This window comes from Agrobacterium sp. Azo12, assembly GCF_029193765.2.
In the GTDB taxonomy this organism is placed as follows: domain Bacteria; phylum Pseudomonadota; class Alphaproteobacteria; order Rhizobiales; family Rhizobiaceae; genus Agrobacterium.
Genome location: NZ_JARFYO020000002.1, coordinates 115343 through 173013 on the forward strand (window position 1 = coordinate 115343; position 57671 = coordinate 173013).

A 57671-nucleotide genomic window follows, 5' to 3' on the forward strand; every position below is an offset into this window, starting at 1 on the left:
CGTCCATTCCCTGACGCTTCAGCCCATAGGCCGCCTCAAGTCCCAGCAGACCTGCCCCGATGACAATTGCGCGGCCTCCTCGCTCTGCGATATCCAGCATCTTCGTAACATCATCAAGATCACGATAGGCCAGAACACCCGGTAACTGGTGCCCCGGAACAGGGATGATGAATGGCGAGGAGCCGGTGGCAATAACCAGCTTGTCGTAGGAAACTGTAATACCGTTTTCGCTGGTTACTGTCTTGCGATCACGATCAATTCCGGAGACCTTGGCTCCCTTGTGCAATGTCACATCATTTGCCGCATACCATCCATCCGAATGAATGATGATATCTTCATAATCCTTCTCGCCGGAAAGCACCGGTGACAGCATGATACGGTCGTAGTTAACTCTCGGCTCGGCATTAAAAATCGTAACATCATAAAGGCCTGGAGCCGTCTCAAACAGATTTTCGAGCATGCGGCCCGGAGCCATGCCGTTGCCGATAATGACAAGTTTTTGCGTCATGGTTTCACTCCGCGGCTTCAACAAAACGGTGACGTTCGTAAAGGAACTTCAAAACGGCTTCGCGGCATTTGAGGTAGGTTTTGTCGGCCGCAAGCTCGATGCGGTTGCGTGGTCGAGACAGCGGCACGTCAAGCACTTCACCGATATGGGCGGCTGGTCCGTTGGTCATCATGACAATGCGATCGGACAGCAGGACCGCTTCGTCGACATCATGGGTAATCATCACCATAGTGTTCCCGAGGCGGGCATGGATTTCCATCACCGCATCCTGGAGATGCGCACGCGTCAGCGCATCCAGCGCGCCAAACGGCTCATCCAGCAGCAGAATTTTTGGCTCCATAGAAAGTGCCCGGGCAATGCCGACACGCTGTTTCATGCCACCGGAAATTTCCGAGGGTTTCTTGTCCCGGGCGTGCCCCATCTGAACCAGATCAAGATTGCGCATGACCCAGTCATGCCTCTCGGATTTGCTCTTGGTGGAGCTGAATACTTTCTCGACAGCTAGATTGACGTTCTCGTAGACCGAAAGCCAGGGTAGCAGGCTGTGGTTCTGAAACACGACGGCACGTTCTGGCCCTGGTTCATTCACCTCACGGTTTTCAAGCAGAACAGCGCCGGAGGACACCTTCGTCAGGCCGGCAATCAGGTTCAGCATCGTTGATTTTCCGCATCCGGAATGGCCGATGACCGACACAAAGTCGCCTTTGTCGATGGTGAGATTGATACCTTTCAATACCTCGGCCCGAGAACCACCCTTGTCGAAATATTTGTCGATATGATCAAGCTTGAGATAAGCATTCATGATGGGCTCCTCAATTTGCCGCGGCGCCACGGGTGATGAATTTTCCAAGTGCGGCCACCAGCTTGTCGAGGACAAAGCCAACCACACCGATATATGCCAACGCGACGATGATGTCGGGCAGCCGGGATGAATTCCACGCATCCCAGATGAAGAAGCCAATACCGACACCACCCGTCAGCATCTCGGCTGCAACAATAGCCAGCCATGACAGGCCAACACCAATGCGAAGCCCGGTGAAAATGTAGGGCGCGGCGGACGGCAACATAATCTTGAAGAAGAATTCGAGTTGATTGAGCCGCAACACCTTGGCGACGTTGCGATAGTCCTGCGGAATGTTACGCACACCCACGGCCGTATTGATGATGACCGGCCAGATTGACGTGATGAAAATCACAAAAATTGCCGATGGATTACTGTCTTGAAACGCAGCAAGCGAAAGCGGAAGCCAAGCAAGCGGCGGTACTGTCCGCAGCACCTGAAAGATTGGATCGAGACCCCGCATGGCCCATATCGATTGTCCGATGACAGCACCGACCACGACGCCGGCAATCGCGGCAAGACCAAATCCGTAAGCGACACGCTCCAGCGACACCAGGACACGCCAGCCAAGACCGATATCCTGCGAGCCGTAATTGAAGAACGGATAGGCAATCAGGTCATAGCTTTCCTGAAAAACCTGGCTGGGAGGCGGCAAGGTCGCACCGGGGGCAGAACAGAGAAACTGCCAGATCCCCAGCATCATCACCAAGACCACCAGAGGAGGCAGTGTATTGCGTGCAGCAGCTACACCAATTTGGTCAAACCGAAAACGCGAAGCGGGCTTCGTCGTCAGTGTCACGACCGTCGCCTTGGAAATCTTCGGCTTTTCCGGTTGCGGTTGCAATTCACGGGCCAATGCAGACATGAATTATTCCTTTAAAATCAATTGTATGCCGTGGGGATATGCCCGCCGTTCTGACCGCACCCAAGAGGGGAACGAAAGGGTGCGACGCTCAGGCATGACATATCCCCGCTCTCCTCCTCAGGAGGCAACTTTGATGCTGAGACTTTCGAGATAGGATGATGGGTTTTCCGGATCGAAGACCTTGCCGTCGAAGAATGTTTCCTTGCCACGCGAAGGTGAGGCAGGAATATCGGCAGCAGCGACGCCAAGCGCTTGCGCTGCTTCCCGCCACAGGTCCTCGCGGTTGACCTGATCGACCAGCGCCTTGATATCAGTGTCTGGTGCAAACTTGCCCCAGCGGGCATTTTCAGCAATGAACCACGTGTCGTGGCTCTTGTATGGATAAGACGCACCGTCTTTCCAGAACTTCATATAGAGATCACTGCCGTGAACGATACGTTCATTGCCGTAGTTGATGTCGCCTTTTAGGCGGCCCAAAACATCTTTCGGGGGCACGTTAAACCATTGACGCTTGCCAAGGATCGTCGACATCTCATCCTTGTTGTCCATGCTGTCGCACCACTGCTGCGCCTCCATCACGGCCATGAGCAGGGCCTTTGCAGCATTTGGATTTTTCTCGACCCAATCGGCACGCATGCCGAGCGCCTTTTCAGGATGTCCTTTCCACAATTCACCGGTGGTACAGGCTGTGAAGCCGATACCCTGATTGACGAGCTGCTCATTCCACGGTTCGCCAACACAGAAAACATCCATGTTGCCAACCTTCATATTGGCGACCATCTGCGGAGGAGGAACGACAACGGTGGACACGTCCTTGTCGGGATCAATACCACCTGCAGCCAGCCAATAGCGGATCCACAGATCGTGTGTTCCACCAGGGAACGTCATGGCGGCCTTGATTTCCTTGCCTTCAGCTTTCTTTTTTTCGAACGCTGTCTTTAGTTTCGACGCATCCAGCTGGACACCGGTTTCGGCATATTCCTTGGCGACCGAAATGCCCTGACTATCAAGGTTGAGGCGAGCAAGAATTGCCATCGGCACCGGCACATTGTTTTGCGTTACCTTACCGGTATGCATGAGATAAGGCATGGGCGTCAGAATATGCGCGCCATCAATGCCGTTAGAGGCACCACCCAGCACCAGATTATCGCGGGTCGCACCCCAGGACGCCTGCTTGATAACCTCAACATCCGGCATGCCATGTTTGGCAAACAGACCTTTTTCCGCTGCCACCACCAAAGGAGCGGCATCCGTCAGGGCGATGTAACCAAGCTTTGCTCCCGTTACTTCCGGAGTGGCAGCGGCAGCAAAGGCTCCGGATGGAAATGCTGACCGGACCGCCGTAATCAGGGCAGCGGTTGCTGTGGTTTTCAAAAGGCCGCGGCGACTGACAGAACCCGTGAGTATATTTTTCATTCGCATGTTCCCCTTTTGGTGACCACCGGAACGGTGGTTTGTTTCTTGCGAAAAAAATCCGGAAATAAAAAAACGCCGCTCGGATATTGCGCCATCAGGATCCAATGTCCCGGGCAGCAAAACCTTGCGACGTCCGTGTCTTCTGTGGGTGCATATCCCGCACCCAGCTTGCCGCGATCTCCATTGACCGCTGCGCAAAATACAAAGCAATCAGCGTGCCAGTTCGAAAAACGGACAACAAAGCGCTGTATTCAAACGATTATTATGAATGAAAATTCAATCGCCTATTTTTTAGGCCGCACAAGAATAGGGCGTTATTTATGCAATTGCTGCAAAGTACGAAATCAGTTTTGGGCAGCGTTTGTGCAGCTGGCAGATTTTATTCGTGATCGCGACGTGCAAGTTCGCCGGTTTTCCGGCGCACCGCGAATGCCTCTACGTAGCTTTCAATGGACGCCGGATCGAATACATGTCCGTCCATGAAACGATCATCAGCATCAGCACCTTCAACGCGAATATCAGCATCAGACGGTACATTGCTGTCGCCGAGCGCGGCACGATAAATATCCGGGCGGTAGGCAGATGCACAGGCATCCGCACCTTGCGATGAAAACCTCGTCTGCCCCCAGCGGATCATCTGGCTATAAATCCACAGGGCCTGGCTCTGCCGGGGATAGTTGGCATGGTCACCATGGAAGGTGAAATAACGGCTGATGACCCGACGGTTGCCGCGATCATCAATGTTGAACTCACCCGCCAGTACATGCCGTAAAATCTCAGGCGAAGCGCCGATGTAGCGCGGGTCAGCCAGCGCCCTGCTGAGCGCATCATGGTTGTCAGGCACATCGCACCACCGCGCCGCCGCGTCCAGCGCAACGATCAACCGCGCCACACATTCCTGCTGTGTTTCTGCCCATTCAGGGCGCATGCCAACGACCTTTTCAGGTGCAGAAGGCCAGATGTCCTGCTTGGCGGCGACAATCTTGCCAACACCGCGCTCAGAGGCCACCATGTTCCATGGCGCTCCGACACAAAAACCATCAATAGCGCCCGCAGCCAACGCATCCGAGGTGAGAGGCGGAGGCACGACCACAAGTTTCACATCACGATCAGGATCAATGCCGCCGGCGGCCAGCCAATATCGGAACTCATAATTGTGCGATGAGAACGGATAGGTCACGCCGAAGGTAGGCTGTGGCTCACCCTGCTCACGCAGAGTTTCAAGCACCCGCTTCAGTGCGACAGCGTTTTCCAGAGCGGTTGCCGTTTCCGAAAGACCGGTCGCTTCGCGCATTTTGACAAAAAGCCGACTGGATAAAGTGATCGCATTGCCTCCACGACCCAGCGAAAACGGTGTGATGGTCGGCGACGGGTTGGAGCCAAGGCCAAGCATCGAGGCTACAGGCATGGGCGACAGCATGTGCGCTATATCGAACTGGCGAAATGCCAATCTGTCGCGCACATTCGCCCAGGAAACATCCTTAACCAGATCAAGGCTCAGGCCTTCATTGGCGGCAAATCCAAATTCCGCGGCAGCAATCAGCACAGACGCATCGACCAGGGGAATGAAGCCAGCGCGCAGTGTGCGCTGTCTGTCGTTACCGATCAATTCCGGCGCAGCATGAGATGCCGGGTTTTCACCCTGTCTGTTGGTTCCACTACCGTTTGCCGTCATGTCATTCACTCCACATCTACCGTCAGTGTGCGCGTGACGCCCGAGGTCAATTCTCCTGCGGGCGTTACATCAGCAAACCGGCAGCCGTCACCACGCTTTGCGCAATTTCAGACAGTTTTTTCTTTTCGTTCATGGCGGTCTGGCGCAGTAACGCAAAAGCTTCCTCTTCGGACAAACCACGCATTTTCATCAAGATGCCCTTGGCGCGCTCAACAATCTTGCGCTCTTCCAGCGCCGATCTCGCCTCCGCCAGTTCACGCTGCAGGCGGCTAAACGCATTAAAGCGACTAACCGCCATATCGAGGATCGGCTTGACCCGCTCCTTCTTCAATCCATCAACAATATAGGCGGAAACACCCGCTTCAACAGCCGCCTCAATCGAGGCTGTGTCAGAGCGGTCCACAAACATGGCAATTGGCCGGCCAACCGTCCGGGTTAACTGGAACAGATGCTCCATCATGTCGCGGTTCGGGTTTTCAATATCGATAACGATAACATCCGGACAGAGCGTCTCGATGGTACGCGCGACACCGTGAACCTCATGAATGACAGTGACACGGCTGTGCCCTGCCTCCCGCAAGCCTTCCTCGATAATGGAAGCACGGATAGCGTTTTCATCAATAACGAGGATTGTCAGGTCCGGGTGCGTCATGGCGCAATTCATGACGCAGCGCAGCACGTTGCGCAATCCCTCATCATGCGAGTTCAGGGGATTGATGAGAATGTTCAGCCGGCCCTGGGCATGCGGGGCGTGCTAGCAAGTAGTTTCTGGGTGTAGAGATGGGAAGGGTTGGCGAGGATATCACGTGTCGCGCCCTGCTCTACGATCTTGCCCTTTTCAAGCACGATCAACCTGTCGCAAAGCATGGAAACGAGTGCAATATCATGCGACACCACAACAAAAGTCATGCGTTTTGACAGGTCCCGCAATAACTCGATGATACGGGCGCGCGTGGAGAGATCGAGGGCACTGACGACCTCGTCGGCGATAATGAGATCGGGGTTTGAGACAATCGCACGGGCAATCGCAATACGTTGACGCTGACCACCGGAAAATTCATGAGGATAACGTCTGAGCGCATCCGCAGGCAGGTCAACCGCTGCCAGAGCCTGCGACACAGCCTGCATGATATCTGTTTCGATTTTGAGAGAACGCAGTGGTTCGGCAATAATATCGAACACACGCTGACGAGGATCAAGCGACGAATAGGGATCCTGAAACACGGCCTGCACGCTGCGACGAAAGCCACGCATGAAACCGCTATTTTTAATATCAAGCGCCTCTCCGCGGAAAGAAACCTGTCCAGCAGACGCTCGCTGAAGCCCAAGCAACAGCTTCAGCATGGTTGTCTTACCGGAACCGGATTCGCCAACAATTCCCAGATTGCTGCCAGCCTCCAGCGTCAGGTTGATATCATGCAACACCGGTTTTCCTGCGGTGTAGGAAAACGACACATTGGACAAATTCAGCAGGCTCATGACGCAATCTCCAACGCCTTGTCAAAGGCACGGGCCGCGGCAACCAACCCCTGCGTATAAGGATGCGCGGGTTGGGAAAACAGGGATCCTACTGGTCCTTGCTCAATCAACTCTCCTTGCCGCAAAACAAGTGCACGTTCGGTCACAGTCGCAACAACTGGCAAGTCGTGACTGATAAACAGCAGCCCCATGCCTTCATCCCGCACGAGCGCCTCAAGCAGTTTCAGAATTTCGGCCTGCGTTGTGACATCAAGTGCAGTTGTCGGTTCATCCGCAATCAGCAGCTTGGGGCGGCAGGCCAAGGCCATTGCGATCGCCGCACGCTGCCGTTGGCCACCGGAGATTTCATGCGGCCATGACGCGGCAATCCGCTCCGGATCCGGCAATGCAACGCGCTCCAGCAACGCCACAACCCGCTTGTGAATCTCGGCCTTCGAAGCTCTCTGCCCATCGCGTAAAGCACGGCGAGATACGACCTCTGCAACTTGGTTGCCAATTCGCATCAATGGATCAAGCGCTGTCATCGGCTCCTGAAATACAGCCGCCACGCTGTTGCCGCGCAACGGCACGAGATCACGGTCTTTCGCCCCGATCACCTGCTGTCCATCAAGGATGATGGAGCCGCTTGCTCGCATGGCGTCGGTCAGCAGGCCCATAGCAGCAAGCGCCGTCAATGATTTGCCCGAGCCGGACTCACCAATAAGTCCAACCCGTTCACCCTGTGAGATCGAGAAGGAGATGCCGGAAACCAGCTTGCGGCCTGCGGTTTCGATTTCAAGATTTTCAACCGACAGCAAAATGCTCATCTCTGTCTCCTGCGTGTTGGATCTGCCGCATCACGCAGGCCATCGGCAAACAAGTTCAACCCAATCACCAGAGACACCAGAGCAAGACCCGGAGCAATGGCACCAAAAGGTGCTGTATAAACGGAAGCCTGTGCTTCCTGCAGCAATCTGCCCCACGATGCATTGGGGGGTGGCGCGCCAAGTCCAAGATAGGAAAGCGACGCCTCCGCAATGACGGCCAAGCCGAATTGCAGGGCAAAATTGACGATCAATGTCGGCCAGATGTTGGGAAGGACGTGAATACGAACGATGCCCAGCCACGAGGTTCCAGATATTCTGGAGGCCGTTATGTAATCCATCGCCAAGACACGCTTTGCCAGAATGCGGGTCAGTCTGGCGACAATGGCAGAACCGGCAATACCGATGGCAAGGATTGCAGTCCAAAGGCTTGCTCCATCGCTTGAGGCGACAATCAGCATGGCCAGAAGCAGTGTCGGAAAGGCAATCAGAATATCAAGCGTCGCGGCCAGCACATCATCCAGTGTCTGCGTTGCAAATGCCGAGAGTATGCCAATCGTCACGCCGATCAATGCACTGATGGCAACCGCACCACAGCCGACAATCAGAGCGATCCGCGAGCCAATCATGATTTGTGTCATCAGGTCGCGGCCCAGCCTGTCGGTTCCCGCCCAATGAATGAGCGATGGACCTTCAAGCCTCCCACCGACCATGTCACTAACACCGTAAGGTGTCCAAAACAGTGACAGAAGCGCAATTGCCAGATGCAACCCGACAAACAGACCACCAATCAGCAGCGGCAATGGCAGTTTTGTCTTCCCTTCGTTTGTCTCTACAGAAAGGGTCATATGATGATCGCTCATGCGCCACCTCCTGCTACACGATTGCGCAATCGCGGGTCGATAATTCGTTGCGCCAGATCAGCCGCAAAACCGACAAGCAGCACCAGCAGTGTCGAGATAAAAAGCACGCCCTGAACATTCGGATAGTCGCGCTGTTCAATGCCCAAAAGCAGCATGGAGCCGAGGCCGGGAAGCGAAAACACCCGCTCAACCACCACAGCGCCAAGCAATGTGGACGCCAGTTCGATACCGATAATGGAAATGACCGGCACAGCGCCGTTTCGAATTCCGTGACGGATTAGCGCCTGCGAAAACGTCGCTCCGAGCGCACGTGCGGTGCGCAGATAATCACTGCCCAGCACATCCTGCGTCGCAGAACGAACATAGCGGATCAAAGAGGCTGACATGACGATGGCGATGGTCGCAACGGGCAGCACAAGGGATTGAAACGCGGCAGGCGCGGTTTGCCATCCACGAGACGGAAAGCCGCCCGATGGAAACAGCCGCAGGTTAACCGCAAAAATGCCGACCAGCAGAATGCCGATCCAGAAGACTGGAACCGCGATACCGAGCTGTGAAACGACGGATATCACCGTCCCATACCAGCGGTTCTGACGCACCACCGACAAAATCCCGAGCGGAACAGCGATCGCGATCGCAACAAAAAACGCCATCAACGTGAGCGGTACGGTCACAATCAACCGCTTGCCGATTTCAGACAGCACGGGCGCACCACTGACGAATGAGTTTCCAAGGTCAAAGCGTGCAAGACTGCTGATGAAGCGCAAAAACTGCTCGTAAAGTGGCAGATCGGAACCAACTTGCCGGCGTGCTGCCTCAATCTGCACGGCATCGGCACCGACAGAAACAAGCGCATTGGCAGGATCACCCGGCAGCAGCCGCAGCAAAAGAAACAGGACGAGAGAAGCGATAACAACCGACAGGACCAGAATGGCCGAGCGGCGAACAAGATAGGAAAATATGACGCTTACCTCTCAAGCATGAGCTGCCGACGTCCGGTCCGCTCATCGGCTGACATTTCACAGTTTGCTTCTGACCATTTCCTTATACAAGATCAACGGATTACAGCAAACGCAGCAACGCCGCCGGAAAATAATTCAGGCGGCGTTCTGTGTCGAGTATAGAGTTTCTCTGCTTATTCGGCTTTGGTGATGTCGTAAGCGAAGAACTGCGAGTTCAATCCGTTCAGCGAATAACCGCCGACCGACTTTTTCGAAACAACAATCTGCGGATAGAGATAGAACCAGTTGCTGGCTGCATCTTCAGCAATGATCTTGTTTGCTTCGGTCAGTTTTGCGGTCTGTTCATCGGTCGTTGCACTGGCTTCCGCCTGCTTGATCAGATCAACAACCTGAGGGTTGTTATAACCCCAGTAGAAGTCCGGGTTACCGTAGAACACGATATCACGGTGGTTCACGTGCTCCTGCAGGGTCGCCTGGAAATCATGCGCCTTGTAGATTTTTGTGTACCACTCATTGGCGGTAATGATGTTGATGTTGACCTTCACGCCCACCTTGGCCAGTTCGCTCTGGATAAACTGGGCAGCAATCGGATGCGGGTCGTAGTTCGGCGTGTCGATTGTGAAGGTGAAGCCATCGGGATAGCCGGCTTCCTTCAACAATTCCTTGGCGCTGTCAGGATTATAGGCATCAACTTTGGTCAGATCGACATACCATGGATCGGTTGGCGGTACGAAGGAACCGATCAGAGTACCATAATCACCCCAAACGGCCTTGAGCAGCTTTTCATCATCAATTGCGCGGGCGAGCGCCTTGCGAACCTTGACGTTGTCGAATGGTGCAACGCGGTCATTATAGGCAAGCAAAAGCTTGGTGGTGGACTTGCCTTCGCTGACGGTAAAGTCAGGATTATCCTTGAACTGCGCCAGAGAATCCGGGCTCTGTACCGATGTGATCACATCCACCGAACCGGTCAGCAAGGCATTGTTAAGAGCAGTCGCTTCCGTGAAATACTGAAAAACAACTTCGCCATTTTTCGGCTTTTCGCCCCAGTACTTGTCAAAGCGTTTGATGGCCAGCGATGAACCGCGACGCCAATCTTCGAGCGCATATGGACCGGTACCGTCTTCTTTCGCCTGCAGGTCCGTCGCGTCATCATTGACGATCCAGACATAGCTGAGATTATACGGCAGCGAGATCGAGCGCGACGACAGCTTGATGACAACCGTTTCATCGTCAGGGGTTTCGATACCGGCAATTGTCTTCAGGCTGTTCTTGCGCGAGCTTTTCGATTCCGGCGCAGCAACGCGTTCAATAGAGAACTTGACGTCCTTCGAGGTCAGCGGCGCACCCGAATGGAAGGTCACACCAGGCTGAAGTTTGAAGGTGTATGTCAGACCATCTTCGCTTGCAGTGAACTCTTTCGACAGGGCGGGCTGTACGGAGCCATCATCATCAAGGCGGAAAAGCGCTTCATAAACGTTGCCATTGAAGGCTTCGTTGATACCCTGACCGGCACCGGCGGTGTTATCAAGGTTTTGCGGCTCATAGAGCGAACCGATATTGATTGTGGCATCCGGATTGTTTTCAGCAGCAAACGCATGGGTGAACACGCCGGCTCCAAGCACGATCGCAAGTGCGGTCGCTACAGCCCGGTTGGTGTGTTTCATGGTGCCGTTGCGGGTTTTGAAACCGCTCATATCATTCTCCTGTTCGAAATTGCTGCCTGTTGTGGCTTGCCGTCGACAGAGATTATACAATCACGCCGATAGGATCGATATCTGGCTGAACACCTATTTATAATTGTTTCATAGAAATTTATCTCGATTAAAGATCATTACGCAGAGATTTTTTGCTAAATTGGCAGAAGCATGTTTTCGTCGGACAGGATAAACTTCACTCCATCAAATCTGGAATCGACGACAAGAGGACATTATGGCGGATATGGATCGCGAACGGGCGCAGCAACTGCTGGGCGCCTCGGGGCTGGACGGCATGGTTTTATTCCAGCCGGAAACCTTCCGTTATGCGACCGGCATAAGCGCGGGCGTTGCCACCATGTGGGGGCGTGCGGGCTCGGCTATCGCACTGGTCCCGGCCGACAGCACATCGAGGCTCGCCGCAGTCGTCAGCGACCATGTTTTTGCCGGTAAAGGCAATTTGCGCCAATCGATCGATCTGCGTTCACACCGCATCTGGATCGATGCCGTGTCACTTCATGAGACGACCTCGGTTTCAGACATCAATGCGGCCTATCGCAACAGCAATAATATTGGGCCGAGGCCTGAAACCTTTGACCAACAGGCATGTTTTCAGCTTCTGGCCGACATCATAAAGGAGCGTGGTCTCGATCATGCACGCCTCGGTGTCGATCTCGAGTTCATGCCCGCAGCCGATTTTGCGAAACTGAAAAAGACGATCCCGACAGTCAACTGGCAGGACGCGTCCGGCATCGTCAAACGGCTGCGGATGATCAAGAATCCCCCTGAAATCCAGCGTTTGCGCAATGCTGCATCCTATGCGGAAGCCGGGCTGCAACTGCTGGCAAAGTCAGCAAAATCTGGCTCCAGCCTCAAGGATTTGTCCACCGCATGGCTCACAGGTGCGACAGAAGCAGCGATCGCCAATGGTGAGGTTCTTTCAGGACACTGGGATTACATCTCCATCGGCGCAGATCTGCAGAACATGGCAGCAACCGTTAAAGACGGCGACCTGATAAAGGCCGATGTCGGTACGCTCGTCTGCGGATACTCATCCGATGGCGCGCGAACATTCGTCTTTGGTCAGCCCTCACCACTCGCCAGCGAAGTCTACAAGGCGTTGCTTGAAACGTTTCTTATCGGGGTGGACGCACTCAAACCCGGCAATACATTCGGTCAGGCCCACGCAGTCATGTTGGCAAACATGCGCAAGCTCGGCTTTGAAGAATATTATCGCGGCCATTTCGGCCACTCGGTTGGCGCCGCAGTTGGCATCGAAGAATGGCCATTTATTTCGCATGGCAATGACATCACCATAGAACCCAATATGGTGCTGGCATTGGAAGCGCCATTTTATGCCAACGGCCTGGGTGCGCTGATGATTGAGGAGCAATTCCTGATCACATCAACTGGCGCAGAAACCATGAACCGTCTTTCTCGCGAGCTCGTATCGATCGTTTGAAATTCAGGAATTGATGCGTCAGTCGGTCACTGGCGCATCACGCATCTGCGCATTATCCTCAAAGGCAAGCAACCAACGCCATTTGTGCGGAAATCACCAGCCACCATGAGCCAGCCTCCAACAGTATCACCTGACAAAAAAGCCCCTTCTGCAAAGCGCGATGAAGACGGAAACTTCATTCTCGATGCAGAATTCATTGCCAGCCGCTTCGGCCTGCAGGAAAATGCCGTGCGCGACTTGATGCGGCGCAACCTCGTTCACAGCCTGGTCGAGGAAGGTCGCGACACTGACGCCAACACCTGGCGGCTTACCTTGCGGTGTGGCAACCGGCAGTGGCGGGCCATACTGGGGATCGATGGCGAATTACATGACGAGACCATCCGTTTCGTGTCACCTCAGTCACGATAAGGCACTGATAAAACTTGTGAACATCGCCTTTTCCAAGTATTGACTGAATACCCTCTGGGTATGGAACCCATCGACGTGAAAACAAGCATTAGAACCATTGCCAAATTGGCGGGAACCTCCGTTACCTCAGTCTCGCGCGTGCTGAACAACAGCGGCTACACGTCCGCAGATGTGCGTGAAAAGGTCGAAGCGGCAATCAAGGAACTCAACTACACGCCGAGCAAGGGGGCGCGCATGTTGCGCGGCGAACCAAGCCGCATGATTGGTTTGCTGTTGCCATCAATCGATCTGCCGTTTTTTGGTATTCTTGCCCACAGCATCGAACAACAGCTTTTTGAACGGGGCTATCAGACGCTGATTTGCAGCACCGCTGAAAACCGTGAACATGAAGAACGCTACATTTCCATGCTGTTGTCGCAGCGTGTCGATGGCGTCATCGTTGCAAGCGCCTTTGGCGACCTGTCGCATTTCCGTTCTCTCGCCAGTACACAAATTCCAATCGTCGGAATTGACCGCGAAATGAGCGGCATTTCCAAAGATGCTGTTATGGCTGACCATATCGAGGGTGGACGCATGATGGCGAAACATCTTCTCGACCTTGGCCACCGCAAAATCGCCGTCATCGGCGCACCCGGTCACAGCCAGCCTATTCAACTGCGCCTTGAAGGTGTGCGCCAGGAACTTGCCGCTCACGGACTTGCGCCCGCCAAGGAAGCAATCGGCGAGGAACATCGCTTTGCGGAAATCCACGAAATGGCGCAACAGCTGTTGCGCGACTGCCCCGACGTAACGGGGCTGATTGGGACAACCGATATTGCCGCGATTGCCGCCATTCATGCCATTCATCATCAGGGGCACTCTGTGCCGCAGGATTACTCGGTAATCGGCTTTGATGATTTGCCGGAAGCGTCGCACATGTTGCCGCGCCTTACCACTATTGCACAGCCCATTCGTGAGGTTGGTCTGCAGGCTGTCGAGCGGCTGGAAAAATTGATTGATGCACACCGCAAGGAAAAGGACCTTCCAGCCATGGGAGTGCTGCGCTTGCCGGTTACTCTGGTTGAGCGTGAATCCACCGGGCCTGCAAGGCTTTAACCCGATGGCAATATTGCGGTCACGGCAGAACAGTAGCTGAAATCGCATAACGTGTCGTCAGGCTTTCACCGGCCGTAAAACGCCACGCTGTTGGCACACCTTGCTGATTGACCGGGTTTGAGGCCGCTGAAATGCCGACCCCCAGATCGAACGCCGCCCTCACCGGCTCTGCCCCGAGTGCCAGATGTCTGTTGAGCCACGGGCGCTGGCTGCGGCCGCGATTGGAAATCCACAACATCAGGCTCGGGAAGATTTCACGGTCCCATTCAAGAACGGTGCGATAATTCTGCTCGAGATTATCGAGGACCAGCCGTCCTTCAACGACCGTCACCAGAAGAAGATTTTCGGATTGCCCCGCAAATGGCAAAGCGGTGGCATCGACCTCATCGCCGTCGCGGCTCTTTAACACGGACAGATCTGCGAAACATTGATCCTCTGCAAAACGTGACAATGGCTGGCGTTCATCCAGAGGGTGTGTCCACACACCACTGTGCGGACCGGTGTGAAGCTTGATGGCACCAGGCGTTTCCGGCAAAACAAAACAGGGATGCAGGCCAATAGGTATCTCGCAATCGCGCCGCGCCGTGATCGTCAGCTCAAATTCCAACCCCGCATTGCCGGTCACAGCTACAATACGCCGTTGCAGGGATTTGATCACGCTTGCCTGCGGATATTCAATTTCAGCCAGAAGTTCTCCTTCGCCACCAGCCGAGATGGTCCAATGGTGGTTTGAACCAAAGCCATGTGGATCCTCGAATGCAGGATCAGAGATGACGGCGCGTCCTTGCGCCTCGCGCCAGCGTTCGGGAAGTGGTCGATCCGGAACCGCACCAAATGGCACGCAAGGCCATACACCGCGCAAACGCTGAAGGATGGCCGGTTGATCGGCCATATCCTCATTTGCCCAGGGAGCAACATGCAACGGCGACACTGACCGCCCATCCTCGAGGATAAAAGACACCGGTCCCAGCATGCCGCCCAGACTTTGCAGTGCTGCCTCACCCCGATCCCATAACATCGACAAATTTTGCATGTGCTTGTCTTCCTCAGCCATGGCCGGCATGTGGGCGATCGATGATCAGATTGATGAATACAGCGCCAAGGATCAGTGCGCCACGAACCACCTGCTGCGCGTAGGGGTTAAAGCCCCACAACGTCATAGCGTTCAAAAGCACACCTAAAAACAACACGCCAACAAAGGCTCCCCATATCGATCCTTTGCCCCCAAACAGGCTGACACCGCCGATGATGACAGCAGAGATGACCTCCAATTCCATGCCTTTAGCAATGGTCGGATTGCCGGAATTGAGAAGCGACGAATAAACGATGCCACCCGTGACAGCAAAAAGGCTGGTAATGATCATGCACAAGGTGCGGGTGCGGCTCACAGCAAGACCTGAAAGGCGCGCTGCCTCCGCATTACCACCGATGGCGTAGACCGAACGTCCAAAGCTGGTGTAATTGGCCAGAACGTAAGCGATAATAAAGGCAATCAACAGCAGATATACCGGTACCGGAACGTGGAATATGCGTCCGCTTCCGATGAAATAATACCATGACGGGAAGGACTCGATCGGTGTTCCGTCGGTGATCAGATTGGCCAAGCCGGCAAGCGTTGCCATCATCGCCAGCGAAGAAATAAAGGTCGGCACCATGAAGCGGTTTCTCAACCAGCCATTAAAGATGCCGATGCCGGCGCCGAAAGCGAATGTCAGTGCAAAGGCCGCAATAACGACCCATATGGCGGGCTCAAAGTCACCGCCTGATATCCATGACACCAGCCACGCGACAAGACATGACGAGGCCGCCACCATGGAGCCGACTGAAAGGTCGATTTCACCAACAATGATCAGCAGTGTCATGCCAAATGCGATCATGCCAGGCACGGCGATGGTGCGCAAAATATTGAGTTGGTTATCAAGCGACATGAACCCCCGTGCGGTGAACGCCACCAGCACGTAAAGGCCGATGAGGATGATCAGCATGGAGTTCCGCCGTGCGAAGGTTCCGATTTTTCCGCCGGAAAGCGTCATGGAAATCTCCTGAATTCAATGGGTTTGGTGCCGGACCATGCAGGCGGCATAGAGGGTTTTGGGATCAAGCTTCTCATTGACGAATTCGTCGGCGATAACGCCGTCGCGCAAGATGAGGATGCGGTCACAGCATTCGACCAGATCTTCCAGTTCGGTGGAGACCACAATACTGGCAAGGCCGCGGGTCGCCTGTTCCCAGATGATGTTGTAGATCTGCTGTTTGGCCAGCACGTCAACGCCGCGCCCCGGCTCGTCAAAGAGCAGTATGCGAGGATCGTCATTCAGCCAGTTGCCGACAACGATTTTCTGCTGGTTGCCGCCAGAAAGGCTCGACACGGGCAAGGATGGGTCGCCAACCTTGATCAGCAAATTGTCGATCTGCCGTTTGACATAAGGGTCTTCGCGACCGGTGGTTATGAAACCGAGTTTGCCAATGCGCTGCATGGCGGCAAGACACAGGTTTGCATGACTGGACAGAATTTGCGCCAGTCCTCCATGCTTGCGGTCTTCGGAGGTGTAGCCGATACCAAATGCTTTCATGACAGGGATGGAGACATTCGAAACGGTTTTGCCATCAACGACAATTTCACCCGCATCATGCGGTCCTGCGCCGTAGATCGCCCGCAAAAGCTCCGTTCTGCCCGAGCCGAGCATTCCCGCAATACCGACCACTTCACCGGGGTAAAGGTCGAAGGAAATGTCTTTTAGCAAAGGGGCAAGAGACAGCTTGCGGACCGAAAGAATGGGCTTGGTTCGTTCTTTGGGATGCAAAGGGCGGTGAACCGGTTGGATTTCTCCGAACATCATCTCAAGAATAACCGCAGGTGTCGCCTCCTCAATCGAGCAGGAGCCCGTGAAAACACCATCCCGCAGCGCTGTTACCGTGTCGGCAATCTCGGTCAGTTCTGCCAGTCTATGCGAGATATAGATGATCGTCACACCGCGATCCCGCAGACGCCGGACAAGCTCAAACAATTGTTTGACTTCAGCCTGTGCCAGCGCCGAGGTCGGTTCGTCCAATTGCAGCACAATCGGTTTGAACGACATCGCCTTGACGATTTCCACGACCTGCTGGCGTCCGACGGACAAGGAACCAGCGGGAATATCCGGATCAATGTCACCCGCCCCCATATCATTCAGCAGTTGGGCCGCACGCTTGCGCAAATCAGGCCAGTCAATAAACGGCGTGCCTTTGCGCTTGGGCAAACGTCCCATGAAGATGTTCTCGGCCACACTCAAATGTGGCACAAGGCTTAGCTCCTGATAAACCGTGACAATACCCGCTTCTAGCGCGTCGGATGGACGCGAAAAACGGCATACTTCACCATTCAGAAGGATCTCGCCCCTTGTCGGTTCGGTGGCACCAGACATCATCTTGATGAAGGTGCTTTTGCCTGAACCGTTTTTACCAAGCAGGGCGTGAACCTTCCCCCGTTCAAAGGAGTGGTTGAAGTCATCGAGCGCCGTCACCCGGCCATAATGTTTGGTGAGGCCACGCAATTCGAGGACGGAAGACATACGTTCTCCGTTATGTTGTCTGGAGGGTGGGAGAATACGCACGGCATAAATTGATTATGCCGTGCGCGTTTCCTTACTTCTTGAGGCTTTCGGCAAAGGCCTTCACGCCGTCAGGATCAGCGCGTGACAGCAGCAAAGCCGGAACGGTCGTCTGTTCAGCCACCTTGTCGCCCTTAAGAATGGAAAGAGCGGAATCGACACCCTGTGCGCCCATGTCGAATGGAGACTGCGCCGTTACGGCCTGCAAAACATTGTCATTGGCCATCAAGCCTTTGGCAAGCTGTTCGGAACCGTCGATACCGAAGACATAAACGGAACCAGCCTTTCCAGCATTGCGCACTGCCTGCATGGCACCAATCGTACCACCTTCATTGGCCGCGTAGACCACATTGACGTCAGGATTGGCGGTGAGAATGTCGGTGGCGACAGACACTGCCTTTTCCGGAAGCCATGCGTCCTGTTCGGTCACGACATCAACGGTATTGCCTTCAGCTGCAGCTTCCTTGAAGCCCCCTGTGCGCTCACCACTTTGTTCGGGCAACAGCGACTTGAAGCCCAAAATGGCAACCTTTGCCTTACCGCCCAGAGTTTCAGTGATGAACTTGCCTGCCGCCTTGCCGGTGGAAATGCCAAGATCCTTGTTTGAGGTCGAGAATGTTGCCTGTGCAATACCGGCATCGGTCAGGCCGCCATTTACGGCAACCACCACAATACCTGCATCACGGGCGCGCTTCAGAGCTGCGGCCGAGTTCTTGGCAGACACCGGGGCAATGACGATCGCATTCACCTTGCGGGCGATATAGGTATCGATCGCCTGCGTTTCCTTGGCCTGATCGCCATCGATATTGATTTCAAGAATTTCCGCACCGGCCTTTTCGGCCGCACTGCGCATGCCGGCCTGCAAGGATTTCATGAACTGGTCGCCCTGGAACACGATGCTTGCCACCACCGGTTTGTCGGCAGCCTGTGCCAGCATTGGCGCCATGCTGACAGATGTAATCAAACCCAATGCTGCGGCTTTAAGATATGCCTTCATGCTATTCTCCTCCCTTGTGTTGATGGTACCGGCCTTCGCATACTCCTTCTGCGAAAAACCGGGATTTAGCCGAATGCCGGTCTCGTCTCCTTTGTTTCCTCAACGAGAACGGACATATGCGGAATTCCATCGGTGGCGGTTGCACCACCGAGACAGTGGGCCGCCGCACGATGCGCGACAGCGGCAATTCTGGCAGAGGGCCAGCCCTCATGCAGGCCGTAAAGAACAGCGGCGCAGAAAGCATCTCCGGCACCGACCGGGCTAACGATATCTTCTACTGCGACCGGAAGCGAGTAGGTTGTGATCGCCTCACATCCACGCTCAAGCCATAAAGAAAGTTCTGGTGCATGGATGATTGCGCCACGCCGCACGCCACCTGCCAGCAAACTATTGCCTGCCTTGTGAACGGCATCAACGAGCAACTTGCCTTGACTGTCACGAACGGCAATTCCCGTTGCCCGCCCGGCTTCAATCTCGTTTATGATGACGTAATCGCAATAGGGCAAAGCGACGCCAACCTGACGCTGGAAGGCAGGGTCCTCGCTGGAAACGAAATCCACGCAGGTTAGCAATCCCGCTTTTTGCGCAGCTTCCAGCAGATGACTGGCACCGGAGCGGCCATGACCATCAAGCTTGTCCAACCCCGGCAGCAACATGAGATAGCCCAGATAAAAAAGGCGATACCCCTGTTGGGCATAGGATGCCATGTTGATCGACGCCTGCGTCATGTCATCATTGGCGCCGCCATGGTAGAAGAAGGTCCGGCTTTGCCCGGGAACCGTCATCACATGGGTATGGGCTGTGGCAGCTTCACCTGACGACACCATGCCGGAAACATCGATGCCGTGTTGCGCAAGACATTCGCGGACAAACAGGCCATCAGCATCATCGCCAAGGCAACCGGCTGCAGACAGCCTGCCTGGAAAACCGAGAGAAGCCAAGTCAGTGACAACATTGGCGGCTCCGCCACCAACGCCGATGTCCTGATGCAATATGTGCGTGAGATTACCCTGCTCCGGCCAATAGGACAGCGCATGGACGCGGTCCACGATGAAATTTCCGGCGCAGACGATACCTCCAGAATGTCCGCCTTTTGTCTCCTCCCCCAAAGACATCAGCCGCCCCCTTCGTTCCAGAGCGGCCGGAAGGGTGGCTCATCTTCCTCAATGTCCGCAAAGCGTCCAATCGGCTCAAGGAAGAAGTTATCGTTGCGGTCGTCATTGACCTGGCTGACCTCACCGACCAACACCGGTCCGTCGCCTGCCTTGCCGTAGAAGCGGTGGTAAAGGCCGGGGTGGATCGTCACACTCTGTCCGGGAGACAGCTCAAGCTCTTCCCACTGCGCCAACAGCTGTGGCAGGCCGTCAACAAGCACAACAACATCCTCACTGCTCGACGTACCATCTTCATTCGCAGCACAGAACTCGATCACCAGTGTACCGCCGCCGCGATTGATGATGTCTTCCATCTTGGCTTTGTGAAGATGGGCGGGCGTCATTTGCCCTTCGGCAACGAACAGCAGTTTTTCAGCGTAGGTGCGTTCATCTGCCTGCCCAACGATGCCGTTGCGAAGGCAAAAAAGCACAAGACCACACTCCGCAAACTTGCCGCTGCCAAAGTCTGTCACATCCCAGCCCAGTTGGTGAGCACGCAGATAAGCAGCATCTTCGGGTCGGGCTGCAAGTGTTTCACCGGTCCAGTCGCCCCACACGGGAAGCGACCATTTCCAGTTATCCAGCATCTCGACGGCAAATTTGAGGGCCGTATTGATTTCGGAGCGCTTCATCAGGACGCCCCCTCAGCATAATTGACGGAAACAACGCGATTTTCGCGGCCAGACTGCAAGGCCGCCGTCAACACGGCATGATGTGCAGCGGCTTCTTGCGGTGTCGCGCAATGGAAACCTCTCCCATTACCACCCGCCAATTCGTCAACGAATGCGGCCCACATTTGCTGGATGGCGTCGGCAAAACCAAACTCGAAAATCTTGCCTGTTATCGCAGGGAAAAGCGAACCATATCCGAGATCTTCGGTGCTCCAGGCCTGGCTGGCGCCATTATAGTCCATCCACTGCCACTGGCGTGGAGACTTGGTGCTGAAATAGGCGCTCTTTTTCATACCGAGAATGCGGATATACCAGGTGTTGGATTCACCGGGCGCAATACGCCAGGTTTTCAGCACCATGGGAAAGTCCTGATCCTGCGTCGTGACACGAGCGCTGATAGTCGCGTTGTCCCAAGTGGTGCAAGGTGCAATGCCACCCTTGCCGTCTGGGCGTTCCGTTACCTTCTTCACCAATTGTGCGTGAAGGGTGGAAGGGCGCCAGCCGAGACGCAGCGGCACATGCAGCACGTGCATGCCAAGATCACCCATGCAACCGTAGGCGCCGTTGATGTGTTCCATACGCTTCCAGTTGATCGGCTTTTGCCGATCAATGTCGGAAGAATGCAGGAAGCCGGCTTCGACTTCCAGAATCTCACCCATCTCGCCACCACGCGCCAGTTCAATGACTTTCTGCGCACCAGGAAAAAACGGCATTTCAGACGAGCAACGCACCACGAGCTCAGGTTTTTCACCCAAAACCTTCATGATCTCGCTGTTTTGTAACTGATCCATGCCAAATGGTTTTTCGCCGAGCAGATGTTTGCCTGCCCGCAGGATATCCGTGTAGAATTCCGCATGCAGGACATGCGGAACGGCGCAATAAATGGCATCCACATCGGGATTAGCCAGCAGTTCATTATAGTCCGTTGTGCGCTGTCGCACGGTTGGTACGTTGTCGCTGAACCAGTCCATCAAGGCGGTGTTCGTATCGCACACCGCAACAATTTCAGGTCGGGCTTGCGCATCCACCAAGTGCAGCCAACGCGCGGCCGCACTTGCAAATTCGCGACCCATCAGACCGCAGCCGATAACGCCGAAGCGGAAAATCTTCGTCATAACATTCCTCCCTTTGTTACCGCACGGTTAGCCGAGATGGCGTGCCGCTTCCTCTGCAGTTACACCGTCGTGAACGATAGCCATCAGCGCCTGTGTCATGCCCTTGGGATTGTTGTGCTGGATTACGTTACGACCATAGACAATGCCGCGAGCGCCCTGCTCCATCAGCACCTTGGTGCGTGACAGGATTTCCTGATCACTGACGCGGCCACCGCCACGCACCAGCACGGGAAGCCCCTGCGCAATCTCGATAACGCGGTGATATTCTTCAACGTTGTCGCATGGATCGGCCTTGATGATATCAGCGCCCAATTCAGCAGCCTGGCGTACCAATGGCAGGATTTTATCAATCGCGCCGTCAACCATATAAGCGCCCTTGGAATTGTCCTGCATGACCAGAGGCTCAACCATTAGCGGCATGCCGTAGATTTCGCATTCGCGCTTAAGAATGTTCACATTTCGCACGCAGGCCCGGTAAACCTCAGGCTGGTTCGGCAACATCAGCAGATTGACAACGACGCAGGCCGCATCCAGCACAACGCCCTGTTCGACAGCCCGGTCAATCACTTCTGAAAACAGAACGGATGGCAGCGGATTGCCATAGATATTGGCGATGTCAGTGCGCAGCACCAGAGCCGGACGATCCTTGCCTGGAATAGCCTGAAGAAGGGGTGCCGTGCCCGGCGGAAGCTGAATGGCATCCGGTTTTGCTTCAGCAATCACCTGAATGGCGGTTTTCATGTTTTCAATGCCCGCAAGGAATGTGCGCTCATTGAACATGCCGTGGTCAATTGCCACGTCAAAGCAGTTTCCGGACGTGCCGAAAAGACGATTGAGGCGTGCTGCTTTCATGGTGGTTCCTCCCAATATGGTAACGTTTCCATATTTTGCTATCGGGTTCAAGAGCGAGCGTCAACAAAATTGTGGTAACGTTTCCACATATTGTTTCAGATATTCGAGCATAAGCGATTTGAAGCCGTTGAAACTATTCAGACGGCATTGGTGAGTGTCCCACAGGAATTAAGGGTTTGCTTGCCATTTTGGCGTATCGTTCCAACGTACCAGCCCCGCCTTGCCGTCCTTGTTCGGCGCCCTTTCAGGACCAAAATCTTGCCACGCACAGCCATTTCACCGCAATCGACAGGTGTCGTTATCCTTGGCGGAGCGCACGGAGCCCTGGCATTGGCAAGAAGCCTCGGGCGCTCAGGCATAAAGGTTTATTATATCAGTAATGATTCCCCCCTCACCGGCTGGTCGCGCTTCGTGCAAAAGCAGATCAAATGGCCAGGCGCGGACCATGCGGACGCAACCGGCTTCCTTGTGGATTTTGCTCGTAAACACGCATTGCAAGGTAGTCTTTTGGTGCCGGCCGGCGACGCAGAGGTTTTACTGGTCTCGCAAGAGAAACAGATCCTGCAAGCGGAATACCGCATCATGTTGCCGCAATGGCAAGAGCTGCAATGGCTGTGCGACAAACCTCTTCTCTACAAGCGTGCAGGGGAACTGGGGCTGCAATATCCACGCACCTACGAACTGGCATCCAACGAAGAAGCGCACTTGCTGGCGCCCGCATTTCCAGTGATCTTGAAACCCAATATGGGCGGTGGAAACAGCCGCATCGTCAAGGCAAAAGTCATCAGGGCCGATGACAAGACGACATTTATTGACAGTTTCACCGATGCTGCCGGTGAAATTGGTGCGCACAATGTTGTTGTGCAGGAACTTATCCCTGGCGGTGGTGAAAGCCAGTTTTCCTATGTCGGCTTGTGGCATGATGGAAAAACGGTGGCTGAATTCACGGCGCGCCGCACCCGGCAATATCCCGTCGATTTCGGCTTTACCAGCACCTATGTCGAGGTGGTCAACGAACCTTCACTAATCGAAGCATCGCACAAGCTGCTCTCATCCCTGACATTTAGTGGTCTGGTCGAGATTGAATTCAAACGCCACGCTCTCAACGGCACCCTCAATATTCTCGACGTCAATCCAAGACCCTGGGCCTGGCTCGCACTTTCAGCCGCAGCCGGCGTCGATTTCGGCCCAATGATGTGGAACATCGCCCAAGGACATCAGACACCAGTATCCGCCACCGCAAAGCCCGGAACAGCATGGATTTACGCTGTTCGTGACCTTGCCGCGGCCATGACACTCATCAAACGCGGTAATCTGGATATCGAAACATTCATCCGCTCCTTCGCCAAAGTGCGCGCCGTGGCGGCGTTTGCCTGGAAAGATCCCCTGCCAGGCCTGCTTGACCTGCCGTTAACCGCATGGCGTGTATTGACACACAGAGTGCTCAACCTGTCAAAGAAGTAAAATCGCGAGACAACCGGACCGATCCCATGTTCTCTTTGAAATCCGCAAAGCGCATCCTGAAATATGAGATTATCAGGGCCGGTCTCGAAGTCTCTGCCATCCCCGGTATTCGGGCCTTGTTTCCCAAAGCCGGCGGGCGGGGCCTCATTTTCACCCTGCATCATGTTCGCCCGGATGCACCACCCGCCTTTGGCCCGAACGCTATTCTCTCGGTCACCCCGCAATTCCTGGAGGAGGCGATCAACGCCGCGCTGGAATTAAACCTCACGCCGGTACATTTGCATGATCTGCCAGCCCTGCTGAGCGACCCGACAGATGTCAGGTCATTTGTGGCATTCACGTTGGATGATGGCTATCGCAACAATGCGCAGTTTGCGGCGCCTATCTTCCGCAAATACAAAGTTCCCTACACGATATTCATATCCCCGGGCCTCACACAACGCACGCGTTCCATGTGGTGGGAAACCGCGGAGGCGCTGGTCCGCCAACAGGACAAATTTGACTTTGATTTTGGCCAAGGCACTGAAACCATAATAGCAGCAAGCCTAACGCAAAAATACGATGCGTTTGACCGTCTGGCCGCCTTCGTGCACTCAAATGATGAGGATGTCGCCGTTGCGCGCATTGACGCGGCAGCGCGTCAGTATGGCGTCGATCCGCTCAGCATTGTCGATAATCTCATCATGACAACGGATGAGTTGCGCCAACTGGTAAGCGACGATGCATTTGCGCATATGGGTGCGCATACCATGACACATGTTAATTTGAAACGTGTCGACCAAGCACGATTGGAAAGTGAAATCCGCCAGTCAATTTCGACATTGCACGGCTTTACAGGCGTCAAGCCGCGCTCGTTCTCCTATCCCTACGGCTACAAGTCGGCAACGGGAGAACGCGAAGCGGATGCCGTTCTAAGTGCTGGCATCCCGGTCGCCGTCACCACGCAACCGGGTGTTCTGTCGAACGCCAGTCTTGACACCATGGGACTTCTACCTCGCGTTTCCCTGAATGGGCTTTTCCAAAAAAAACGCTATGTGAAAACACTGGTGTCCGGCATCCCGTTCAAAATTGTAAAATAGACGGGCGACGAAGCGTCCTCATAGCCTGCGTCCATCAGCGCCAAAGATGTGTGTATTTGCAAGCTCAAACGCCAGCGGAATGGTTTCACCAATCCTGATGTGCTTTTGGCCGTCCAGCAGCACCGTCGCAGACTGGCCATCCACTGTATTTGTGTAGACAACGGTTGAACCACCCAAATGCTCGACAAGCTGAATAGCGCCCTGACCAAGGGTGGCGGACTGTGCCTGCGGTTCAACATGTTCGGGCCGCAAACCAAACGTCAGCGGCTCGCCGTCTTGCGCCGCCAATGGTTTTTCAAGCTGTATTTTCTGGCCTGCAACCTCCAAAGTTCGCTTTGAACCATCGTCGGCCGCCAGCTTCGCACTGAGAAAATTCATCTTGGGCGAGCCAATGAAGCCTGCAACGAACTGATTTGCTGGATGGTTATAGAGGTCGAGCGGCTTGCCGACCTGCATGATATGTCCGTCCCGAAGCACAACAATCTTGTCCGCCATGGTCATGGCTTCCACCTGGTCATGCGTCACATAAATCATCGTACTGCCAAGTGTCTGGTGCAGTTTGGCAATTTCAACGCGCATCTGCACGCGCAGTTCGGCATCAAGGTTGGACAGAGGTTCATCGAACAGAAATATCTTGGGTTCGCGCACAATTGCACGCCCAATCGCAACACGCTGACGCTGGCCACCGGAGAGTGCTTTTGGCTTGCGCTGCAACAGCGGACCAATCTGCAGAATATCAGCTGCCTTTTTGACGCGTGCTTCGATTTCCGGCTTCTTGTAACCGGCCGTTTCCAGACCAAAAGCCAGGTTCTTGTAAACACTCATATGCGGGTAGAGCGCATAGGACTGGAACACCATGGCTATGCCACGCTTGGACGCAGCCGTCTCATTCACCCGCTCACCATCAATGCGCAATTCGCCGCCGGAGATTTCTTCCAGCCCGGCAATCATGCGCAGCAGCGTTGACTTGCCACAGCCGGAAGGACCGACAAAAACCGTAAACTCACCCGGCTCAATTTGCAGGTCGATGCCGTGGATGACTGGCAGCGAACCATAACGTTTGACGATTTTTTCCAGTTTAATGCTGCTTGCCATATCGTTTCCTCCCGTCCGGCAGCCTAGATCCAGCCTGTTAAGGCCGCCAGCTCTTGTACTTCGGATGGGCCTGCGTAATCGGCAGGGCAACATCGCTGTTGGTATCGTTTGAATGATAAATCGCCGTCAAAAGCTCCAAGGAGCGGTGCGCGTCATCACTCGTCACCGGTGGGCGTTCTCCTTTTTCAAGCGTCTCATAAAAGGCTGCCATCTGGCCGTTGAACCGTCGACCGATCGGCGGCATTTCTTTGACAAGCTCAGCGATTTTCAAACCGATCTCTTCATTTGCAGGAATGATCTGCCAGGGCCCATCCCCGGGCGAATAGGCAGAATGCACACTTTCGAAGGTGACATTTTCAAATGCGAGCCGAAGACGGCTTATCTCTTCCTGAGACCCCAACGTGCAGGTGGCGGAAACAAGCGCACCATTTTGCATCAGAAGGCTGGCTGAAACACAATCCTCAACCTCAATGGCATTTACCCGCGTTGCCGTGCGCGCAAAAACTCGCTCAACCGGCCCCATGAGATATGTCAGCATGTCATGCAGATGGATTGCGTGGGTCATCAGCACGCCGCCAAGCTCGGTTGCCCAGCGTCCACGCCATGGATTGTCGTAATAATCGGCAGTACGCTTCCAGAAGGTTTCGGCGGTACCAGCATAAGGTTTACCTGCCAAACCGTTTTCAATGATGTGACGTGCCTGCGCGACACCTTCACCATATCGATACTGGAAAATCGGCATGAGAAGGCCTTTTGCGGTCTGTTCGGCACGCCTTACTTCATCCACTTCCGCCAATGATCCTGTCAAAGGCTTTTCGCAAACGACATGTTTTCCTGCGGCAAGCGCCTGCAGGATGAGCTTAGTATGCGTGGCGGGCGGCGTGCAGATATCGATGATGTCGATATCTGCCATAGCCATCACCTCATCCGACAGGCGTGTCCGCTTTTTGACACCGAACTCGTCAGCGACCGCATTCAGCCTGACCTCATCGAGATCACACAACACAGCAACCTCATATTTGTCGGCATGCGGAAAATATCCCTCTTCCATATGCGACTTGCCGATACCGCAGCCGATAATGCCGACCTTATAACGCTTAGCCATGGATTTTATCCTCCGCCAGCTTCTGGGCCTTCAGGGCAATTTCCATCGCCGCGTAACAACGGGCCTGCGGCATCGCTGTTTCTGTACGGTTGCGGATATCGGCAAGCAGTTGCGCTCCATAGGGAAGCTGCACATGGGAGCAATCGATGTATTGAACACCCTTTTTGTCGCTGAGGAACAGGTGATTGCCACCTTTACGACCAGCAACGTCAATATTTTTGCGCAGTTCGATTGCGCCTTCCGTTCCAGTGATAAACAGACGACCATCACCCCAGCTCGGCAACCCTTCGGGTGTGAACCAGTCTACTCGGATAAAGCCATCGGCATCAGCAGTCGAAAGATGGATGTCACCGCTATCCTGCAAGCCGGGAAACTGCGAATTGGCACGGTTTGAAACCGTTGCAGACAGGATGTCGGCCGCATCTGACCCGGTGAAAAACAGGAACTGTTCGCACTGGTGTGACGCTATATCAACCAGAATACCGCCATATCGCTCGCGTTTGAAAAACCACTCGGGTCGGGTCGGTGCGCGCAAACGATGTGGCCCAAAACCGGCCGTCGACACCACTTTGCCAATTGCACCGTCAGCAATCAATTCACCCGCTTTGACGGTCGCCCGATTTTCGAAATGCTCTGAGTAGAGAATAGAGAAAATACGGCCAGTTTCTTCCTGAACGCGTTTTACCTCGGCAAGTTGTTCAAGCGTGGTCATTCCAGGTTTATCAACCATCACATCCTTGCCCGCCTTCATGGCCTCGATGGCGATGCCGGCACGCTCATCGGGGATGGCAGCGCTGATAATCAGGTCGATGGTTTCGTCTTCAATAAGGCGGCGCTTTTCATCAAATCGCTGTGCGCCGGGGAATTTCGCGCTGTAGGCCTGGGACAAGTCGTCTTCCACTGCATGGAAACCGACAAACTCAGCGCCCGCATCCAGCAGGCAGCGGGTTTGCCCGGTAATGTGGTCGTGGTTGATGCCTATGGCTGCAAATCGAACAGGTTTCATGGGTATGCCTTGGCGTTTCAGCGTTTCATGCCGGTTGTTGCGATGCCTTCGATCAGAAGGCGCTGGAAAAACAGGAAGAAGAGGAAAACAGGTATCAGCGACAGGTTGGACATGGCGAACAAGGCTGTCCAGTCGGAGCTACCGGTGGAGTCGATGAAGGAGCGCAGACCAAGCTGCACCGTGTAGGTATTGATATCGTTCAGATAAATCAGCGGCCCGAAGAAATCGTCCCAGGTCCAGATGAAAGAAAAGATCGCGGCAGTGGCTAGGACCGGCAAAGACAAGGGCAGCATGATCTTCCAGTAGATACGGAAGGGGCTGCATCCATCCATCACCGCAGCCTCGTCCAATTCTCTTGGAATACCCCGGAAGAACTGCACCATTAGAAAGATGAAGAAGGCATCGGTCGCCAGATATTTTGGCACAATCAACGGCAGTGATGTATTGACCCAGCCAAGCTCCAAAAACATGATGTACTGCGGGATGAGCACCACGTGATAGGGTAGCATCAATGTGCCCAGCATCAAGGCAAACCAGAAATTGCGCCCACCAAACCGCAGTCTCGCAAAGGCGAAGGCCGCCAGCGAACATCCGACCACATTGCCTATGGTTGCCAGCACGGCGATGAAAAACGAGTTCCAGAAGAACTGGCCGAAACTGACCTGCAAACCTGTCCAGCCACGGATATAACCGCCGAGATCAAGTGCAGATGGAATAAGCGATGAGGAACCGAACAATTCCTCCTGCGGTCGGAACGAGCCGGAGATCATCCACAAGATGGGATAAAGCATGCCGATCGAACTGATGATCAGGGCCGCATGCAACAAGGTGGAGCGAAGCGGCGAACGTTGAACTTCGGTTCCCGGACGTGGAGCGGTAACAGCGTCAGTCATCGTAATGCACCCAGTAACGTGCGCTGAGGAAGGAGAAGGCTGTGAACAAAGAAATGATGACAACCAGGATCCATGCCAAAGCGGAGGCGTATCCCATACGGAAGAACCCAAAGGCTTCCTGATAGAGATACAATGTGTAGAACAATGTCGAATTGATCGGTCCGCCGGTACCCTCGGAGATGATGAAGGCTGGCGTAAATGCCTTGAAGGCGTCGATTGTCTGGATCACCGCATTGAAGAAAATCACTGGCGTCAGCAACGGCAACGTAATGCGGAAAAATTGACGTGTTTTGCTGGCACCGTCCATTTCGGCGGCTTCATACATATCCTGCGGGATCTGGCGAAGGCCGGCCAGGAAGATGATCATCGGCGAGCCGAACTGCCAAACAGACAGGATAACCAGCGTGTAGAGCGAATAATCCGGGTTGGAGACCCAGCTTGGTCCCTCGTAACCGAACAGTTGCCACAGAACCATGTTAACGAGACCGTCGGAGGCAAACAGCTGACGCCACAACACGGCTATTGCCACGCTGGAACCGAGAAGCGACGGCAGGTAGAAGATAGCACGATAGAGCGTCAGCCCCTTGATGCCGCGATTGAACGCCATCGCAACCAGCAGGGCGAAAGCCAGCTTCAGCGGCACTGACAGCAGAACATACGTAAAGGTCACCTTCATCGCTGCGGCAAATTTCGGATCGGCCGTTGCAATGCGCACATAGTTGGATGCCCCCACCCAGTCGGGCGATTGCAGCAAATCGTAATTGGTGAATGACAGGTAGAGCGAGGCCAATGCAGGGCCCAGCGTCAGGCCGAAAAAGCCGATCAGCCATGGCAGCAGAAACATATAGGCGTGGAAGTTGCGATCAAAAACACGACGCAAACCGCCCCGTTTTGGGAGAGCCGTTTCACGGCCCTCCCTCGCAAGAATGTCAGACTGCATGGTCATTTGCGATTACTTCCGCTTCAGAACAGCTTCAGCTTCTGTGACAAGGCGCTCACCGCCCTGCTCCGGTGTCATTTTCCCAAACGATACTTCCTGGCTGGTGCGGGTCAGTACGAACGCCAGTTCACCGGCGCCAGGTGGTGGTGCAGGCGGCAAGTCACCGACATCAGGGGTAATGTCGGCGATATATTTCACCATTGCCTGACTGACGTCGTTCAGCTTTGGACCCAACTGGCTACGCATGGCTTCCGATGCTGGCACGCCGCGTTCCACACCCAGGATATCAACGCCTTCCGGCTCCGATACGAGGAAGTTGATAAATTCAACCGCCGCCTCAGCACCCGCACTGCCATTGGCAACGCTCATCAGCATGGACGGCTTGAGATAGTGACCGGATGGCGAATCCTTGGAAACCTTTGGATAGGAGGTCAACGACAGCTTGGCCTTGTTGAGCGCCTGGTAACCGACAAACTGGTTGGAGTGGGCAAAAGCCGTCGCCGACTTGCCCGTGGTCAACGGGTTCGTTTCGATGTTCAGCTGATCAAGAGCCTGGATATCTGCGGGCACACAGGCGCCAGCTTCACGCATCTTGGCCCACATCGTAAACCACTTGGCAGCATCGCTGGCATCGTATCCCAGACCGCCTTCCGGCGTGAAGAGTGACTTGCCGTTCTGGCGCAGCCAGTTTTCATAACTGGGCTCAAGACCACTGGAGTCAGCCGTTGCAAAATAACCGGGCTTTGGTTTGTTCTTGCCGAAGATCGTCGCATTTTCTGCAAACTCTTCCCATGTCTGGCCAGCTGATGGTGGCGTTGCCTTGGCTTTCTCCCAGGCTGCGGCATCAAAGAACATAACGCTGGAATTCACACCGAGATTGACACCGTAAAGCTTGCCATCCACTCGGCCGGAATCGATGTTCATCTTGCCGAAATCATCAATTTTCAGCGCCTTGCCAATATAATCATCAAGTGGCGCCAGCGCGCCGCGGCGCGCATATTCAAAGATATAACGGTAATCCATCTGAATCAGGTCTGGAGCATTGCGCCCGGCAACCTGTGTCGCAAGGCGTGGCCAGTAATCACTCCAGCCTGCGAATTCTCCCGCAATCGCAAGGTCGGGCTTTACCGCCTTATAAGCCTCAATGGCCTTGTTGGTACGGTCAGCTCGCTCCTGCGAACCCCACCATAACATGCGAAGGCGCGCAGCCTGCGCATTGGCAGAACCACCGCCAAGAGTTGCGAGAGTTAAGGCCGCAAGGCCTCCCGAAAGCACAGTGCGCCTGTGAAGCGTCATGGACATTGGCAACTCCTCCCATATTGAATGCCAATTGATGATGCTCGAGAACAGCTATTGCTGTTTTATAACTAATTGGTTACATGGGAACACTGATCGAACGCATTGTCAAGCGGGTGTCGTGATGGATAAAACAAATACGAATAACAATATTGATCCGGACACAAACGAGAGCGTGAAGCCTGTTCGCAAACGCGCGTCTACGCAACAGCGCAATCCGGAACGGACACGTGCGGCCATTCTAGAGGCAGCCCGTCGCGAGGTCGCAGCGAAGGGGCTGGCCGGAGCACGGATTGATGTTGTGGCGCGCAGGGCCGGCACCAACAAACGCATGATTTATCACTATTTTGGTGACAAGGATGCGCTCTATCTTGCGGTCCTTGAAGACGCCTATCACCACATTCGCCACGCAGAACACAGACTGGACCTGACCCACAAGGCCCCGTCTGCAGGCTTAAAAGAACTCGCGCTTTTTACCTGGCATTACTTTCTGGATCACCCGGAATTTCTCAGCATTCTGGCAACTGAGAACCTCAATCAGGCCCGCTATCTCAGGCAATCCACAACAATTACCGAGATGCATTCCAACTTTATCTCGGAACTGGAAAACGTGCTGAAGCGCGGCGCTGAAAGCGGTGAATTCCGAGCAGGCCTTGATCCAGTCGACGTTTATCTGACCATCGCGTCACTCGGCTTTTTTTACCTGTCGAACCGCTACACGCTTTCCACAATTTTCCAGCGGGACCTTGCCGCACCGGCAGAACTCGATCGATGGGGACAGCATATTGTCGATACCGTGCTGGCCAGCATAAGACCCTGAAGCCACCATCTATGCAGATACATCTGATGCCTTGAAGGCGCGCGCGCCGCTGCGTACCCGTCTTTTCATGCATCACCCATGCCGCATCGCTGCACAGGAAAATGGCGCCTCCACATTTTGAAAAACATCTTGACAGAACAGGTCTTTCAAATTCACAAATAACCAAATGGTTACAAACGGCCATTGTCTTAGGAGACACCGCCTTTGGGAGAAGGTGGTCATGGGAGGAAATATCATGAAACGTATTGGCGTCATCATGCATGGCATTACTGGCCGCATGGGTTACAACCAGCACCTTGTGCGTTCTGTTCTTGCCATTCGTGATCAGGGCGGCGTCACACTGAAAAGTGGCGAACGGGTTATGCTTGATCCGATTCTCGTCGGGAGAAATGGCGAAAAAATCGAGGCTATTGCCAAGAAGCATAACATTGCGCGCTGGACGACGGATATCGACGCCGCATTGGCCAACCCGGACGACACGCTGTTTTTTGACGCGGGCACGACCCAGATGCGCGGCAGCCTGCTAACGAAGGCCATCAAGGCGGGCAAGAATGTCTATTGCGAAAAACCGATTTCCGACAACATGGAAGAAGCGATTGCAGTTGCGCGCCTTGCTGAAAGCTCGGGCATCAAACATGGCGTTGTACAAGACAAGCTGTTCCTGCCGGGCCTACGCAAATTGGCAATGCTGCGTGACAGCGGCTTCTTCGGCAAAATCCTCTCGGTTCGTGGCGAGTTCGGCTATTGGGTGTTTGAAGGTGACTGGCAGCCCGCGCAACGTCCGTCTTGGAATTATCGCCTGAAGGATGGCGGCGGCATTATTCTCGATATGCTGTGCCATTGGCGCTACGTGCTCGACAATCTGTTTGGTGAAGTCAAAGCGGTAAGCTGCCTTGGTGCAACCCACATCCCCCAGCGTTTCGATGAACAAGGTCGTCCTTACGTTGCTGACGCCGATGACGCAGCCTATGCAACATTTGAACTGGAAGGGGGCGTTATCGCTCATATCAATTCGTCATGGGCAGTTCGCGTTCGTCGCGACGATCTCGTGACCTTTCAGGTGGATGGCACCCATGGCTCCGCCGTGGCCGGCCTGACGAAATGCTGGACACAGCATCGCACCAACACTCCGAAACCGGTCTGGAACCCGGACCAGCCGCAGACAATCGATTTTTACAAGACATGGCAGGAAGTACCTGACAACACCGTGTATGACAACGGTTTCAAGGCCCAATGGGAAATGTTCGTTCGACATCTGGTTGACAATGATCCTTGGCCATACGGCCTGATCGAAGGCGTCAAGGGCGTACAGCTGGCAGAACTAGGGCTAAAATCCTGGAAGGAACGCCGCTGGCTCGATGTTCCGACCATTTCCTGAGGGAGGCGACAATGATCGAACTCAAGCTACCGAAAGATGATCGCTCGATCGAGCTTTACACACTGAGTGGTACACCTATAGCGCTTGAAAAGCGCAGTGCCGCAGATTTTAACCGCGTGGCCTTTGCAGCCGCCCATGTTGTCGCAGACCCATTTGCGGAAAACGATCCATGGCTGACCCCGGCCATTGACTGGGAAGGCACGCTGCACTTCCGCCACCGGCTTTGGGATTTGGGGCTCGGTGTTGCCGAAGCCATGGATACGGCCCAGCGTGGTATGGGGCTAGCATGGCCACAGGCGCAGGAACTGATTTCCCGCTCTCTGAAGGAAGCTGCAAGTCGCAAGGACGCACTGATCGCCTGCGGCGTCGGTACTGATCATCTGATCGGCACCGATTACAGCCTCGATGCGATTGTTGACGCCTATCTTGAACAGCTGGATTTCGTGCAAGGCGAAGGTGGACAGGTCATCTTGATGGCAAGTCGCGCATTGGCGGCAGCAGCAAAATCACCTGACGATTATCTCGAAACCTATGCACGCGTTCTCGCACAGGCAAAAGAAAAGGTTATCATCCACTGGCTGGGTGAAATGTTCGATCCCGTGCTGGAAGGTTATTGGGGATCAGGCGATCATATGGCGGCGATGGATACCTGCCTTGCAATGATTTCTGCCAATGCCGACAAGATCGACGGCATCAAGATTTCTCTTCTTTCCAAGGAAAAGGAAATACTGATGCGTCGCCGACTGCCATCTGGCGTGCGCATGTATACCGGCGACGACTTCAATTACGCCGAACTCATTGCCGGTGATGAGCACGGACATTCCGACGCGTTGCTTGGCATTTTTGATTCCATCGCGCCCGCCGCGTCCAAGGCACTCGCCAGTCTGAAACGTGGTGCCAACAATGAATTCTTCGACATTCTGGAGCCAACCGTTGCGTTGTCTCGCCATATATTCAAGGCCCCGACCCGTTTTTATAAAACTGGCGTTGTCTTCCTTGCTTACCTCAATGGACTACAAAACCATTTCACCATGATTGGTGGACAGGAAAGCACCCGTTCGACCCAACATTTTGCAGAGCTTTTCCGATTGGCTGACAAGGCCAATGTCCTGGCCGACCCGGATGAAGCCACACATCGCATGAAAGCATTTCTCGCTGTTCGAGGTGTCAATTGAGATGTCCGAAACACCTGTCTTGAAAATCAAGGACGCCGCAATTTACGAACGGCGTCTAGCCATGCGGGTGCCGTTTCGTTTTGGTGCGGCAACCGTGACCGAAGCAACGCAGGCTTTTCTTTCGCTGACGATTGAGGACAGCAAGGGACGCATAGCGGAAGGTTATGCAGCCGAGCTAATGGTGCCCAAATGGTTCGACAAGAACCCGGACCTTGGAAATGCGGAGAACGAAGATCAACTGCGCCAATCGCTGCATATGGCGGTCGCACTTGCTAGAACGGCAGAGCCTGCAACGGCTTTTGAGCTTCACGCGAGGATGGAGCCTCAGCATCACAATGATGCGGCAAAGCGCGGTTTTAATGGCCTGATCACATCATTTGGACTTGCTCTTGTCGATCGTGCCATTCTCGACGCACTTTGCAGGCTCAATGATCTGTCCGTTACAGACGCAATCCGCATAAACCTGCCCGGCATCAATGCATCGACCACGCCCGATCTTGCAGCATTTGATATAAGCGTTTTCCTCGAAGGTTTGAAACCACAACCAAGCCTCTTTCTGCGTCATACGGTCGGCTACATAGATGCACTGCGACCTGATGACATTAAGGGGCACCGCCTCAATGATGGCTTGCCGGAATGCCTGGAAGAAGAAATCGCGACCTACGGCTTACGCTATTTCAAGCTCAAGGTATCGGGACGACCAAAAGAAGACACTGAAAGACTGAAAGCCATAGCAGCAGTTCTGGCGACGCTGCCAGACTATCAGGTGACACTTGATGGTAACGAACAGTTCGCAGATGAAGACAGTGTGCTTGATCTCTTGGCGCAGATTGACGCTGAACCGGCACTTGCACAGTTGCGACGCTCCCTGCTGTTCATCGAACAGCCGATAGCCAGACATAATGCTTTCAATCAATCCGTATCCCGCCTTGCCGGCAAGGTGCCGGTTGAAATTGATGAATCGGATGGCACACCGGACGCCTTTCTGTTGGCGAAAGCGCAGGGGTATCGCGGCATCTCATCGAAATCATGCAAGGGCTTTTACCGTTCGGTTCTGAACGCCATGCGAATTTCAAAATGGAATGGCGAAAATAGCGGCGGTTACTTCATGTCGGCGGAAGATCTGACCACGCAGGCTGGCATTGCAGTTCAGCAGGATTTGGCGTTGGCCGCCCTGCTCGGTCTTGGCCACATCGAGCGAAACGGTCACCACTATGTTAGCGGCATGGCCGGAGCAACAGACGGTGAAAACCATGCCTGGCTGAGTGCGCATCCGGATCTCTACCGTAATGCAGGCGACGGTCGAGCCAAACTCAGTGCCGTCAACGGCCAGATTTCTTTGGCGACAGCTATCGCGGCCAAGGGACTTGGGGTCGATGCCGATGCGGCGAAAGCCACATTCAGCGCTTTGCAAGCATCTTCGTCAGATCAGGAGAGAACATCATGACCATCGACGGTCTTTCGATCAATTTTGCGACGATCAAACAGGGTGGTTCATTCGGTGCACTGATCGATGCCTGCCTTGCCCACGGCATCACCACCATTTCTCCCTGGCGCGATCAGGTTCACGGTGTTGGCCTGAAAGAGGCCGCCACAATCATCGAACAAAATGGCATACGTCTCAGCGGCCATTGTCGCGGTGGTTTTTTCCCCGCACCGGACGAGACCGGACGACAAAAAGCGCTCGAAGATAACCGTCGCGCAGTGGATGAGGCCGCCGCCATGAACGCCGATTGCCTAGTCATGGTCGTTGGCGGATTACCACAGGGCTCTCGCGACATTGTAGGAGCAAGACAAATGGTTGAGGATGGCATGGCGGCACTTTTGCCCTATGCCCGTGCGGCCGGCGTTCCGCTGGCCATCGAGCCTCTTCATCCGTTTTACGCCGCAGATCGCGCATGTTTCAACACACTCAAGCAGTCGCTCGACCTTTGTGACAGGCTAGGAGACGGCACAGGTGTCGCCATTGATGTTTATCATGTGTGGTGGGATCCCGACCTTCAAGAACAGGTGGCGCGCGCTGGCCGCAACGGTCAAATTCTGGCGCATCATATCTGCGACTGGCTTGTCCCGACGACGGACCCGCTTAATGATCGCGGCATGATGGGAGATGGCGTCATCGACCTGAAAGGCTTCCGGCGCATGGTAGAAGCTGCCGGTTTCCATGGCCCCCAAGAGGTGGAGATTTTCTCGCACCGCTGGCTGGCCCATCCAGTCGACGAGGTATTGTCGACCATCGTCCAGCGCTACCAAACCGTTTGCTAATGCATATCGGACGAAAGCAAGGGTAGCACCTAACGTTGGGTCTGCTTGCCACATTGCGTTTAATATCGACTAGAGCCGCATTGATGGTGCGAGTATGTAAAGCGGCCGTAAAATGCATCAGCCGCCGACATAAAAACCGGCAACGCCCCACCAGTCTTTTCCATCGGCCAATCGCCTTTGCCGCGCTGCCTGTCCCTTCTCTAAAACCAGAAATTGCTGTCTTGGGACACTCTTCAAGGGAACAAACAGGCCTGACCAATCATTTCCCAATCCTGAAAACATAAGCAAGGATTGGGACAGCATGCGTATCAACGACGGCTTCGAAAAGACAGCTACGGGGAAACTCTGGACGCTGGAATTTGCCGACAGCCCCGTTATTGCCACTGCCATACATGACGGACATGCCGTGCGCGCTGACATCAGCGATATCATGGCACTTTCGGCTGATCAAAGGCTGCGAGAAGAAGATCCGTTTACCGGCGAGATTATTCGCGACGTCCAGAACCGCATCATAGTCCATCACTCGCGTTTTGAAACCGATCTCAACCGCGCCAAACCGGATGCGGTCTACAGCAGACCCGAACAATCCTGGGGCCTTGAGGTTTGGAAACGGCCCCTTTCCTCTGACGAAGTTGAACAATCCCTTTCATTTCATGATGACTATTACGCTACGCTCGAAACCGTGTTGAAGCGTATGGAAAAGCGGCACGGCCAGTTCATCGTACTGGATGTCCATAGCTACAACCATCGCCGCGGTGGAGCAGATGTTGCCCCTACACCGCAAGCTGAGGCCCCTGATATCAACATCGGAACATGGTCGATGGATACGCAGCGCTGGAGCAGTGTTGTAACGGCACTCGGACAGCTTTTTGCGTCACGCCGGATAAAAGGCCGTCTTTTGGACGTCCGCGAAAATGTGGCATTTCAGGGCAAGGGTGAGCAGACCCGTTTCATTCACGAGCGATTTCCGCAAACCGGTTGCGCAATAGCAGTCGAATTCAAAAAAATCTTCATGGATGAATGGACAGGCGAGCCAGATCAGCAGGCGATTACCGAGTTGAGAGAACTTGTATCAGCGGGCGCCAAGATGCTTGAGAGCTTGGTTCGGGATGCCAGATGAGCGTTGTTCCTCTGATCAGTACAACAGCGAATGACGAACTGCTGGATGATGTCGTCAACTGCCTTCAGGCGGGCACCCCGGTTCGCCGAGATATCGGCACGGCAGGGCGTTTGCATATCGACCGGCCATTGCCATTCCTGTGTGTTCACATTGCAGGCGGTACAAAGGACCTAGCTGCCCGCGATGTCGTCGCGGCAAATGCATCTTATCTTATTGCCAATACACTGAATGAAGCCGCCCCGCTTATCAGGGCAGTTGGCAACGCCATGCGAAAGACCTTTGGCGCCTTCATGCTGCTGGATGTCGGCGAACTCGAACATGACATCCTTCTAGCCGATGACTCGCCATATCTTCCACATTTCAATGTCTCTGTCTCAGCGAGCAACGGGCCTGAAATACAAATCGCCATGGAGGCGTTCATCAAGGCTGTCTGCGATGCAGAGGTCATGTTCCGAATACCGCGTATTACAGCGCCGCGTCCAGAAGACGACCCGCAGCTTAAATTGCGCAAAGCTGGCATCGATTTTCCCAGTATCACCGTGCGTTATGCACCAATCTATCGACAACCCGAATCCGGTGCTTTTTATCCAGACCTGCGGGAACGTCTGATCTCCAACATTTCCGATGCAGGGTTACAGGCTTTAGCGGCCTATAGCAGCAAGACCGGAGCGCTCGAAACTGCTTCACACCGCGCACTTGGCCGTAAAGCTTTCGTCGACGCTGTGCGTCGTGCAGATCGCGCTATGGACGAGATCGTTTCTTCTTTCGACTTTCTACTCGCCGTCACGCCCATCAATGCCGGTCAGGCATTCAAGGATTTTGAGAAAAGCGATTTTGAGCGTGAGCCAAAGTTCCTCTACCGTCCATTGGGCGTGGACGTGGAAGCACAAAAACGAAAACTCTATTCTATCGCTTTCGAACATCTGGAAGATCCGGTTCTTTATCGTCTTTACAGAGAAAAGCAGCAGGAGACAGACCTGCAACTGACGATGTTACGATCGTTGAACACCCACCGTTTCACGGATTTCAGCCGCGCCCTTTACGGTCCGGTTGAGGACAGCCTGCTCTCTCTTGCCAAAGATGTGCTTGCACATTGCAAACTGGACGACGATGCAAGCGAGATCGCCATGGCAGATTGTTATGAAGTGGCTCAAAAGTCCCGTGACATGGTGGCGGCATATCATGATGTTTCACCCGAGTTTTCGGCGAGGGTTGAAATACGGGACGACTTGCCACCCGGCCTTATGGTCACCGGCAGCAAGTTGCTTGTCTCACGCCATACATTGATGGAACGGCGACGGATCGATGCCCTTCTTTCCCACGAAATCGGCGTGCATCTTTTAACATACTTCAACGGCTCCTCGCAGGGCCTGCGAGTGTTCAGAAATGGCCTTTCCGGCTACGAAGGTGTTCAGGAAGGGCTGGCCGTGCTGGCTGAATATCTCACCGGCGGCATGACCCGCGAACGCTTGCGCCTGATTGCAGCGCGGGTCGTTGCCTGCGCAGCCATGCTTGACGGCGCATCATTTACCGAAACATTTCACCTGATGACCAAAACCCACGGACTTAGTGCTGCGGGTGCTTTCAACCTGACACTGAGGATTTATCGCGGTGGTGGCTTGAGCAAGGATGCGATCTATCTTCGCGGTCTGGCCCAGGTGGTCTTTCATCTGCGCGATGGCGGATCACTTGACCCATTCTGGATGGGCAAAATTGCTGCCGATCATTTTCCCATTATGCAGGAATTGGCACAACGTGGCCTCCTGCGCTCACCAAATATTTATCCGGCATTTCTCGCTGACGTCAGCGCAAAAAAGCGACTGGAAGACATCAGCAAGGGATTGCCAATATCGGACATGGCAAATCTTTAGGAGGGACATATGCGTATTGCATTTTTCGTAAATTCCATCGAGTCAGAAGGCCCACAGTTTGCAACCGCACTGATGGCTATGGCAGCACTCAATCGCGGGCATGAGGTCGTATACCTCTGCCCCGGCGATTTCAGCCTGCGTGATGACGACAGCCTCGCTGTTCATGCAGCAGTGTTGCCCCACGCTAAATATAAGAAGCCGGAAACCTTCCATGCCGCTTTGCAGGACAAGGCTCTGGAACGCAAGACATTCGATGTTAGCGAAATCGATGCATTGATGTTGCGCAACGACCCGTCGCTTGACCTGACAGCCCGCCCTTGGGCAGTTCATGCCGGTGTGCTGTTCGGACGAATGGCGGCAGAACGCGGTGTGGTTGTCCTCAACGATCCCGAGGGACTGACAAAGGCCCAGAACAAGCTCTATTTTCAAAGCTTTCCGGAAATTGTGCGCCCTACCACACTGATCACCCGTAATCCGGATGAACTGCGCAGCTTTGTGGAACAGCATCCCAAAGGGGTTGTTGTAAAGCCTTTACAGGGATCAGGCGGAAAGAACGTATTTAAAATCAGCTCCAGCAAGGAAGCCAACCTTAACCAGATTTTCGAAGCTATCAGCGTCGAAGGCTATTTGATTGCGCAGGCATATCTGCCAGCTGCGACCGAAGGTGACGTTCGGTTTTTCATGATGAATGGCAGGCCACTTGTCCATAATGGCGTGCATGCGGCGCTGAGACGCGTCCCTGCCAAGGGCGATCTGCGTTCCAACATTCATGCAAAGGGGACTGCGGAGGCCGTAAAAATCAATGACGACATTCTGGCGCTTGCAGAGGTCATGCGTCCCAAACTGATTGAGGACGGAATGTTCCTTGTCGGTCTCGATATTGTCGGTGACAAGATATTGGAAGTGAATGTTTTTTCGCCGGGCGGCCTATGGAATATCAAAGAATTGAGCGGTGTAGACTTCAGCGACACAATCATTCAAGCGGTAGAGCAAAAAGTGACCATGCAGAAAGCAGCCAGCAAACCGATCTGCAACCGCATCCTGGCGGCCATCTAAAACACTTCGCAGAAAAAATGCCCGGCAAAAATGCCGGGCAAGTGGGGAGGAGTTGGGCTGATGCCCCGGGACACGGGCCGCAATGGAGGTGCGGCCCGATGGAAGATGCGATATATCGGCTTCAGCACACCCCATATAGGGGCGAAGATTACGCCGGTTTGGTATAGTCGAAACACCTTTTGCGCGGTTGAGCACCAAGCACTTTAATGTGCGCCTTCATACTCCAGAGATGCACCAATCAGTTCACGCGCATAATCATGCGTGGCACCGTTTCCAGCGATGGCTTGGCGCGGCAGGATTTCGGTAATTTCGCCCCGCAACATCACCGCAAAGCGATCACACATATGATCAACCACAGCCAGATCGTGTGTAACCATGATGTAGGTAAAACCACGCTCTTCACGAAGACGCTGCAACAGGTTGAGAATTTCCGCCTGAACAGACACATCCAGTGCCGAGGTTGGTTCATCCAATAGCAGCAAGGATGGCTCCAGGATCAGCGCACGGGCAATAGCAACGCGCTGGCGCTGGCCGCCGGACAGCTGGTGCGGAAAACGATCAAGGAACGACACCGGCAGACCAACATCGGTGATGGCCTTGCGCATGCGCTCTTCTCTGTCGCCCAGCTTGTGGATGACCAGTGGTTCATTCAGAACTGTGCGCACCGACTGGCGCGGATGCAAGGAACCATAGGGATCCTGAAACACCATTTGCAGGATGCGGCAACGGTCGATCAGTGGCATATCCCGAACGGATTTGCCCGCGATCAGCACCTCACCCTTCCAGAAATCCGTCAGCATGGAAACGCAACGCAGAACGGTGGACTTGCCGGAGCCGGATTCACCGACGAGGCCAAAACATTCTCCCGGCTGAACAGAGAATGATACACCGGGCAGAACCTTGACCGCATTGGGTTCAGTGCCGAAGGAAATGGACAGATCGCGAGTTTCAACAGAAACGGACATCAGACGGTTTCCTCCAGCCATTCAGGACGACGGTCGAGCACCGCAAGCGGCGCACGCGAACCACCAATACGCGGCTGTGCAGCCAGCAGACCACGCGTATAAGGATGTTGCGCATTATCGAGATGACGCGCCTCAAGGGTTTCCACAACGCGACCGGCATACATGATAAGAACGCGGTCACAGAAATTGCGCACCAGATTAAGGTCGTGACTGATCATGATCAGGCCAATGCCGCGGTCGCGCACAAGGCTGTCGAGAATATTGAGCACCTGAAGGCGCACGGTCACATCAAGCGCCGAGGTTGGCTCATCGGCAATCACCAGATCAGGATCGGCCAACAGCATCATGGCAATCATCACACGCTGGCCCATACCGCCAGAAATCTCGTGCGGATACTGCTGGTAGACACGCAGCGGATCACGGATCTTCACCGCCTCCAGCATGGCCAGTGCCTTGTCTTTGGCTTCCGACTTGGCGCATTTGAAATGCCGCAAATAGGTTTCAGCCACCTGATCGCCGACCCGACGGATCGGGTTCAACGAAAACTTCGGATCCTGAAGGATCATCGACATACGACGACCGCGAACCTTGAGCATCTCTTTTTCCGAGAGCGATAGAAGGTCGAGTTCGTCGAAACGCAACGTGTCAGCGGTAATGGTCGCACCGGGCAGCAGTCTCAGCAACGCACGCCCTACGGTCGATTTACCAGAGCCACTTTCCCCAACGATACCGAGACGTTCGCGTCCAAGGGTGAAGGACACTCCGCGCACGGCTTCCGTGGCGGAGCCACCATAACGAATGCGGAGATTTTCAACGTCAAGAATGGTCTTTTCCATCGTCTTATCTCCGGTTCATCTGCTTCGGGTCGAGTGCATCGCGCAGACCGTCGCCCAACAGGTTGAAGGCAAGACTGACCGACAGGATGGCAACGCCCGGGAAGGTCACCAGCCACCAGCTATCCAGCATGTAACGCCGTCCCGTCGCGATCATTGCGCCCCATTCCGGCAATGGTGGCTGTGCGCCGAGACCGAGAAAGCCAAGACCGGCAGCTGTCAGGATCACCGTTGCCATGTTGAGTGTCAGACGAATGAGAACAGATGGCAGACACATCGGCATGATCGACTTGACGATGATGCGCATGGGTGACGCACCCTGAAGACGTGCGGCCGCGATGTAGTCGGCATTGCGGAAGGTCATCGCTTCAGCGCGCGCCAGACGCGCAATCGGTGGCCACGAGGTCAAGGCAATGGCGATGATTGCATTGTTGAGGCTTGGTCCCAATGCCGCAACAAAGGCCAGCGACAGGATGAGGCTCGGGAAAGACAGGAAGATATCGGTAATACGCATCATCACCGTATCAAACTTGCCACCGAGATAACCGGACGCCGTGCCGACAATCAGTCCAATCGGGCCAACAATGATCGACACCAGGAAGATGATCGTCAGTGTGATACGGGCGCCCCAAATCAGGCGGCTGAAAATATCACGTCCCAGCTCGTCCGTACCGAACAGATGTCCGTTACCGGGTGCCTGCAGGGTGTTGACCAGATCCTGAGCATAGGGGTCATGCGTTGCAATGAATGGCGCAAAAACCGCCGCCAGAATAAGCAGTCCCAGAACGATCAGACCAAAGGTCGAGGTCGGACTTTTCAGCAGAAAAACAAAAATGTTTTTCAGGGCATTCAACCAGGCGGGAAGACGCACTGTGCTTTGTGTTTGCGTGGTCATCAGCGTGTCCTCGGATCAAAGAAGCGGTAGAGAACGTCAGACAACAGGTTAAGCCCGATGAAGATGACGCCCACGATCAGTACGCAGGTCATCACCGCGTTCATATCGCCGATAATCAGGTTGCTGGTGAGGTACTGGCCAAAACCGGGCCATGCGAAAACCGTTTCGATCAGCACGGCACCCTCAAGCAGTGAGCCATAGGCCAGCGCCACGATGGTAACGAGCTGGACGCGGATGTTGCCAAATGCGTGTAACCAGACGGTCTGTCGGCTGGAAAGGCCTTTCACCCGTGCCGTCGTCACATATTCCTGACCCAGCTGATCCAGCATGAAGCTGCGGGTCATACGGGTAATATAGGCCGATGACGAATACCCAAGCAGGCTGGCGGGAAGAATGAGGTGGTTTACCGCCGACCAGAACACATCCATGTCACCGGCCAGCAGGCTGTCGATCAGCAGGAAACCTGTCCGCTCGTCGACGAGACCGATATAGAACTGGTCCATGCGGCCACTACCGCCAACAAGACCGAGATGGGCGTAAAACACGATCAGCGCGATCATACCGGTCCAGAAAATCGGCATGGAATGGCCGAACAGGCTGACGACACGCACGGCATGATCCTGCCAGCGATCCTTGTTTACCGCCGCAAATACACCAAGCGGCACACCAAGGCCTGCACCAATGATGATGGCAAAGGTTGCCAGCTCAATCGTCGCCGGCATGACATGCAGGATATCCTGGATGACCGGCTGACCGGTGCGGATAGACGTGCCGAAATTACCCGTCAGCACATCGCGAAGATATAAGAAGAACTGCTCCCACACGGGGCGGTCAAGACCGAGCGAACGAAAGACCTGCTCATAGGTCTCCCGTGTCGCATCTTCACCGACGATGGCCCGTACCGGGTCGGCAGGCATCATACGGCCGATAAAGAAAGTAAGCATAAGCAAGCCGAGCAGGGTGACAGCTATGGTCCCAATCTGCTCGGCCCAACCATTAAATTGTACGCGACGTGATGACATGTTTCCTCCGTTTGCCAGCCGCGGGAAGCGCGCCTTAACAGGCTCCCGTCCTGTCTGACAAATTTTGATCAACCTGTCACAGGTTTACAAAACTGTCAAGTTACATCGCTTACAGGAAATCGTCCCGGCGGGGGGTAAAGCAGTCGATTAACTCCCCTTCTTCCAAGCATTCACAGCCATGTTCAATATTGCCAGGAATGACGAGACTGTCGCCAACCTTCAATTCATAGGCTGCGCCATCACGGAAAAACCGAAATTTTCCTTTGGAAACATAGGTGGATTGGACGTGTGAATGCTTGTGAAGCTTACCTTCTGCTCCAGTTTCGAAGCGGAATGAAACAACCATCAACTCTGGGGATTCGGAAAGGACCTGACGGAGAACGCCGGCGTCCGGTGAAACAACCGGGAACTTGGGAAGGGTCATATAGGCCTCCTTGATGACACTAAACATGTCATCATACATATATCTCAGCCTGTCTGACAATACGGCTGTTTATGCCTGAGTGATTTCTTCACTTTCCTTGGCTTTTGAGCGCAACAACACTTTGTAGCGATCTAGACTGCCACGCAGATGTGCGCGCATGCGTTCTCGAGCCAGATCAGGATCGCCCTCAATGATCGCATCAACGATCAGGCCGTGTTCTTCTTGGAGGTGAAGATTGTAGTCTTTCGGCCGAGAGCCCGGAGCAGATCCCTGCAACTCGCCACGCGGGATGATGCCAGAGCGGATAAGCTGCAGAAACTCCGGGAAACGCCGGTTTTGGGTAGCCTCGGCAATGGCGAGGTGAAGATTGAAGTCGGCATCACGGGTCGGCATGCCCGTGGCAAGACACTCTCCAATATTCCGGTGAGCATCAAGAATCATTTCTATCTGCGCGGCAGAGCGTCGTGACGCCGCCAAACCGGCCGATTCGACCTCAAAAACAGTCCTCAGTTCAAGCAGTTCGATAACCGATGAAATGCGTTCAGTCGTCAGATCCTTGAAAGGCTTGTCCTGCTCCTGCGGCAATTCAAGCGCATATATTCCAGCACCTTTGCGAGCGTGCACAAGGCCATCCGCACGCAGGATGGCAACCGCTTCACGCACAACCGTGCGACTGACCGAATATTCGCGGCTCAGAGCGCTTTCGCTGGGGAGTCTGTCTCCCGGGCGGAAAACACCCTCCATCAGATCACGCCGCAGCGCAGAGCTGATTTTTGACGCCAGCGACTTACCGTGTTCTACGCCCGCTCTGCTTTCCACGTCCATTGCCGCCTCACCTGCACAAAATCTGTCAGGTATGTTACCGGGTACTTGGTCTATTGCAAGCAGATATGGAAAGTGCTGCCACTTTGCTGAGTGGCAGAAGACAAAATACAACAAATTTGTTGCGATTCCGCTGGAAACGACCAGACACACCGCAACAATGATCAATTAGAAATCGCTCTGGCGAAAAGTCCCGTCTGGTAAGAAGCAGAAAGACCCCGACGCATCACATCGGGGTCTTCATTGTGGCTGGGTTCTGCTTCGCTATCAGAACTCTTCCCAATCCGCCTTGAGCGCCGCATTGCCGACAAAGGCCGTTGCAAGCTTGTTCGTCAATGAACGAACGGGGGACGCGCTATATTTTGGCACATTTGCCGATGGTGCAGCCTGTACCGCGCTTGCTGCGTCCGACGTTGTCTTGAACTGGGCGAGCAACTGGTTGAGCGATGAAACCTCACGCGCAAGACCATGACTTGCAGCAGTGGTCTCCTCGACCATGGCCGCATTCTTCTGCGTGTCCTGGTCCATCTGGTTTACGGCAGTGTTGATCTGCTGCAAACCGGATGACTGCTCCTGGGAAGCGTCAACGATCGCAGAAACATGTCGATTGATTTCCTGAACTTCGGCAACGATGGCTTCGAGTGCCTTGCCTGTTTCATCAACAAGTTGAACACCCTCCTGAACCTGATCAGTCGACATCAGGATCAACGCTTTGATTTCCTTTGCTGCGGCAGCGGAACGCTGCGCCAGCTCACGCACCTCCTGTGCGACAACCGCAAAGCCCTTGCCTGCCTCACCGGCGCGCGCAGCTTCTACACCGGCATTCAATGCGAGAAGATTTGTCTGGAAGGCGATTTCATCGATCACACCGATGATATTGGAAATTTCCGTCGAGGATTTTTCGATCTTCTCCATGGCGATAACAGCACTGCGCACGACATCCCCGGATTTCTCTGCACCTGATTTGGCGCGAGCAACCAGTTGCCCGGCCTCATGTGCCCGCTTGCTGGAATCCTTGACGGCCGTGGTGATTTGTTCCAGTGCAGCAGCAGTCTCTTCAACAGCGGCCGCCTGTTGTTCCGTACGCTTGGCGAGATCGTCAGCGGCGGAACGGATTTCATTTGCGCCGGCATCGATCCCGCGCGCATTGTTTGCGACGCGACCAAGCGCCAGCTGAAGCTTTTCAGCGGAGTTATTGAAGTCAATCCTGACGCCATCGAGTGTGGCGACAAAGGAGTGGTTGATACGGTAGGTCACGTCGCCATCCGACAGTCTGGACAGGCCAGTTGCCAGATTATCCACCGCGAACTTGACGTTGGCAGCATCTTCTGCGGCTTTGCGCTCCCGCTCCATACGTTCTTTTTCACTAAGTGAGCGATTGGCATCGGCCTCCGCTTCAAGCCGCAAGCGCTGGCGCGTATTTTCCAGGAAAACGACCACAGCTTTTGCCATGCTTCCAACTTCGTCTCGACGGTCTTCACCAGGAATACCGGTTTCAACATTTCCGTCGGCCAATGTGCGCATGCGATGCTGCAATGCTGCAATCGGGCCACTGATGCCGCGAGACGCAACAACGAGCGAAGCGGTGATGACAAAAGCGAACAGTATCGCCAACAAACTTAATGTCGTTGTGATTGTAGATATGGTTTGCGCTGATAGGCTGTCAGATTCAGCAGCAATATTGGCGTCATTTTCTTCGTTTGCAGAGCGCAAGTCACTGCGTAGTTTTACGATGAGTGGATCGACTTGTTTAAGTGATTTGACGGCCTCGTCATCCATATCCTTGCTATCGAATGCGATCGCATCATCAGTCAATTTGATAATGTCGTTTGCAAGGCGAATGTACCCGTCGATAGCCCCCGACTGATTTTGCGACATCATCTTTGCATTGTCTAATCTGCTTGTCAGCAAAAGCTTATCAGCTTCGTATTGCTTCAAAGCAGCGATGGATTCCGCAGAACCTGTTTCGTAAAATCGGACTTGGTTGGCCGTATAGGCAATAGACATTGCTGCAATCGTTGAACGGTTCAGCGTGGTGGCAAGAACGACATCGCTGGCAAGCATATCGGAATAGGCCGCATCTGTTTTCATATACGTATAGGAGACCACAGACACTCCGCCGACTCCGAGAAGACTAAGCGGCAAAATTAGCGAAAGAATTTTGGTTTTGATCTTTGAATTTGCGAGGAAGGACATGAATTACCTCAAAATAACAAGTCCAACTTTCTCGTGCTGAAAGATTGCAAATCTGGACCATAAGCATGCACGTGCAGCAACCAATCATTGGCCACCTCATCTCCCCGGCGGCACACAGAAAGTAGTGTTGAGAAACGGCGAGAAGATATGTGAATCACTGAACTTTAGAGGTTCACGCGACACGTCATACTTTACAATAATCACAATCAGGACTGGTTTGGTAACCAGTTGTAAACCACAAACAACCTAGGGTATGCCACCACAGATTTACTCTTTCGGTGATTCTTGAGGGCCGTGTCTGCCCAGAAGGGCTGCGGCTTGCACTTTACTGGCCACACCCAGCTTTTTGAGTATCTGCTCCATATGATACTCCACGCCACGCCGCGATAGACCTGTAATCGTCGCTATGTCGGCATTTGATTTCCCCGCCGCAGCCCATGTGAGAAGGTCAAGTTGCTGCGCTGTAAGTTTAGCGAGCAAAGGGCTATGGGGGCTCTCATCACCTTTTTGTATCTGCGGCGATTGATCCGCACAATCCGTTATTAGACCAATCCAGCTTTCAACCTGACCAGCACTGTCGAAACTTGGCTTAGCAGCACTGCGTACCTGTCGCCAATGCCCTGACACATCCCGAACCCGGAAGTTTGTCTCAAAAGGCAATTTTGACGGCAACCATTCCAGCCACTTTTTGCGGACTCGAATATGATCATCTGGGTGCATACGCCCGTACCAGTCCTTGATACGGTCCTCCATGCCAACACTTTCAGTCGCAGACAGCGTCGGCCCGAGATAGTCGATGGTCCCTGCGCTGTTTGCCGCCCAGATGATGTGAAGTCTTTCCTCCGTCGCCAACAACCGCGCATAACCCTCATCGGCTTTCAAGACTGCCTCAACCTGCCTGAGGCGACTAATGTCGGTTAACGCAAGTGAAAACCCGATGAAACCACCATCGTCGTCGTTGACGCGTGTGCAATTCACGACGAAAGTTTTACCGGAGCGACGATCCTTCACTTCCTGCTGTCTGATTTCACGCCCACGCGCCATATGGGCCAAAATTTGCGTGATCCTAAAGGCGTTCTTTCTGTCAAAGTGCTGCGCAAAATGCGAACCGATTGATTGCTTTTCAACCAGACTCATGACGTGGGCGAATTGCTCATTCATTCGCAAAATCCGTCCATCCCCATCAAGAAGCGCTAGCGCGCACGGGCTGTTTTCATAGATGGCCTCAGAGTGGAACTTGCGTTGATAACGAGAGGCCCCGGAGGAACCTTTCGCACGGCCGCCGAAAGGATAACGAAGCTCTCTTGGCAACTTTCCCAATGTCGGGCGGCCAAGGTGATACCCTTGGCCCACATTGCATCCCATCCGTTGCAGCAAAGCCAGTTGGTGTGGCGTTTCAATCCCCTCAGCAACAACTCTCATACCCAAACTTTGGCCAAGATCGATTACAGAGGACACGATGCGTCGGCTCGCCGGGTTCTGGTCCATGCTGCCAACAAATTGCTTATCGATTTTCAGCGTGTTGAAAGGCAGGGAATGCAAGCGCGTGAGACTTGAAAAACCGGTCCCGAAATCATCCAGCGACAGCAGAAAACCTTCGTCTCTGAAACGTTTTGCAACCTGGTGAGCGGTTTCAATATCGTCGAGAAGCGCATTTTCCGTCAGTTCGATTTCTATTTGAGATGGAAGCAGTCCCGCATTTGAGACAACCCCACCAATCAAGGAAACGATTTCGTCATTCCGGAACTGTACCGGAGACAGATTGAGAGCGAGTGTTAAACTGCGCGGCGCGCAGGTAAGCTCCCGACATGCCTTCTCCAGAACCTGTAATGTGATCGCGTTGATGGCTCCGACAGATTCGGCTGTGGAGATGAATGCATCCGGATTTATCACACCATGAGCAGGATGATCCCAGCGCGCCAGGACCTCAAATCCGCTCGTCTTTTGCGTTTCAAGATCGATAAATGGTTGGAATGCTGGCACAAACCGACTTCCTTCGACCGCCGCTAACAGATCGTCGATGGAAGGAAAAAATGTACTCGTCATAATCACTCAATGGCTCGGACGTGGTGGAGTTGTCTGACTTAGAGGTCGCTGGATAGGAAAGTATGAAAACCAGATCAATTATCACGCGTTTGTGAAAACCATCACCATCTTAGGTAGATCTGAATTAAGCCACCAAGCACTGTTGACCGCAGCGGGAAAAAACTAGCGCCCCCCAGTGCGAAATTATCTCTGGCTGGCCTCGGCTGACATCTACCGACACTCGCTGTTCCGCATTTGCAAATATCGGCGTCAAAGATTTACGCGACTGCGAGGCCGCCATAAGGAACCGGCTGAGCGTATCCTGCTCGGTTTGAGTTTCGAAGATTACACGGCAGCCGTTGAAATCCTGTCTATTGCGTACTTCTCGAGGTTAGAGGTAAGAAAAAAGTGCCTCGAAATACCAAGGCATCATGGATGAACTGCTGCGAATGCTGACCGACAGTCAAAGTTTCAAAGCGATCTATCGTCATAACGCTTTGATTACCTTGTATTTCGTTATGCTATCCCACCTCTACCTTGGCGATTGACTGGTGCTGATGCTGCAATAAAAGGCAGCCATTCGCATATTCAGGGTTGCATGCATGATTTCGCGCTTACTGTTTCCAGGCATGGTTATCGCTCTTACCGGATTAACCGGTTGCCAGACTGGAAAGCCACTTGCCATGAGCGTTGCCGCCACACCGACTGCCTCGGGCATACAGCACGGAGATATGCTAGCTCCTCAACGTGCAGCTGGCCAAGATATCCCTGCACTCAAAGGCAATGAAATTGTGACCATCCGTACATATGAATATGTGAACAAGGGTGGTGCGGAATTTAGTTCCCGTACGGAGATTGAGGGTGTTAGTTGCAAGCTGGAAAGCGACGGCTACAGCGCATCTATAAAAACTCCGGCCGAAGTGCGTGTTCCCGACTACGGCTATGCATCACGCCCGATTTCAGTGAGTTGCAACGCTGCGGGCTACAGGACCAGTTTCAGCAACGTGACTGCAATCAATAAGTCTGCCGAACAACGCATGGCTTCAGGTAGCAATGGTGGCCTGATAGGTGTTGTCATCATGGCGGCAGTAAACGCAGGTTCCGACCAGAAAAAAGATGATTTCGCATATCCCCCTGTCAACGTCACGATGAACCGTATCGGTTGCGAGAAGACTAAAGTTCGCTGCCGTTAAACTGGCTTGCCAACGGCCACCCAACTGCCGTTTAAGACTGTGCAAATACCATTTGCGCAGTTTTTCTTCACCGTCAGCAACATATGACGTGGCTCACATAGGCCTATCATCTGCTATGCGTCGTTCGACAGATTTTAGTATCCGTGAAAGATCCCGTTTTTTGCCGGCCGCAACCTCAATTGCTGCAACGACAAGATCGCCCGCGATGTAATCCGGCTTGTGTCCAAGATCGTGCACGACAAGCAGCTTCGAGCCTTTGATGGCGCGTGCCAGCTGTTTTGAGTGTATCTCCGGCGACACAACCTTATCAGCATCACCTGTGATGATAATTGTCCTCGCTTTTATCTCGGAATATTGGCGGGATGCCGTTTTGGCCCACGCATTCAAAGATGCGACTTCCAATGCGTTGTGACGGAAGGCAACCGGGCGCAAAGCCTGCAGTGCTTTGGTTTGGGCTATATAGTTTTGTGGTACGGGGTTTGGTGCAAACACTGACTTTGTCGCTGCGCCAATCGCCAACAGCCCTGCCGGTGGCGCAACAAGGGTGCTGAACAAAACACCGGTAATCGGGACACGCGCAGCGTCATAATACCACGAGACGCCGCCCGGCCAGTCATAAACCGCAGGCGACAGGAAAACCAGTCCCTTCACCTTCTCTGGATGACGCAAAGCAAGCGCAGCAGCAATTGCGCCGCCGTAAGAGTGACCAACCACGATTGCACTTTTGATGCCACGCTCGTCCATCAGACTTGCAATGGCATCCGCCTGTCCATCCGGCAAAATGTTGCCCTTGCCGCCGATCTGCGAACGACCATGACCAGGCCTGTCAACAAACAGCAGTGTGGCTCGCCCCTCCAAACTGGAGCGAAAGGCGAACAATGGATCATACAGGCTGGTGCTGGCACCGTGAATAAAGACAATCGGGGGCAAATCAGCCTTGTGTGCGGGTTCCAGCAAAAGGCTGTTCATCATGAACCCGCCAACATCAATAAGGCGTTCGTCCTCGACCGGATTTGCGGAAGTTGGAGCTTTCATCCCTGATGCTAACGTCATCATGAGAGCGCCGAGAACCACATAGAACACGCCCCGAACGACCATTTTTCTCCTGACATTCTCACTGATTGGCATTCATGTCGATTATAGTCATGACGTCAATCCAGCCTTGTCCATTGAACGCCCTTGCACAGCAAACCGGCAAGGACGCAGCCCTTGGTCGTCATGTTGTTGCCCTTCACATCAACGCTGATCTTGTAGGTAAGATCGCGCTGCGGATCGAAAGCGGTTCCGGAATATTTCCCATCTGAGGCAGGCGAAATGGTCATGACAAGCTTGTCACCGGTTTTTTCTTTCGGTGTACCCGGTTTTATCCACGTATTCGTCGCACAGATATTGGCTCCACACTGGTCGATCTTTACCCGGGCATTGCCATCACCGCGCGACCATTGCCCGAAAATATCCTCTGCCATTGCAGAGTTCGGGCCAAGGCAAAGGATGATTGAAACTAATATCCATTTCATACCCTACACTCCTCTTCACGCTCCAATCGCATTGAACCGACTGGAGCAACAGGTCGCGGACAGCGACTGGTGCGAATTCACATATACAGAAGCAATACGAGTGACTGTTGGAAACGGTTCAGTTCCGCCAGGAATCTTTATTTGAATATTTTGCCCATTAAACGAAACCAGAATGCCGTCAGTTCCGTAGATAGGTGATGAAAGCAGTGTGACATTGCTGTTCAACAGGCGGTAGAAATGGATTTCAGTTTCCTCATTTTCGCAGCAGGTGGTCTTTCTCTTGCAATGATCGGTGCATGGGCCACGCAGCGCAGGACCGGCAACAGCGGCTGGATCGATACAATCTGGTCATTTGCGGTCGGACTTGGTGGCATTGCATCGGCAATTTGGGCTGATGGCGCAAGCGAACGCCGCATCATGATCTTCATCATCATCGCATTGTGGTCGTTGCGACTTGGAGCCCACATCGGGACGCGCTCAAAGGGCGCCAAGGAAGATCCCCGCTACGCCAAGTTCATTGAACAATGGGGAAAGGCAGCCTCGTTCAGATTATTCTGGTTCTTGCAGATACAAGCTGTCGCAGCATTTGTACTGGTTTTGGCAGTGTATCTAGCCGCCAGCAACGAAAGCCCGTTTCCTCGGATTGTTGATTTGATTGCACTTGGCATCGCCGTCATAGCTCTCGCAGGCGAAAGCCTTTCAGACGCTCAATTGGCGGGTTTCAGAAAAACACCAGAAGCCAAAACGGGTGTCTGTGAAATTGGATTGTGGCGTTACTCTCGCCACCCGAACTACTTTTTTGAATGGTTATTCTGGTGCACCTGGCCGTTGCTGGCAATCAACGCGAACGGTTGGAGCTGGTTGGCGTTGCTCGCGCCCGCCATGATGTACTGGCTGCTGGTTCATGTTTCCGGCATTCCACCGCTTGAAGAACATATGATGAGAAGTCGCGGTGAAAAATTTCGAGCCTTGCAGGCACGTGTCAACGCTTTCTTCCCCGGTCCACGCAAAACGAACTCCGCCACTGAACAAGGAGCAACACAATGAACATGCTGGCCTTTGCCATCAATGCCGCGGAGAGAATGCCATTATCAGACGGTATGACACTTGCTGGAATTGACTTCCTGTGTAACCGCACCAAACGCCGTCTGGAAACCATTCCCCATGGCCGGGAAATTGAATTTGTGTCTGAGATGGCTAAGTTTCCCGTTGCAACACATACGAGTGATGCCAACCGGCAACATTACGAAGTGCCTGCGGAGTTTTTTTCGCTGGTGCTCGGTCCGCGGCGAAAATATTCGTCCTGTTTTTATCCTGATCTAAACACCTCCCTTGCTGACGCGGAACGTGAGGCGCTGAGACAGACAGTCAAACATGCCGGAATTGAAGATGGCATGACAATCCTCGAACTCGGCTGCGGCTGGGGTTCGCTTTCCCTCTGGATGGCAGAAAATTTCCCGCGCTCCTCGATCGTATCTGTCTCCAACTCGGCCTCTCAACGTGAATACATAAACGCCAAAGCCCAGGATAAGGGTTTGACAAACCTGAATGTTGTCACGGCCGACATGAATATTTTTGAAACCGAAAAAACATTTGATCGGGTGGTTTCGGTGGAAATGTTCGAGCACATGTCAAACTGGCACACGCTTCTTGAACGCGTGCACGGATGGCTGAAACCGGACGGAAAATTGTTCCTGCATGTTTTCACGCACAAGAACCGCTCCTATCGTTTCGACCACCACAATCCTGCAGACTGGATTGCGCATCATTTCTTCACCGGCGGCATCATGCCCGCTTATGATCTGCCTTATCGCTTTGGGGAGAGCTTCACCGTTGAACAGGATTGGCGTTGGTCTGGCCAACATTATCAACAAACGGCTCTCGATTGGCTGGCAAATTTCGACCGCGAAATCAACCAGATAAGACCGTTGTTCAAAACCGTCTATGGCAAGGACGCTCATCTTTGGGAGCGTCGCTGGCGATTGTTCTTCCTCGCAACAGCCGGCCTCTTCGGTCACGACAATGGCGACGTCTGGGGGGTTGGTCACTACTTGCTTGCACCAACGCACCGGTGAATGCATTTAAAAAAACCAGATTTGAATGCTAGCTTTCGACGTGGGACGAGCGGACATCACAGTTGGTAGTACTGCCGGAACCAGGCGACAAATTTCTCAATTCCCTCCTCAATTGAGGTTTGCGGCTTAAAACCGATGTCGGTGACAAGATCATCCACATCGGCGAAGGTTTGAAAAACGTCACCCGGCTGAAGAGGCAACATGTTCTTTATAGCGGTTTTACCAACCGCTTTCTCAATGCATTCGATGAAGTAATTCAACTCTACCGAGGTGTTATTGCCGATATTGTAAAGCCGATACGGAGCCGTTGAACTGCTTGGGTCCGGGTTCATAGCGTCCCAAGTTTTGTTTGGGACGGGAATAGCATCCAATGTTCCAACTACGCCCTTGGCGATGTCATCGACGAACGTAAAGTCTCGCAAGTGATTGCCATAATTGAAAACATCGATTGGATCTCCAGCGAGTATTTTTTTCGTAAATAAAAATGGAGACATGTCCGGACGACCCCAAGGACCATAGACAGTAAAGAAACGAAGACCGGTCACGGGAAGCCGATACAAATGCGAATATGAATGAGCCATCAACTCATTCGATTTCTTCGTTGCCGCATACAGACTCAACGGGTGATCGACAGTATCGTGAGCACTGAAAGGCACTTTCAGATTGGCACCATATACCGAACTGGAAGACGCAAAAGTAAGATGCTCAATTGCGTGATGTCTACATCCCTCGAGGATATTGAGAAAACCCACAATATTGGAGTCGATATAGCTGTGTGGGTTTTGAGAACCGTACCGTACACCAGCTTGCGCCGCGAGGTTAATGACCCGCTGCGGTTTGAAGCCAGCAAATGAGTTATCTACGGCGTCTCGGTCTGAAAGATCGGCTTTGATGAACGAAAAATTCTTATAGTTTTTTAGCAGAGAGAGGCGGGATAGTTTCAAATTGACGTCGTAATATTCATTGAGGTTATCAATCCCAAGAACCTCATCACCCCGCTCCAGGAGAATGACAGCCGTATGGTAGCCAATAAAGCCGGCTGCACCCGTCAATAACACTCTCATCAATTATCCTTCGACCTGCTGAATAAACGCGCTCTTAGGTTTAGAGCCCTTGCCTCTATAACCACAACAATCCTCGCCGTGAATAGCTCTACAGTAGGTCGCGTAAAAGTGTGCAGCAATTACGCAAAGCAGATATCAAAAACATCAATTGGCTGAATTTTTTGCCAGTTTTAAAACGACATAAGGGCAAGGCAGTCGCCAAATATAAGCGACTGCCTCTCAGCATCAGGCGGTAAAAGCGGCGTTCATCAGCGTTTGCGTGTACGTCTCTCGCGGTGCCTCGAAGATTGCATCTGTCGTGCCTTCCTCAACAACCTTGCCGTCCTTCATCACCATGACGTAGTCTGACATAGCCTTGATAACCGACAGGTCGTGGCTGATGAAAATGTAGGACAGACCATGCGTTTTCTGCAGGTTGCGCAACAGATCTATAACCTGCCCCTGAACCGAGCGGTCAAGGGCTGACGTCGGTTCATCAAGAATGACGACATCGGGCTTCAGGATAATGGCACGCGCAATTGCGATACGCTGTCGTTGGCCGCCTGAAAACTCATGCGGATAACGATTGCGGGCGTCGGGATCGAGTCCAACCTCCTGCAGCGCCTTGATGGCACGCTGGTCTCGCTCTGCCCGACTCAATTGTGGCTCATGCACGAACAGGCCTTCAGTGACAATTTCACCGACCGTCTGGCGCGGCGAAAGTGAACCGTATGGGTCCTGAAACACCAGCTGCAGTTTCTTGCGCAGGGGCCGCATGGCTTTTCGATCGAAACCGGAAATATCCGTCTTTTCGAATACGACCTTTCCCTTGGCTTCTACCAGCTTCAACAAGGCACGGCCGAGCGTGGATTTTCCGGAACCGGACTCCCCGACAACACCAATTGTTTGTCCCTGTCGCAACGTGACATCGACACCATTGACAGCACGGAACGCACTTTTTTTGCCCGACAGGAACCCGCCAGCAATCTGGTAATCGACGGTTACGGCTTGCCCGGACAGCACAACCTGCGCCTCATCGGCCACGTCCGGCTTGCGTCCGCTTGGTTCGGCATCCAGCAGCATTTTCGTGTAGTCCTGTTGAGGACGTTCAAAAATGTCCGATGTGGAACCAGCTTCAACAACCTCGCCCCGACGCATCACCGTGACACGATCAGCAAAGTGCTTCACCACTCCGAGATCGTGCGTAATCAACACGATGGCCATACCAAAACGCTGCTGCAAGGATTTAAGCAGGTCAAGGATCTGGGCCTGGATTGTCACGTCGAGTGCTGTTGTCGGCTCGTCGGCAATCAGAATGTCCGGCTCATTGGCCAGTGCCATTGCAATCATGACACGTTGACGTTGGCCACCAGAAAGCTCGTGCGGATAACTGTCGATGCGACGTGCCGGATCCGGAATACCAACCAGTTCCAGCAATTCCAGAACACGGGCGCGTGCCTCTTTGCGACTGCCTCCGCGGTGATGCAGGATAGGCTCGGCAATCTGCTTGCCGATCTTGTAGAGCGGATCAAGCGAGGTCATCGGCTCTTGGAAGATCATGGTGATCTTGGCGCCGCGGATGGTATTGAGCTCATCCGAACGCAAGCCGACAAGTTCATGGCCGCGATATTTGGCGGAACCCTGC

The 57671-nt window shown here is 53.8% G+C and carries 53 protein-coding genes (2 of these 53 running past the window's edge); 16 read left to right on the plus strand and 37 right to left on the minus strand.

What is annotated here, in order from left to right; translation table 11 throughout:
* From nirB to PYL13_RS17075, 11 genes are all read right to left on the minus strand, one after another.
* A protein-coding gene (gene nirB / locus PYL13_RS17025; RefSeq protein ID WP_275642447.1) for a nitrite reductase large subunit NirB crosses the window boundary here: on the minus strand, positions 1-508 show its start. It extends 1940 nt beyond the left edge of the window; only the first 508 of its 2448 coding nucleotides appear in the window; it begins with the start codon at positions 506-508; its stop codon lies beyond the left edge, outside the window.
* 4 nt (positions 509-512) lie between these two features.
* Positions 513-1310, minus strand: coding sequence for an ABC transporter ATP-binding protein (locus tag PYL13_RS17030; protein WP_275642448.1), 798 nt, complete (start codon positions 1308-1310; stop codon positions 513-515).
* Positions 1311-1320: 10 nt separating this feature from the next.
* A complete protein-coding gene (ntrB, locus tag PYL13_RS17035) occupies positions 1321-2214 on the minus strand; it encodes a nitrate ABC transporter permease (protein WP_250985160.1) in 894 nt (297 codons plus the stop codon).
* Between the two features lie 117 nt (positions 2215-2331).
* Positions 2332-3630, minus strand: a complete 1299-nt coding sequence (locus PYL13_RS17040) for a CmpA/NrtA family ABC transporter substrate-binding protein (RefSeq protein WP_275642449.1) — start codon at positions 3628-3630, stop codon at positions 2332-2334.
* Between the two features lie 379 nt (positions 3631-4009).
* Positions 4010-5305 carry a CmpA/NrtA family ABC transporter substrate-binding protein gene (locus PYL13_RS17045; RefSeq protein ID WP_275642450.1) on the minus strand — a complete coding sequence of 432 codons (1296 nt, stop codon included), beginning with the start codon at positions 5303-5305 and terminating at the stop codon, positions 4010-4012.
* Between the two features lie 64 nt (positions 5306-5369).
* Positions 5370-5969, minus strand: coding sequence for an ANTAR domain-containing response regulator (locus PYL13_RS17050; protein WP_192489451.1), 600 nt, complete (start codon positions 5967-5969; stop codon positions 5370-5372).
* Positions 5970-6031: 62 nt separating this feature from the next.
* Positions 6032-6784, minus strand: coding sequence for an ABC transporter ATP-binding protein (locus PYL13_RS17055; protein ID WP_275642451.1), 753 nt, complete (start codon positions 6782-6784; stop codon positions 6032-6034).
* Positions 6781-7590 carry an ATP-binding cassette domain-containing protein gene (locus PYL13_RS17060; protein WP_275642452.1) on the minus strand — a complete coding sequence of 270 codons (810 nt, stop codon included), beginning with the start codon at positions 7588-7590 and terminating at the stop codon, positions 6781-6783. Before PYL13_RS17060 ends, PYL13_RS17055 begins: the two co-directional genes overlap by 4 nt.
* Positions 7587-8450: an ABC transporter permease gene (locus tag PYL13_RS17065; protein WP_441296671.1), complete on the minus strand. Its 864-nt coding sequence runs from the start codon at positions 8448-8450 to the stop codon at positions 7587-7589. Before PYL13_RS17065 ends, PYL13_RS17060 begins: the two co-directional genes overlap by 4 nt.
* Positions 8447-9412, minus strand: coding sequence for an ABC transporter permease (locus PYL13_RS17070; RefSeq protein WP_275642569.1), 966 nt, complete (start codon positions 9410-9412; stop codon positions 8447-8449). The genes PYL13_RS17065 and PYL13_RS17070 overlap by 4 nt, the downstream gene beginning before the upstream one ends.
* A gap of 173 nt (positions 9413-9585) precedes the next feature.
* The gene (locus PYL13_RS17075) at positions 9586-11109 is read right to left on the minus strand and encodes an ABC transporter substrate-binding protein (RefSeq protein ID WP_250985153.1); all 1524 of its coding nucleotides are present in this window, start codon (positions 11107-11109) and stop codon (positions 9586-9588) included.
* 235 nt (positions 11110-11344) lie between these two features.
* Between PYL13_RS17075 and PYL13_RS17080 the strand changes: the two genes are divergently transcribed.
* From PYL13_RS17080 to PYL13_RS17090, 3 genes are all read left to right on the plus strand, one after another.
* Entirely contained in the window at positions 11345-12571 is a 1227-nt protein-coding gene (locus PYL13_RS17080) for a M24 family metallopeptidase (protein ID WP_250985152.1), read from the plus strand.
* A gap of 105 nt (positions 12572-12676) precedes the next feature.
* Entirely contained in the window at positions 12677-12979 is a 303-nt protein-coding gene (locus PYL13_RS17085) for a DUF6522 family protein (RefSeq protein WP_250985151.1), read from the plus strand.
* A gap of 75 nt (positions 12980-13054) precedes the next feature.
* Positions 13055-14074, plus strand: coding sequence for a LacI family DNA-binding transcriptional regulator (locus tag PYL13_RS17090; RefSeq protein WP_250985150.1), 1020 nt, complete (start codon positions 13055-13057; stop codon positions 14072-14074).
* Positions 14075-14093: 19 nt separating this feature from the next.
* On the opposite strand, the gene PYL13_RS17095 is transcribed toward PYL13_RS17090, so the two are convergent.
* The 8 genes from PYL13_RS17095 to PYL13_RS17130 form a co-directional block, all read right to left on the minus strand.
* Complete coding sequence (locus PYL13_RS17095) at positions 14094-15107, minus strand: hypothetical protein (protein ID WP_275642453.1); 1014 nt, start codon at positions 15105-15107, stop codon at positions 14094-14096.
* Positions 15108-15120: 13 nt separating this feature from the next.
* Positions 15121-16107 carry an ABC transporter permease gene (locus PYL13_RS17100; protein ID WP_192489304.1) on the minus strand — a complete coding sequence of 329 codons (987 nt, stop codon included), beginning with the start codon at positions 16105-16107 and terminating at the stop codon, positions 15121-15123.
* 15 nt (positions 16108-16122) lie between these two features.
* The gene (locus PYL13_RS17105; protein WP_275642454.1) at positions 16123-17625 is read right to left on the minus strand and encodes a sugar ABC transporter ATP-binding protein; all 1503 of its coding nucleotides are present in this window, start codon (positions 17623-17625) and stop codon (positions 16123-16125) included.
* A 73-nt stretch (positions 17626-17698) separates the two neighbouring features.
* Entirely contained in the window at positions 17699-18661 is a 963-nt protein-coding gene (locus PYL13_RS17110) for a substrate-binding domain-containing protein (protein ID WP_192489306.1), read from the minus strand.
* A gap of 65 nt (positions 18662-18726) precedes the next feature.
* Positions 18727-19776 (minus strand): carbohydrate kinase family protein, encoded by a 1050-nt coding sequence (locus PYL13_RS17115; protein WP_275642455.1) that lies wholly within the window; start codon positions 19774-19776, stop codon positions 18727-18729.
* Entirely contained in the window at positions 19776-20447 is a 672-nt protein-coding gene (locus PYL13_RS17120) for a D-lyxose/D-mannose family sugar isomerase (protein ID WP_250985146.1), read from the minus strand. Before PYL13_RS17120 ends, PYL13_RS17115 begins: the two co-directional genes overlap by 1 nt.
* Positions 20447-21601, minus strand: coding sequence for a Gfo/Idh/MocA family protein (locus PYL13_RS17125; RefSeq protein ID WP_250985145.1), 1155 nt, complete (start codon positions 21599-21601; stop codon positions 20447-20449). The genes PYL13_RS17120 and PYL13_RS17125 overlap by 1 nt, the downstream gene beginning before the upstream one ends.
* A gap of 27 nt (positions 21602-21628) precedes the next feature.
* Positions 21629-22453 (minus strand): class I fructose-bisphosphate aldolase, encoded by an 825-nt coding sequence (locus PYL13_RS17130; protein WP_275642456.1) that lies wholly within the window; start codon positions 22451-22453, stop codon positions 21629-21631.
* Positions 22454-22711: 258 nt separating this feature from the next.
* Between PYL13_RS17130 and PYL13_RS17135 the strand changes: the two genes are divergently transcribed.
* On the plus strand, positions 22712-23917 hold the full coding sequence (locus PYL13_RS17135; RefSeq protein ID WP_275642457.1) for a carboxylate--amine ligase: 1206 nt from the start codon (positions 22712-22714) through the stop codon (positions 23915-23917).
* 26 nt (positions 23918-23943) lie between these two features.
* Positions 23944-24996, plus strand: coding sequence for a polysaccharide deacetylase family protein (locus tag PYL13_RS17140; protein ID WP_275642458.1), 1053 nt, complete (start codon positions 23944-23946; stop codon positions 24994-24996).
* Positions 24997-25014: 18 nt separating this feature from the next.
* Here PYL13_RS17140 and PYL13_RS17145 read toward each other — a convergent pair whose 3' ends face one another.
* The 6 genes from PYL13_RS17145 to PYL13_RS17170 all read right to left on the minus strand — a co-directional run bounded on the left by PYL13_RS17145 (position 25015) and on the right by PYL13_RS17170 (position 31337).
* Positions 25015-26091 carry an ABC transporter ATP-binding protein gene (locus PYL13_RS17145; protein ID WP_275642459.1) on the minus strand — a complete coding sequence of 359 codons (1077 nt, stop codon included), beginning with the start codon at positions 26089-26091 and terminating at the stop codon, positions 25015-25017.
* Between the two features lie 37 nt (positions 26092-26128).
* Positions 26129-27196, minus strand: coding sequence for a Gfo/Idh/MocA family protein (locus tag PYL13_RS17150; RefSeq protein WP_275642460.1), 1068 nt, complete (start codon positions 27194-27196; stop codon positions 26129-26131).
* Complete coding sequence (locus PYL13_RS17155; protein ID WP_275642461.1) at positions 27189-28202, minus strand: Gfo/Idh/MocA family protein; 1014 nt, start codon at positions 28200-28202, stop codon at positions 27189-27191. Before PYL13_RS17155 ends, PYL13_RS17150 begins: the two co-directional genes overlap by 8 nt.
* A gap of 17 nt (positions 28203-28219) precedes the next feature.
* On the minus strand, positions 28220-29095 hold the full coding sequence (locus PYL13_RS17160; protein WP_275642462.1) for a carbohydrate ABC transporter permease: 876 nt from the start codon (positions 29093-29095) through the stop codon (positions 28220-28222).
* Complete coding sequence (locus PYL13_RS17165; protein WP_246787955.1) at positions 29088-29939, minus strand: carbohydrate ABC transporter permease; 852 nt, start codon at positions 29937-29939, stop codon at positions 29088-29090. The genes PYL13_RS17160 and PYL13_RS17165 overlap by 8 nt, the downstream gene beginning before the upstream one ends.
* Before the next feature lie 108 nt (positions 29940-30047).
* Positions 30048-31337 carry an ABC transporter substrate-binding protein gene (locus PYL13_RS17170; RefSeq protein ID WP_250985137.1) on the minus strand — a complete coding sequence of 430 codons (1290 nt, stop codon included), beginning with the start codon at positions 31335-31337 and terminating at the stop codon, positions 30048-30050.
* 118 nt (positions 31338-31455) lie between these two features.
* Here PYL13_RS17170 and PYL13_RS17175 point away from each other — a divergent pair, with 118 nt between their 5' ends.
* From PYL13_RS17175 to PYL13_RS17210, 8 genes are all read left to right on the plus strand, one after another.
* Entirely contained in the window at positions 31456-32151 is a 696-nt protein-coding gene (locus tag PYL13_RS17175; protein WP_192489456.1) for a TetR/AcrR family transcriptional regulator, read from the plus strand.
* A 235-nt stretch (positions 32152-32386) separates the two neighbouring features.
* Positions 32387-33529, plus strand: a complete 1143-nt coding sequence (locus tag PYL13_RS17180; protein WP_275642463.1) for a Gfo/Idh/MocA family protein — start codon at positions 32387-32389, stop codon at positions 33527-33529.
* Between the two features lie 11 nt (positions 33530-33540).
* A complete protein-coding gene (locus PYL13_RS17185; protein WP_275642464.1) occupies positions 33541-34704 on the plus strand; it encodes a dihydrodipicolinate synthase family protein in 1164 nt (387 codons plus the stop codon).
* 1 nt (position 34705) lies between these two features.
* On the plus strand, positions 34706-36151 hold the full coding sequence (locus PYL13_RS17190; RefSeq protein ID WP_275642465.1) for an enolase C-terminal domain-like protein: 1446 nt from the start codon (positions 34706-34708) through the stop codon (positions 36149-36151).
* On the plus strand, positions 36148-36969 hold the full coding sequence (locus PYL13_RS17195) for a sugar phosphate isomerase/epimerase family protein (RefSeq protein WP_275642466.1): 822 nt from the start codon (positions 36148-36150) through the stop codon (positions 36967-36969). The genes PYL13_RS17190 and PYL13_RS17195 overlap by 4 nt, the downstream gene beginning before the upstream one ends.
* Before the next feature lie 301 nt (positions 36970-37270).
* A complete protein-coding gene (locus PYL13_RS17200; protein ID WP_192489320.1) occupies positions 37271-38089 on the plus strand; it encodes an N-formylglutamate amidohydrolase in 819 nt (272 codons plus the stop codon).
* Positions 38086-39960, plus strand: coding sequence for a flavohemoglobin expression-modulating QEGLA motif protein (locus tag PYL13_RS17205; RefSeq protein ID WP_275642467.1), 1875 nt, complete (start codon positions 38086-38088; stop codon positions 39958-39960). The genes PYL13_RS17200 and PYL13_RS17205 overlap by 4 nt, the downstream gene beginning before the upstream one ends.
* A gap of 9 nt (positions 39961-39969) precedes the next feature.
* The gene (locus PYL13_RS17210) at positions 39970-41016 is read left to right on the plus strand and encodes a glutathione synthetase (protein ID WP_275642468.1); all 1047 of its coding nucleotides are present in this window, start codon (positions 39970-39972) and stop codon (positions 41014-41016) included.
* 203 nt (positions 41017-41219) lie between these two features.
* Here the strand turns inward: PYL13_RS17210 and PYL13_RS17215 are convergent, their stop codons facing one another.
* The 8 genes from PYL13_RS17215 to PYL13_RS17250 all read right to left on the minus strand — a co-directional run bounded on the left by PYL13_RS17215 (position 41220) and on the right by PYL13_RS17250 (position 50219).
* Positions 41220-41981: an ABC transporter ATP-binding protein gene (locus PYL13_RS17215; protein ID WP_192489323.1), complete on the minus strand. Its 762-nt coding sequence runs from the start codon at positions 41979-41981 to the stop codon at positions 41220-41222.
* Complete coding sequence (locus tag PYL13_RS17220) at positions 41981-42817, minus strand: ABC transporter ATP-binding protein (RefSeq protein WP_275642469.1); 837 nt, start codon at positions 42815-42817, stop codon at positions 41981-41983. Before PYL13_RS17220 ends, PYL13_RS17215 begins: the two co-directional genes overlap by 1 nt.
* A gap of 4 nt (positions 42818-42821) precedes the next feature.
* The gene (locus PYL13_RS17225; protein WP_192489325.1) at positions 42822-43709 is read right to left on the minus strand and encodes an ABC transporter permease; all 888 of its coding nucleotides are present in this window, start codon (positions 43707-43709) and stop codon (positions 42822-42824) included.
* Positions 43709-44731: an ABC transporter permease gene (locus tag PYL13_RS17230; protein ID WP_192489326.1), complete on the minus strand. Its 1023-nt coding sequence runs from the start codon at positions 44729-44731 to the stop codon at positions 43709-43711. The genes PYL13_RS17225 and PYL13_RS17230 overlap by 1 nt, the downstream gene beginning before the upstream one ends.
* 109 nt (positions 44732-44840) lie before the next feature.
* Positions 44841-45155 carry a cupin domain-containing protein gene (locus PYL13_RS17235; RefSeq protein ID WP_275642470.1) on the minus strand — a complete coding sequence of 105 codons (315 nt, stop codon included), beginning with the start codon at positions 45153-45155 and terminating at the stop codon, positions 44841-44843.
* Between the two features lie 69 nt (positions 45156-45224).
* On the minus strand, positions 45225-45980 hold the full coding sequence (locus PYL13_RS17240; protein WP_250985732.1) for a FadR/GntR family transcriptional regulator: 756 nt from the start codon (positions 45978-45980) through the stop codon (positions 45225-45227).
* Between the two features lie 264 nt (positions 45981-46244).
* Positions 46245-48173, minus strand: coding sequence for a methyl-accepting chemotaxis protein (locus PYL13_RS17245; protein ID WP_250985731.1), 1929 nt, complete (start codon positions 48171-48173; stop codon positions 46245-46247).
* A gap of 267 nt (positions 48174-48440) precedes the next feature.
* On the minus strand, positions 48441-50219 hold the full coding sequence (locus PYL13_RS17250) for an EAL domain-containing protein (RefSeq protein WP_275642471.1): 1779 nt from the start codon (positions 50217-50219) through the stop codon (positions 48441-48443).
* A 581-nt stretch (positions 50220-50800) separates the two neighbouring features.
* Here PYL13_RS17250 and PYL13_RS17255 point away from each other — a divergent pair.
* The gene (locus PYL13_RS17255) at positions 50801-51391 is read left to right on the plus strand and encodes a hypothetical protein (RefSeq protein WP_250985729.1); all 591 of its coding nucleotides are present in this window, start codon (positions 50801-50803) and stop codon (positions 51389-51391) included.
* Positions 51392-51484: 93 nt separating this feature from the next.
* On the opposite strand, the gene PYL13_RS17260 is transcribed toward PYL13_RS17255, so the two are convergent.
* Entirely contained in the window at positions 51485-52489 is a 1005-nt protein-coding gene (locus PYL13_RS17260) for an alpha/beta fold hydrolase (protein WP_441296672.1), read from the minus strand.
* Between the two features lie 53 nt (positions 52490-52542).
* Entirely contained in the window at positions 52543-52908 is a 366-nt protein-coding gene (locus tag PYL13_RS17265) for a DUF2147 domain-containing protein (protein WP_275642472.1), read from the minus strand.
* Positions 52909-53145: 237 nt separating this feature from the next.
* Here PYL13_RS17265 and PYL13_RS17270 point away from each other — a divergent pair, with 237 nt between their 5' ends.
* Both PYL13_RS17270 and PYL13_RS17275 read left to right on the plus strand, forming a co-directional pair.
* Complete coding sequence (locus PYL13_RS17270) at positions 53146-53955, plus strand: DUF1295 domain-containing protein (protein WP_250985727.1); 810 nt, start codon at positions 53146-53148, stop codon at positions 53953-53955.
* Positions 53952-54983, plus strand: coding sequence for an SAM-dependent methyltransferase (locus PYL13_RS17275; protein WP_275642473.1), 1032 nt, complete (start codon positions 53952-53954; stop codon positions 54981-54983). The genes PYL13_RS17270 and PYL13_RS17275 overlap by 4 nt, the downstream gene beginning before the upstream one ends.
* Positions 54984-55039: 56 nt before the next feature.
* Here the strand turns inward: PYL13_RS17275 and PYL13_RS17280 are convergent, their stop codons facing one another.
* Both PYL13_RS17280 and PYL13_RS17285 read right to left on the minus strand, forming a co-directional pair.
* Complete coding sequence (locus PYL13_RS17280; RefSeq protein ID WP_250985725.1) at positions 55040-56047, minus strand: NAD-dependent epimerase; 1008 nt, start codon at positions 56045-56047, stop codon at positions 55040-55042.
* 225 nt (positions 56048-56272) lie between these two features.
* Positions 56273-57671, minus strand: the 3' portion of a protein-coding gene (locus tag PYL13_RS17285) for an ABC transporter ATP-binding protein (protein WP_250985724.1). 203 nt of this gene lie beyond the right edge of the window; the window shows 1399 of its 1602 coding nt (coding positions 204-1602); its start codon lies off the right edge, out of view; its stop codon occupies positions 56273-56275.

Excerpts from the sequence above, each read along its gene's own strand:
- PYL13_RS17190 (WP_275642465.1), top strand. The coding sequence starts at position 34,706 with ATGTCCGAAACACCTGTCTTGAAAATCAAGGACGCCGCAATTTACGAA.
- PYL13_RS17175 (WP_192489456.1), top strand. The coding sequence starts at position 31,456 with ATGGATAAAACAAATACGAATAACAATATTGATCCGGACACAAACGAG.
- PYL13_RS17115 (WP_275642455.1), bottom strand. The coding sequence starts at position 19,776 with ATGTCTTTGGGGGAGGAGACAAAAGGCGGACATTCTGGAGGTATCGTC.
- PYL13_RS17245 (WP_250985731.1), bottom strand. The coding sequence starts at position 48,173 with ATGTCCTTCCTCGCAAATTCAAAGATCAAAACCAAAATTCTTTCGCTA.
- PYL13_RS17265 (WP_275642472.1), bottom strand. The coding sequence starts at position 52,908 with ATGAAATGGATATTAGTTTCAATCATCCTTTGCCTTGGCCCGAACTCT.
- PYL13_RS17105 (WP_275642454.1), bottom strand. The coding sequence starts at position 17,625 with ATGTCTTCCGTCCTCGAATTGCGTGGCCTCACCAAACATTATGGCCGG.
- PYL13_RS17215 (WP_192489323.1), bottom strand. The coding sequence starts at position 41,981 with ATGTCCGTTTCTGTTGAAACTCGCGATCTGTCCATTTCCTTCGGCACT.
- PYL13_RS17260 (WP_441296672.1), bottom strand. The coding sequence starts at position 52,489 with ATGGTCGTTCGGGGCGTGTTCTATGTGGTTCTCGGCGCTCTCATGATG.
- PYL13_RS17180 (WP_275642463.1), top strand. The coding sequence starts at position 32,387 with ATGAAACGTATTGGCGTCATCATGCATGGCATTACTGGCCGCATGGGT.
- PYL13_RS17140 (WP_275642458.1), top strand. The coding sequence starts at position 23,944 with ATGTTCTCTTTGAAATCCGCAAAGCGCATCCTGAAATATGAGATTATC.
- PYL13_RS17125 (WP_250985145.1), bottom strand. The coding sequence starts at position 21,601 with ATGACGAAGATTTTCCGCTTCGGCGTTATCGGCTGCGGTCTGATGGGT.
- PYL13_RS17205 (WP_275642467.1), top strand. The coding sequence starts at position 38,086 with ATGAGCGTTGTTCCTCTGATCAGTACAACAGCGAATGACGAACTGCTG.
- ntrB (WP_250985160.1), bottom strand. The coding sequence starts at position 2,214 with ATGTCTGCATTGGCCCGTGAATTGCAACCGCAACCGGAAAAGCCGAAG.
- PYL13_RS17165 (WP_246787955.1), bottom strand. The coding sequence starts at position 29,939 with ATGTTTCTGCTGCCATGGCTGATCGGCTTTTTCGGCCTGACGCTGGGC.
- PYL13_RS17270 (WP_250985727.1), top strand. The coding sequence starts at position 53,146 with ATGGATTTCAGTTTCCTCATTTTCGCAGCAGGTGGTCTTTCTCTTGCA.
- PYL13_RS17085 (WP_250985151.1), top strand. The coding sequence starts at position 12,677 with ATGAGCCAGCCTCCAACAGTATCACCTGACAAAAAAGCCCCTTCTGCA.
- PYL13_RS17275 (WP_275642473.1), top strand. The coding sequence starts at position 53,952 with ATGAACATGCTGGCCTTTGCCATCAATGCCGCGGAGAGAATGCCATTA.
- PYL13_RS17120 (WP_250985146.1), bottom strand. The coding sequence starts at position 20,447 with ATGAAGCGCTCCGAAATCAATACGGCCCTCAAATTTGCCGTCGAGATG.
- PYL13_RS17075 (WP_250985153.1), bottom strand. The coding sequence starts at position 11,109 with ATGAGCGGTTTCAAAACCCGCAACGGCACCATGAAACACACCAACCGG.
- PYL13_RS17100 (WP_192489304.1), bottom strand. The coding sequence starts at position 16,107 with ATGACGCTTTCCGGCGGAAAAATCGGAACCTTCGCACGGCGGAACTCC.
- PYL13_RS17240 (WP_250985732.1), bottom strand. The coding sequence starts at position 45,980 with ATGGACGTGGAAAGCAGAGCGGGCGTAGAACACGGTAAGTCGCTGGCG.
- PYL13_RS17235 (WP_275642470.1), bottom strand. The coding sequence starts at position 45,155 with ATGACCCTTCCCAAGTTCCCGGTTGTTTCACCGGACGCCGGCGTTCTC.
- PYL13_RS17055 (WP_275642451.1), bottom strand. The coding sequence starts at position 6,784 with ATGAGCCTGCTGAATTTGTCCAATGTGTCGTTTTCCTACACCGCAGGA.
- PYL13_RS17220 (WP_275642469.1), bottom strand. The coding sequence starts at position 42,817 with ATGGAAAAGACCATTCTTGACGTTGAAAATCTCCGCATTCGTTATGGT.
- PYL13_RS17060 (WP_275642452.1), bottom strand. The coding sequence starts at position 7,590 with ATGAGCATTTTGCTGTCGGTTGAAAATCTTGAAATCGAAACCGCAGGC.
- PYL13_RS17160 (WP_275642462.1), bottom strand. The coding sequence starts at position 29,095 with ATGACTGACGCTGTTACCGCTCCACGTCCGGGAACCGAAGTTCAACGT.
- PYL13_RS17255 (WP_250985729.1), top strand. The coding sequence starts at position 50,801 with ATGATTTCGCGCTTACTGTTTCCAGGCATGGTTATCGCTCTTACCGGA.
- PYL13_RS17225 (WP_192489325.1), bottom strand. The coding sequence starts at position 43,709 with ATGACCACGCAAACACAAAGCACAGTGCGTCTTCCCGCCTGGTTGAAT.
- PYL13_RS17095 (WP_275642453.1), bottom strand. The coding sequence starts at position 15,107 with ATGCAAAATTTGTCGATGTTATGGGATCGGGGTGAGGCAGCACTGCAA.
- PYL13_RS17280 (WP_250985725.1), bottom strand. The coding sequence starts at position 56,047 with ATGAGAGTGTTATTGACGGGTGCAGCCGGCTTTATTGGCTACCATACG.
- PYL13_RS17155 (WP_275642461.1), bottom strand. The coding sequence starts at position 28,202 with ATGAAACCTGTTCGATTTGCAGCCATAGGCATCAACCACGACCACATT.
- PYL13_RS17195 (WP_275642466.1), top strand. The coding sequence starts at position 36,148 with ATGACCATCGACGGTCTTTCGATCAATTTTGCGACGATCAAACAGGGT.
- PYL13_RS17130 (WP_275642456.1), bottom strand. The coding sequence starts at position 22,453 with ATGAAAGCAGCACGCCTCAATCGTCTTTTCGGCACGTCCGGAAACTGC.
- PYL13_RS17170 (WP_250985137.1), bottom strand. The coding sequence starts at position 31,337 with ATGTCCATGACGCTTCACAGGCGCACTGTGCTTTCGGGAGGCCTTGCG.
- PYL13_RS17185 (WP_275642464.1), top strand. The coding sequence starts at position 33,541 with ATGATCGAACTCAAGCTACCGAAAGATGATCGCTCGATCGAGCTTTAC.
- PYL13_RS17110 (WP_192489306.1), bottom strand. The coding sequence starts at position 18,661 with ATGAAGGCATATCTTAAAGCCGCAGCATTGGGTTTGATTACATCTGTC.
- PYL13_RS17065 (WP_441296671.1), bottom strand. The coding sequence starts at position 8,450 with ATGAGCGATCATCATATGACCCTTTCTGTAGAGACAAACGAAGGGAAG.
- PYL13_RS17080 (WP_250985152.1), top strand. The coding sequence starts at position 11,345 with ATGGCGGATATGGATCGCGAACGGGCGCAGCAACTGCTGGGCGCCTCG.
- PYL13_RS17145 (WP_275642459.1), bottom strand. The coding sequence starts at position 26,091 with ATGGCAAGCAGCATTAAACTGGAAAAAATCGTCAAACGTTATGGTTCG.
- PYL13_RS17050 (WP_192489451.1), bottom strand. The coding sequence starts at position 5,969 with ATGAATTGCGCCATGACGCACCCGGACCTGACAATCCTCGTTATTGAT.
- PYL13_RS17200 (WP_192489320.1), top strand. The coding sequence starts at position 37,271 with ATGCGTATCAACGACGGCTTCGAAAAGACAGCTACGGGGAAACTCTGG.
- PYL13_RS17150 (WP_275642460.1), bottom strand. The coding sequence starts at position 27,196 with ATGGCTAAGCGTTATAAGGTCGGCATTATCGGCTGCGGTATCGGCAAG.
- PYL13_RS17210 (WP_275642468.1), top strand. The coding sequence starts at position 39,970 with ATGCGTATTGCATTTTTCGTAAATTCCATCGAGTCAGAAGGCCCACAG.
- PYL13_RS17030 (WP_275642448.1), bottom strand. The coding sequence starts at position 1,310 with ATGAATGCTTATCTCAAGCTTGATCATATCGACAAATATTTCGACAAG.
- PYL13_RS17250 (WP_275642471.1), bottom strand. The coding sequence starts at position 50,219 with ATGACGAGTACATTTTTTCCTTCCATCGACGATCTGTTAGCGGCGGTC.
- PYL13_RS17230 (WP_192489326.1), bottom strand. The coding sequence starts at position 44,731 with ATGTCATCACGTCGCGTACAATTTAATGGTTGGGCCGAGCAGATTGGG.
- PYL13_RS17040 (WP_275642449.1), bottom strand. The coding sequence starts at position 3,630 with ATGAAAAATATACTCACGGGTTCTGTCAGTCGCCGCGGCCTTTTGAAA.
- PYL13_RS17045 (WP_275642450.1), bottom strand. The coding sequence starts at position 5,305 with ATGACGGCAAACGGTAGTGGAACCAACAGACAGGGTGAAAACCCGGCA.